Source organism: Rhizorhapis suberifaciens, from assembly GCF_014200045.1.
Classification (GTDB): Bacteria; Pseudomonadota; Alphaproteobacteria; order Sphingomonadales; family Sphingomonadaceae; genus Rhizorhapis; species Rhizorhapis suberifaciens.
Window position 1 is genome coordinate 1 of record NZ_JACHOV010000010.1, and the last position, 55787, is coordinate 55787.

Sequence of the window (55787 nt, forward strand, 5' to 3'; positions counted from 1 at the left end):
GCAGAAAACATTGCAGACCATCGACAACCCGTTCGGCGCGAGGTTGTCACCCATGTCTTAGGTACATTCTGTTACCTATGTGTCCGGGCCGGACACACCAAAGAAATGGTCGGGGAGACAGGATTCGAACCTGCGACCCTCTGGTCCCAAACCAGATGCGCTACCAGGCTGCGCTACTCCCCGAGGTCGATGAGCGCCTTAGCCGCCCTGTGGTGCCAATGGCAACTGGAAAAGGCACAGCCCCAAAAGAACTGATGAACTTGCCGCAATGCTGCGTGAATCGGGCTGGAGTGAAATTGGTGGGCCCGGAGGGATTCGAACCCCCAACCTAGCCGTTATGAGCGGCCGGCTCTACCGTTGAGCTACAGGCCCCCACCAGTTGAATGCCGTCCGATAGCGGACGGGTGCACGCCAATGCAAGTGCTTATAAGGCTTTGCGCCGAGGAACGGCCGCCAGCAATTCGCCAAGCGAAGCCGCCCGCACTCCGTGGCGCGCCAAATGGTTGAGCACCACGTCCCACCAGCGATAGAATTCCCGCAGATCCGCTTCGTCCCGGACATAGGGCGTATATCCGGGCTCCAGCGAGGGCGAGTGGAATGACAGGTTCAGCACCCGCACGCCATCCTCGATCATCCCGTCGATTGCCTGGACGGCGTCCTCAGGCGAAATGCCCTCTGGCGTCAGCGCCACGCGGCTGAGCATTCCCAACTTTGAAAGCGCGCCGGGGAGGGGCCCGAACTGCTGCGCCAGCTTGTAAAGCGGCCGCCCGAAGGAACGAAGTTGGCCAGTAAAAGTGGTCGAAAGCGGCAGTTCCACCAGCTTGCGTTCCGGCCCGGCCCAATAGGGTACTGGCGGAAGGTGGTAGAAATCCGGCCCCATTTGCGAACGATAATTGAAAAGTGACCGGACCGAACTGTCGAGCAGGAAGCCCTCCTCCTCAAGCAACCGGGCGCTGTTCGGCCCCACGCCATAGCGCCCGGCGCGAAAGCTGACAGGCGTTTCGCCCAACTCTTGCGCTATGCGGTCCCGCAGGGCTCGTATCTTGGCGCGTTCCAGCGCTTCAGGCAGCGTGCCGACATAGCTGTTGGCGACGGTCACCTCCTCCTCATGCGGCGGATTGACCCAGGGATGGAGTTGAGCGCCAGCGTCGCAACGACCTTCATTTACCCACGCCTTCAACAATTCGACCGCCGCGGGGCTTTCCAGAATGGGATAGTCAACCATGTGAACCGGCCTGATCCCGGCGCCATTCAAAAACGCCTGTCCTTCGGCAAGACCTTTCAAGCTGTCGACGCTATGGCCGGTTCTGGAAAAGGGCTGGTGCCAGTCAAACTCTTCCTCGGTATCGATGAACAGGGTGAAGCGGATGCCGAACTCCGGCTTCAACACGATCATATCTTCAGGAGCGGGATATTGGCTGAAAGCTCCGTCGCTGACGTCAACCCTCATCTTTCCCTGATATGCATTCATATTCCACTGTCACCCGCTCGAATCATCAACGGGACCATGACGGAGCGGATAAAAATTTTGGTTAAGGCAGCGGAATTGGCGCCTGGGTGCAGCACCGCTTGCCGTTCGGAAAGCCTGCATGGTTCCATTGTTGTTAAACGAAGCCCACGCTTTTAACGCATTACATTTAAGTCATCGAAAATGGTGCCCGGGGACGGGATCGAACCGCCGACACTGCGATTTTCAGTCGCATGCTCTACCAACTGAGCTACCCGGGCTTTGGAGCGCTGCCGCGTGAATCCGCGAGCGCGTCAGGAGCCGTGCCTATAGGCGGGGCTAAGGGGCGTTGTCTACCCCATTTTCGTCCTGAACTTCTCCATCTTCGCGCGTAGATGGGCCGGGGACCTTATAGCCTTCGCCAAGCCAGTTGAGGAGGTCGCGATCGCGGCAGCCGCGGCTGCAGAAAGGGCGAAAATCCGCCGTGGCAGTCTGCCCGCAGACCGGACAATCGTTGGATTTGGATTTCCTATTCTGCATGGAAGCCGGATATGGAGAGGCTCTCGTCCGGGCGCAAGGCAACGGGGCCACCCCGGCGGCGCTCAAGCAGGTCGAGCCAGTCCTTCGCCTTGCGCAGCCGCGCAATGACGGCGGGCGCGCCTACAAGGGTCACGGCGCCGCCATTGCCATGGCGTTCCCCGCGACGGAGCAGCGCCAGCGCGGCGGTAAGAACGGGATCCTCACGCAGGATTTCGGGCAGCGAGGGGCGCTCGCGTTTGCGGATCGCCTGCAGGAACCCAAAGCCGTTGACTGCCGTGCGTTCAAAGGGCTGCGGTAAGTGCTTATCGAAAAGATTGGCGGCAATCTGCCGCTCGTCCCGGTTGTTCATGGTCGGAAGATCGATGCCGATGGAACCAGTGATTCCCATGCGGCTGATCGCCTTTGCGGCCAATGCCGCGCCCTTGGGCCCAAGCTGCGCAGGAGGCAGGCTGCCGTCGACGTCGATCAGCGTCATGGCTGGGGTAAGGAATATCCGGAGCGACGCTGCTTCAGTCCCAACTTCGCCCGTCATCGCTTCTTCCATCAACTCGCCCCAGCCATGTTCCTCCAGCCGGTCAGGCTCGTAGGCGGGGCAGGGGGTTACAGGCTGATCGGTCGAAGAAATGCGCTGATAGAGAGCGGGACCGGGGCGCGGTTTAGACCCGGCCGGGGCCACACGAATCTTGGCGAGTTTGTCGCGCCCCTCCTCGCCAATGCGTTCACGAAGCACTTCTGCCAAAAGGGTAGCTCCCTCAGCCAGCTTTGGCGGAATGGGTTCCAAGAGGGCTTCCTCACCGCTGTCGAAGCGAACGATGCCTCTTCGCCGCGGTATTATTGTGCGGATCAGGCGCCCCGAAACGATTGCGGCCGCGAGGGCGCGCTTGCCTTCCCGCTCGACATGGGCCTCAAGGATCTCGCCCTTGTGAACGAGCGCTGCCCGGTTTTCGCCTATGCCTTCTTCATAGAGCCATTCAGACATGCAGATAGCCTTCAGCGACAAGTAATGAACGCACTTCCATCAGCGGCAAGCCGACCACGCCGCTGTGACTGCCTGATAAATTGCGGATAAGGCCCGCCGCACGACCCTGAATGGCATAGCCGCCCGCTTTCCCGTGCCATTCGCCACTTACGAGATAGCTGTCAATTTCAGCCGGATGGAGTCGCTTGAACGTGACCATGCTGGTTGAAAGCCGATGGTGAATGCGGCCTTCCGCACCGATCAGCGTAATCGCGCTGTGAACACGGTGGCGTCGGCCTGAAAGGAGGTTGAGACATTCACGTGCCTGGTCTTCCGTCTCTGCCTTTGGCAGAATTCGGTGGCCTGCCGCGACGACGGTGTCCCCCGATAGAATGAGCGCGCCTGGGTGGCGGTTGGCTACGGCGGTGGCCTTTTCCATCGATAATCTCCGGGCGTGACTTTCGGGGCGCTCACCCTTCAGCACGGTTTCGTCGATATCGGCGGGATCAACCACATCCGGGGTGACGCCAATCTGCGCCAGCAGATCAAGGCGGCGAGGGGATGATGAGGCAAGGATCAGGCGCATGGGCATGATTTACCAACTACCTATCCGGCGAATGCGGATACCAAAGGTGCGACAGATCCAGTTTTGCTAAACTCCGGGCCCTTGCTTTCGCAGGAGACAGGGTTTCTGCCAGGTAGAACCCTCACTTGAACCGGTAGGTGATCCGGCCCTTGGTGAGATCATAGGGGGTGAGTTCAACGAGAACTTCGTCGCCTACCAGCACGCGGATGCGGTTCTTGCGCATCTTGCCGGCGGTGTGACCAAGAATTTCATGATCATTTTCCAGTTTCACGCGAAACATGGCGTTGGGGAGAAGCTCCACAACCTGTCCGCGCATTTCAAGCAGTTCTTCTTTCGCCATAAAATCCCGATAAATTCAAAAATCGCGCCGCCATAGCGCCAAATTGCCCAAATGAAAAGCTGTGCCGCAAGCTTTCGTCAGCGGACGAAGACTTGACCAGCCTCGGTGATAGCGTCGAACAATATTTCGAGGGAGTCCTCGCCGATGGCATAGGGCGGCATAGCATAAATGCTATTGCCGAGCGGCCGCAGCAAGATACCGCGTTTCAGGAAGAAATCGCGGAGCTGCGGGGCCACATCAGACAGATAGCCTGAACGTTCCGTCTTTATGTCGAGCGCTGCGATCGCGCCGATCTGGCGGCTGTTTTCGAAATGCAGACCATCGTCAAACCGGGTCATCAAACTCCGCATTTGGCTGGAAAGCTTTGCGATGCGTCCGAGCACGTCCTCTTCCCGCCAGATGGCGAGATTGGCGGCGGCCGCTGCACATGCGATCGGATTAGCTGTGTAGCTGCTGGAATGGTAGAAAAGGTCTCGCCGGTCGGTCGAATAATGCGCTTCGAAAATGGGATCATTCGCAAGGGTGACGGCAAGGGGGATTGAGCCGCCAGTCAGCCCCTTCGACAAACACATGATATCGGGGGAAATACCCGCCTGCTCGCAAGCGAACAGCGTGCCTGTGCGACCCCACCCTGTCATCACTTCATCGGCGATGAAGAGGACATTATGCCGCGCGCAGATTTCGCGCATCGCCTTTAGCGTTTCGGGCCCGTAGATCAGCATGCCGCCCGCGCCCAGGATCAGCGGTTCAACGATGAAGGCGGCGGGAGGTTCATCGCCCTTGCAAGCCTGTTCCAGTGCGTCGAGCGCAAGCTGTTCTCGACCCAGCGTCGGGAAGGGTATGGTTCCGACATCAAAGAGCAGCGGGGCGTAGGGGCGGTTGAAAACGCCCCGTTCACCCACCGACATCGTACCAATGGTGTCCCCATGATAGCTGTGTTCGAGCACCAATATGCGTCGGCGCGGCTCGCGGCGGTTGTGCCAATAGCCGAGCGCCATTTTCAAGGCGACCTCCACACTGGTCGAGCCGCTATCGGAGAAGAAGACGCGGGTGAGGCCAGCAGGAGCGATGTCGATGACGCGGCGGGCGACCTCTTCGGCCGGTTCATGGGTGTAACCGGCAAAGATCACCTGGTCGAGCTTCTGCGCTTGCTGGGTGATGGCCGCCATGATGCGCGGATGGCAATGTCCGTGCGTCGTCACCCACCAGCTTGAAATGCCGTCTATCAGGGTAGAGCCGTCAGCGCAGTGAAGGAGGGCCCCTTCGGCCCGAACAACGGTAGGTATCGGCTCCTGCAAGCCGTGCTGGGTAAAGGGGTGCCAGATGGGCGAAGTCATACGCAGAACCTGCATTTGAGAGACCGCAATACTTGCCGTCTAGCGTTATCGGCGGAGCGGATCATAACGCCGCCCTTATCGCGGCCAGATCGATATTTTCCCGAATCGCCCTTGCCAACGTCTCGCTATCCAGCGGATCGACCATTGGCAACCGGCCTAGCGAAGGCACCCTGGCAAGCCTTGGCACGATCCGTTGATTTTCCTCGTGCCCATCGCCGATGAAAATGATCCCCACCAAAGGTACGCCGCGGGAACGAAGCGCCTCAACCGTTAGCAGGCTGTGGTTGATTGTGCCCAATCCTGTTCGGGCGCAAATGATGACCGGCGACTGCCAGCGCGCGAGCTGGTCGGCGTAAAGCAGATCGTCGGTTAGCGGTACGAGTACGCCACCTGCGGCCTCAATGATGAGCGGACCGTCAGCCGACGGGAGGACCAAACGGGCCGGATCGATCTCCAAATTGTCAAGCCGCGCGGCGAGGTGCGGGGAGGCGGGGGTGGCAAGGCGGTAGGCTTCGGGCAAAATATGCTGAAGTGGCAGGCCGGATAGATGGGCGACGGTTTCGCTATCAGTGCCCTCTTCCATGCCCGCTTGAACCGGCTTCCAATAATAGCCGCCCAAGGCCCTCGTGAGTCCCGCCGCAAAGACCGTCTTGCCGATGCCCGTATCGGTCCCGGCGATAACAATTGCGCCGCTCACGGGTTGGCCTCCATGGCTCTCGCCATTGCCTCGGCCAGAGCGCTGATGTCGCTTTCATCCACATTCAGATTGAGCGAAAGACGCAAACGAGAAGTGCCGCGTGGAACAGTGGGTGGGCGGATGCCCCTTATATCGAAGCCTGCGGCCTGTAACGTCTCCGCCACGCGCATGGTGCGCTTATCCTCACCCAGGATTACCGGAATGATCTGACTCTTCGAAGACGGGAGGCCAAAGCGTTCGCAGACTGCTTTGTCGGCGTGAGCACGCAAGTCCATTAGGCGCGCTCGCAGATCGTCGGCTTCGGCGACGCGGTCGAGGGCAGCGGATACAGCGACTGCCATCAATGGAGAGGGTGCGGTCGAAAAGATGAAGGGTCGCGCGCGGTTGACAAGATAATCGATGACGGTCTTCGATGCACAGACAAGTGCACCCTCCGCGCCCAGTCCCTTGCCACAGGTGTGCAGCGAAACGACATTGTCCTGCCCCTCAAGGGCTGCGGCGAGGCCCTTGCCCTGGGGTCCATATATGCCGGTGGCATGCGCCTCATCAAGCAGCAGCCAGGCGTCCTCGGCGGCCGCAAGGCTAGCGAAGCCGCTGATCGGAGCCACGTCTCCGTCCATGCTGTAGAGAGTCTCAAAGGCGATCCAGACGCGCCCTTGGCCGCCCTCCGTCCGCCATTGCCGAATGGCGGCCTCAAAGGCGTTTACGTCGTTATGGCGTGCGAATCTGTATTCGGCCCGCGCCATGCGCAGGCCGTCATGGGCACTGGCGTGAATGAGCTCGTCGGCCAGGATCAGGTCGCCCTTTTGCGGCAAAGTGGAAAACAGGGCTGTATTGGCGGCAAATCCGCTGGAAAAATAAAGCGCGCCCTCGCTGCCGAAAAAGCGGGCGGCCTTTTCCTCCAGCGCCCCATGTTCCGGAGCGTTGCCGCGAAGGAGCCGCGAGCCTCCTGAGCCCAAGGGAACGCCCCGTTCTACTGCGTCGACGATGGCCTGAGCGATGAAGGGATCATGGGAGAGGCCGAGATAATCGTTAGAGGCAAAGTCCCGGCCCTCGCGGGGGATCAGGCGACGCAATCGCCCGCGCCCAGCAAGTGCTTCCAGTTGCTTTTTATATTCTGCGCCGAATGCCATGGTTTTTCTTTAAGCGCAGTGAAGGCCGCTTCCAAGGGGGGCGCCGGAGACCGGGTTTAGTTGCCGTCCGTCAAATACGCTGTGCAGATCCAAAGGAGCCGTCCACCCAAATCAGCGGGTCGATGCTGGGATGGTTCACAATGCGATGCACTTGACCAATGAACAAGGTATGCGTTGCGACGCCGACGGTCATTTGGGTCGTGCAGAAAAGACTGGCGACGGCGTCAGGCAAAACCGGGAGACCTTCTTCCGATGCAATCCAACCGCCATCCTCGAAACGCGCTGCACCTTTTTTGGCGCCACTGAACACGCCCACAAGGTCGCGGTGCCGTTCGGCCAGCAGATTAACGCAAAAGCAATGCTCCGCCTGGAGAACGGGAGACAGGCTCGCAGTGCGATTTACCGCGACGAGGAGCGTGGGCGGATCGGCCGTTATCGACATGACAGCCGTCGCCGCCATTCCCGTCCACTTCTCACCCGTCCCGGCGGTTATGATCGCTATTGTCGTAGCCAAGCGGCGCATGGCCTGTTTGAAGTCGTCAGACAGCATGGAATCAACGGTCATTCAGGTCTCCTCGATTCGATTTCGCCTTATATGCGAAATTCGAAAACCCAAGCGCGTCGATTGCGCGCGCATTGCTCTTACGGGCATTTGCGATTGCATGATTGCTGCGTCTCACGAAGCGCGCAACTCGGCACGCGTTATATGAAAGAAACATATGAATGAAAAAGGGCAAACCGTTGCGGCTCGCCCTTTATTACCAACGTCCGGTTAGCGGCAGCGGCGCTTGCTGTCGATTTCCTTGCCGATGAGTGCGCCAGCGGCAGCGCCTAAAATGGTGCCGGTAGCGCGTTCACCGCGCGTATCGATGGAACGGCCAACCAGTGCGCCGCCCACGCCGCCAACGATCAGACCCACGGTGCCGTCCGATTTGCGGCAGTAGGTCCGTCCATCCCGACCGCGCCATTCCTTGTAGCGGTAATCCCTTGCCTGAGCACCGCTGGATGAGAATGCCACCGCCGCCGGTAGGACCAACGACGCCGCTGCGAGCGAAAGCATGAAATTGCGCATGATATTTCCCTTCTTTATCTTCATTGCTTCATGACAATGATCATTGTGGACGGCGCAGCCTTAACCTGTCACAACGGCACAAGTATTTGATAAATAAACAATAATTAAAAATCGTCGGGGGAAAATCCCCCGAATCGGGTCGTAAAGAGGGGATAATCACATGCTTAGCCATCGGCTGGATTCTAAGAAGGGCATTGTAGAGATAGAAATAGATGGTGCGGCCGATACGAAAAGTTATCGGACGCTTATCACCGACATGGACCAGTTGATTGCGGCGAATGGCAAGATATCGGTATTGGAGATCGTACGGGATATCGGTTGGCTCAGCCCCGGCATCTGGTGGGAGGATCTTGGTTGGTCCTTTCGCCACCTGAAAGACATAGCGCGGGTTGCTATTGTCACTGACAAGAGCTGGATCAAGCCAATAGTAAAGATGATGGCGGGCGTCATGTCCGCCGAGGTAGCAACATTTGCGCTCGACGAACTGGACAAGGCCCGCAGCTGGATCGCCCGGTAAGCGGCAGGGTGCAAGCGGATGGGTGTCGCGCCGACCGCAGATATGTTAATATGCCGACAGGAGGATCGGGCCATGGTTATCCCGCTTCTTGTTCCAGCAATCGCATTATTGGCGTTAGCAGGCCAAGCTACAGCGCAGCCGGCTGCTTTGTCTCGAATAGAGGTGGTTCTCGCAGACTTCAGCTATTCGCCCAAGACCATCCGGCTTGAGGCAGGGCAAAAAGCGGTGCTGCGCCTCACAAACCAAGGGTCGGGCGGGCATAATTTTGCGGCTCCCGATTTCTTCAGCCGGGCGCAACTGGATCCCGCGAGCGCCCATCTTGTCCACAAAGGCAAGGTGGAGGTGAAAAAAGGCGCAAGCGTCGACCTGACGCTGACCCCCGTGGCCGGGCGCTACAAACTTAAATGTACGCATTTCCTGCATAGCGGCTTTGGCATGAAGGGCATGATTGTTGTTGAATAGTTGCCGAGCACGGGCGACTGGGTCATGCTGACGCGCTTATAAACTGTAAGGATGCGCCATGGACCATTTCTTCAGCCGCTTTGCCCAAAATATTGCGATGATGGTGGGAAGGCCCGAAGCCTTCCTTGTGGCGTTGGGCGTTGTTCTGCTGTGGGGGATTACGGGACCGCTTTTTCATTGGTCAGACACCTGGCAACTCATCATCAATACCGGAACTACTATCGTTACTTTTTTAATGGTGTTTCTGATCCAGAGCGCACAAAATCGCGACGCAAGCGCCATTCAGGCAAAGCTCGACGAACTGATCCGGGCGGCTGAACCGGCTCGGAATGAATTTATAGGCATCGAGCACCTGACGGAACATGAGCTTGAAGGAATTCGGAAGTTCCTGGAAGATACCTATGGCGAAGGAACGCCATATCAGGCGCCAGTGAGGCGGCTGATCAGGCGGAGGTGAATAGGCCACCAACAAGTAAGCCCCGTCGCTCTCGCGGCGGGGCTCCCATGAAGATTTCTCTCTTTCGACAGACATCTTCCCACCTTGTCTCTCGATAAGGTGGAAAATAAAAACGTGCGCCTGAGGGAAAGGTTCCCGATCGAAGACAAAAATTGTGCTTGTTATCGGTGCGAAGACGCCATCGCTGAAATCCGCTGATTCATATAGATGACATAAAGGTTTTTCTGGCATTAAGTACGGGCATATAAAAAGAAACGGAATCTGAAATTGGGGCAAGCTGCCATTTCCGACTGGCAAAAAGAGGGCGGCGATACCGATGCGCCCACACCGACGACGTCGCATTTGCCGCTGTTCATTCTTTCAGCGCACGACAGGGACCTGCTTTCGGCGTTGGCGCAGGAGGCGGGTTGGCGTCCAGTTGCGGCGCGCCGTTCCGCAGGCGTCGAACAACGCTTTCTAGGAAGTCAAGCGCATGTAGCCGTAATCGATGCCAGACGGGGCATAGGGAAAGCGTTGCCCGTTGTTTCTGCTCTGTCGGAAGCTGTGGAGGCCATGGGCGGGGCCTTGCTGGTGCTGGTAGATCCGTCCGAAAGCGCACAGTTACCCGAGATGCTTACTGCGGGGGCGACCCATTATCTGGCCGATGAGGTCAGTGGCGAACGGCTGGCCCTAGGGCTGGCCTTTGCACAACGGCACGTAGAGCGGTTGGGTGGCGGGCAGGTGGAAACGCGCAGCCGCAATGCCATCCAGCGCAGCGACGGCCTGTTCTGGCGCCATGAGGCCGGATCGGGTCGCGTGGTTATCAGTTCCGCCCTGGCAGAGCATTTTGGCATCGCACAAAGCTTGATCAGGCCCGCAGACCTCCTGCGGTTTCTTCCTTCCGCCGAGCGCCGCGCCGCTCTACGCCTGGCGCGGCAGGTCGTGCGCAGCGGCGCAGGTGCAGCATTTGCGCATATCCTACCCGGCGATCCCGACAGGCGGGTCGCGCATCATTTATATGCGGAGGGGGGTAGCATTTCGGGGGAAATTGAAATTCTCCCCCATGGCGAAAGCCGATTGCCAGAGGAAAAGGATTACCTGACTGGGCTGTCCAACCGGAGGGCGGCGCACAAGTGGATCGACCGCGAACTTGCTCGTGGGGAAACCATGGCTCTTATTCTGCTCTCGATCAGCCAGTTCGATCGCATGAATGCCGCCTATGGTCATATGGCGGGCAATGCTTTGCTGGGACGCGTAGGCCGCCGAATCGAAAGACTGGTCGAAGAAGAGGTAGGAAGCGGCGCAATGCTGGCGCGGGTGGCCGGCACCGAATTCCTCATCGGACTGCCGCGTGAGAAGGGGACGGAGCGCGCCGCATTTCTGGCGCACCGATTGATCGCAGCCGTCGCCCGGCCATTTAGTGCAGGCGATCATCTCATCCGCCTTACAGCGCGATGCGGGATAGCCGAGCCGCTTGCCAGCGACGATGCCGGCCGTTTGCTCCGCCGCGCCGGGGCCGCACTTGCGGACGCGAAGGCATCGGAAAATCAGAGCGTCCGAGTGCGTGTTCGGGACGACCGCAGTTTGGCGGTCGATGACGATCAGTTGGAAACCGACCTTCGCCTCGCCGTTAGCCGCGGGGAGATCGAAATCGTCTTCCAGCCGCAATATGCGATGGCCGATGACGCATTGACGGGAGTAGAGGCGCTGGCGCGCTGGAACCATCCTCGCTTTGGCTCTCTGGGCGCGAGTGCGCTTTTCGCGGCTGCCGAACGATCCGATTATTTGCTTCCGCTATCGACGCACATCCAGATGCGGGCGCTGGAGGTCGCGGCGCATTGGCCAGCGAGACTGGCGTCGCTTCGCCTTGCCATCAACGTCACCGCCGCCGATATCGCCCAGCCAGATTATTTCGATCGCTTCATGGAAAGGCTGCGCGCCAGTGGTTTCCCGCACGATCGGCTGACCGTGGAAATCACCGAAAGCGGCCTTATCGAGGATCTGGCTGCCGCTTCGGCGCTATTGGCAAAATGGCAGGCGGCGGGAGTGCGCGTGGCGATTGACGATTTCGGTACGGGATATTCCAGCCTTGCCTATCTGAAGTCGCTGCCCCTCGATTATCTGAAGATCGACAGCGCCTTGGCAAAGGACATTGCAGGGTCGGAACGCGACAGCATCATCGTCGGCGGCGTCATCGACATGGCGAAATCGCTGGGCCTTTCCGTGGTGGCTGAAGGTGTCGAGACCGAGCAGCAACTGACACTGCTGGCACGAAAGGGATGCGATTTTTATCAAGGATTTCTGAGATCTGGGGCAGTAGGTAATGAGGAACTTCTCCGCCTGACCTAACAGTGCAAATCCGGACGAACAAGGCGCCCGATCAATCTGCCCGATCAATCTGATAGTCAAAACCCATTTGTAAGCCACTGCATCAGCCGCCATATCCGCTGGCGGCACCAGGAGTTTCTATATGAGCGAATATGATTATGACCTGTTTGTGATCGGCGCTGGATCGGGCGGCGTACGCGCCGCACGCGTTTCCGCCGCCCATGGCGCAAAAGTGGCCGTGGCCGAAGAGCATCGGGTCGGCGGCACCTGTGTCATTCGCGGCTGTGTGCCCAAGAAGCTGCTCGTCTATGGAGCGCATTTCGCCGAGGATCTTCAGGACGCCAAGCGGTTCGGTTGGGACGTGCCCGACTGCAAGTTCGACTGGGCGACATTAAGGAACAATGTTCTCGATGAGGTCGATCGGTTGAACGGCCTCTACACCCAGACGCTCGATAATCATAAGGTCGAAATCATTCGCGAGCGGGCGACCGTGGCCGGACCTCATCAGGTCAAACTTGCCAGCGGGCGCACCGTGACCGCAAAATATATTCTGATCGCGGTCGGCGCATGGCCGATGGCACCTGATTGCGAGGGCGCGGAATATGGCATCACTTCGAACGAGGTGTTCCACCTGGAAACCCAGCCCAGGCGGGTGGTGATCGCCGGAGGAGGATATATCGCCAACGAGTTCGCTGGCATCTTCCATGAATTCGGCAGTCATGTGACGCTGATCAATCGATCCGACCAGCTGCTGCGCGGCTACGACGCGCAGATCCGCGACCGGCTGCTGCAGATCAGCATGATGAAGGGCATTGAGTTCCGCTTCAACGCACCCTTCGAAAAGGTGGTAAAGCAGGAAGACGGCTCTCTTCTGGTCTATAATAAAGGGCATGAGCCTCTCGAATGCGATATGCTGCTGTTCGCCACGGGACGGAAGCCGAAGACGGATGGGCTGGGCCTGGACAATGCGGGCATTGAACTCGACGCACAGGGCGCCATCCCGGTAGATGAATATAGCCGGTCGAGCTGTGAAAGCATCTATGCCGTTGGGGACGTGACCAACCGCGTGCAACTCACCCCTGTTGCCATCCGGGAAGGACAGGCCTTCGCGGACACCGTCTTTGGCGACAATCCCCATATAGTGGATTATAGCTGCATTCCGGCGGCGGTCTTCAGCAACCCTCCGCTGGCGGGCGTAGGCATGACCGAGGCCGAGGCACGGAACAAGGTGGGATCCATCAAGGTCTACACATCGGACTTCCGGTCGATGAAGAATGTGCTGGCCGGCCGTAATGAACGGGGGCTCTACAAGATGATCTGCAATGCCGTCACGGGGCAGGTCATTGGCTTGCACATGATCAGTTCGGATGCTCCAGAAATTCTTCAGGCAGCGGCCATCGCCGTGAAAGCGGGCCTTACCAAACAGGATTTCGACAACACTATGGCGTTGCACCCCAGCATGGCCGAAGAGTTGGTTTTGATGAAGTGACGGCACGGCGCAGTGTAAAATATCGTTTTTGCAAAATTACATTTGCATGACGACATAAAGGCTGAAAAGGAGCATTTCTTGTGGCGGATTAACGCAGGGAAATGCGGAATATGCAGGCGATCGTCGAACAACTTGAAGCGAAACGGGAAGGCGCTCGCCTTGGCGGCGGTGAGAAGCGCATTGCTGCTCAGCACAGTAAGGGCAAGCTGACCGCGCGAGAACGGCTTGACGTCCTTCTCGATGAGGGGTCGTTCGAAGAACTCGACATGTATGTCGAACATAATTGCGTCGATTTCGGCATGCACGAGCAGGTGATTCCTGGGGACGGCGTAGTGACGGGATCGGGGACGATCAATGGTCGGCTGGTTTATGTCTTCAGCCAGGACTTCACTGTCTTTGGCGGGTCGCTGTCGGAGCGTCATGCTCAGAAGATCTGCAAGATCATGGACATGGCGATGAAGGTCGGTGCGCCCGTGATCGGGTTGAACGACTCCGGTGGCGCGCGCATTCAGGAAGGCGTTGCCTCGCTCGCGGGCTATGCCGAGGTGTTCCAGCGCAACGTGCTTGCGTCGGGCGTTGTGCCCCAGCTTTCGCTCATCATGGGGCCCTGTGCGGGTGGCGCGGTCTATTCGCCGGCCATGACCGACTTCATCTTCATGGTGAAAGATTCAAGCTATATGTTCGTGACGGGTCCTGACGTGGTCAAGACCGTGACAAATGAGATCGTGACTCAGGAAGAGCTTGGCGGCGCCGTCACTCACACAACCAAATCCGGTGTGGCTGACGTGGCTTTCGAAAACGACATTGAGGTATTGCTCGCCGCGCGCGACTTTATCGACTTCCTGCCGCTTTCAAACCGTGAGGAAGTGCCGGAGCGTCCGACCGCGGACGCATGGGACCGTATGGAGGAGAGCCTGGATGCGCTCATCCCGGCCAATGCCAACCAGCCCTATGATATGCACGAGCTGATCCGCAAAACGGTTGATGAAGGCGATTTCTTCGAAGTTCAGCCGGCGCATGCAGGCAATATCATTTGCGGCTTTGGACGGGTCGAAGGCCGCACCATCGGCATTGTGGCCAATCAGCCCATGGTATTGGCCGGCTGCCTTGATATTAAAGCCTCGAAGAAGGCGGGACGTTTCGTGCGTTTCTGCGACGCCTTCAATATTCCGATCGTCACTTTCGTGGACGTGCCCGGCTTTCTTCCTGGCGTAGGCCAGGAGCATGACGGCATCATCAAGCATGGGGCAAAGCTCCTCTTCGCCTTTGCGGAGGCGACTGTCCCCAAGATCACGGTCATTACTCGCAAGGCCTATGGCGGCGCCTATGACGTTATGTCATCCAAGCATCTGCGCGGTGACCTGAATTATGCATGGCCTACCGCTGAAATTGCGGTTATGGGCGCGAAAGGTGCGGTGGAGATCATTTTCCGTCAGGATATGGACTGCCCCGACAAGATCGCCGATCGCACCAAGGAGTATGAGGCGCGCTTCGCCAACCCCTTTGTGGCGGCGAGCAAGGGTTTCATCGACGAGGTTATCCAGCCGCACTCGACCCGTCGCCGGATTGCGCTGGGCCTGCGGAAGTTGCGCAACAAGGCGCTCGAAAATCCGTGGAAGAAGCACGATAATATTCCGCTGTAACAGCGATTGCATGATTGAATTGAAAGACGTCAAGATATGACTACTGAACCTGTCTACATCCTTTCCGGAGTCCGGACCGCTATCGGCAGCTTTGGCGGCTCCCTGAAGGACTTGGCCCCTGCAAAACTTGGCGCTTTGGTGATTTCGGAGGCGGTGAGCCGCGCTGGCCTGACTCCGTCGGATGTCGGGCATGTCGTAATGGGGCAGGTGATCCCGACCGAACCCAAGGATGCCTATTCTGCGCGCGTCGCCGCCGTGAATGCGGGCATTCCGGTCCAAGCACCCGCTCTGACCGTTAATCGTCTTTGCGGCTCAGGCCTCCAGGCGATTATCTCGTCGGCGCAGATGGTTGCCCTGGGTGAGTGCGACATTGCTGTTGCCGGCGGAGCGGAGAATATGAGCCTTTCGCCCCATGTGCTGACGACGGCCCGCTGGGGAACCAAGATGGGGAACGTCGCCGCTATCGACGCCATGCTGGCCGTGCTGAGCGATCCCTTTGAAGGCTTTCATATGGGCATCACCGCGGAAAACGTGGCGAAGAAGTACAACATCACGCGTGAGGCGCAGGACGCGCTTGCCGTAACCAGCCATGAGCGCGCTGCTAGGGCACAGGCCGAAGGCCGGTTCAACTCGCAAATCCTGCCGATAGAGATCAAAACCCGCAAGGGCTTCACTGTCTTTGATACTGATGAGCATGTTCGGACCGACGTGAGTGCCGAGGATTTAAAGAAGTTGCGCCCGGCTTTTGAGAAGGAAGGCTCCGTAACGGCGGGCAACGCTTCTGGCATTAATGACGGTGCCGCAGCGGTCGTGCTGGCTTCTCAAAAAGCAGTGGACACAAGAGGCCTCAAGCCCATGGGCCGCATCCTCGCCTGGGGACATGCGGGCGTGGAACCGGGCATCATGGGTATAGGTCCGGTCAAGGCGATCCCTATTGCGCTCGAACGGGCGGGGCTTTCGCTTGCGGATATCGACATCATCGAAAGCAATGAAGCATTCGCTGCTCAGGCCTGTGCAGTTGCGCAGGAACTTGGCTTTGACCCCGAAAAGGTCAACCCCAATGGCAGCGGCATTTCGCTGGGTCACCCCATTGGCGCGACGGGCGCAATATTGGCCGTGAAAGCGCTTTACGAACTGGAGCGTACGGGCGGGAAATATGGCCTTTGCTCCATGTGCATCGGCGGTGGGCAGGGTATCGCCATAGTGGTGGAAAAGCTCTGATGGGCATCGGTCGTCTCAATCATGTCGGCATTGCGACACCTTCTATCGGGAAATCGGTGGAGATGTATGTCAATCTCCTGGGTGCGACGAAGGTCCATGAACCCTTCGATCTGCCGCCTCAGGGTGTACGCGTTTGTTTCGTCGATACACCAAATTGCCAAGTGGAGTTGATCGAGCCGCTGGGCGAAAACAGCCCCATTATCAAGTTCCTGGAAAAGAACCCTCAGGGCGGGCAACATCATGTCTGTTTTGAGGTTGCCGACATCCATGCGGCCAAGGCCGAGATGGAGGCAAAAGGCGCAAAGGTCCTGGGCGAGCCGCGCATTGGCGCCCACGGTACGCCGGTGATCTTTGTGCATCCCAAGGACATGGGCGGCGTGCTGGTCGAACTGATGGAGACGCCGCAGGGGAGCGGGCATTGATCCTTTTCCTTTCTTCCACCGCACTGCGCTCGGTATGAACGGAGCAGCGTCATGACCTATGAATTCATCCAGACGGGTGTAGACAATGGCGTCTTGACGATTGCGCTTAACCGACCCGATCGTTTGAATGCCCTTATCCCCCAAATGATGGATGAGATTGTCGCGGCGCTCTACGCAGCACCGCAGCAGGGTGCGCGCGCCGCCATATTGACTGGATCGGGCAAGGGTTTTTGCAGCGGCACCGACCTGCAAATGGAGGGCGGGCTTCCCGACGACATCAGCGAGCTTCTGGAACATCATTACAATCCGGCGATGGAAAAGATCATGGCTTTGCCGCTGCCTATGGTGGCGGCAGTGCATGGTCCTTGTGCGGGCATCGGAACGTCGCTTGCGCTGGCATGCGATTTCGTGGTTGCCGCGCGCTCATCCTATTTCCTCCATGCCTTCGTGAATATCGGCCTGGTGCCCGACGGCGGCGTAACGTGGATGCTTCCTCGCCTGATCGGTAGGGCCAGGGCCACCCAGATGATGATGCTGGGCGAGCGTATCCCCGCGGAACGAGCTGAAAACTGGGGTTTGATCTACAAGGTCGTGGACGACGACGTGCTTCGGAGCGAGGCTCAGACGTTGGCCACACGGCTTGCCAATTCAGCGACTGGAGCGCTTGGCATGATCCGGAAGGGTCTTACAGAAGCGATGGAATCGACATTCTCGCAGGCGCTGGACATGGAATGCCGGCATCAGCGGGACGCGGGACGTAGCGCGGATTTCGCGGAAGGCGTGCAGGCCTTCCTGGCAAAGCGTCCCGCCAAATTTGAGGGCAGGCGATGACCGGTAAACGCACGATCGACGAATGGAAGACGCTTTCCGAAAAGGAAGTGAAAGGGCGCGACCTTACGTGGCACACGCCAGAGGGCATTGACGTAAAGCCGCTATATACGGCGGACGATGTGCAGGACCTGGATCCTGGCTTGCCCGGCTTTGCGCCGTTTACGCGTGGCGTGCGCGCCAGCATGTATGCGGGCCAGCCCTGGACCATCCGACAATATGCCGGCTTTTCGACGGCGGAGGAATCCAACGCCTTTTATCGCCGCAATCTGGCGGCGGGTCAGAAGGGGCTTTCGGTCGCATTCGACCTTGCCACTCATCGCGGCTATGACAGCGACCATCCGCGCGTCACCGGCGACGTGGGTAAGGCAGGGGTTGCCATCGATACCATCGATGACATGAAAATCCTCTTCGACGGCATTCCGCTCGACCAGATGTCGGTCAGCATGACCATGAACGGCGCAGTGATCCCGGTCCTCGCCTTCTATATCATCGCGGCGGAAGAGCAGGGCGTTTCGCAGGACAAGCTCTCCGGAACCATTCAGAACGATATTCTGAAAGAGTTTATGGTCCGCAACACCTATATCTATCCGCCTGAACCGTCGATGCGAATCATTTCCGACATATTCGGTTACACGTCGGAGCACATGCCGAAGTTCAACTCCATCTCCATCTCAGGCTATCATATGCAGGAGGCGGGAGCCACGCAGGTGCAGGAGTTGGCCTTCACCATCGCGGACGGCATGGAATATGTGAAATATGGCGTGGCGTCCGGTCTTGATATCGATCAGTTCGCTGGACGTTTGAGCTTCTTCTTCGCCATCGGCATGAATTTCTTCATGGAAGTTGCGAAGCTGCGCGCCGCACGGACTCTTTGGTATCGCGCCATGACCGAGCTGGGCGCAAGGCAGGAACGCAGCAAGATGCTGCGCACACACTGCCAGACCTCTGGCGTGTCCTTGACGGAGCAGGACCCCTATAACAACGTCATTCGGACGACGATCGAGGCCATGGCCGCGATGTTGGGCGGCACGCAGTCGCTTCACACCAATGCGCTGGATGAGGCGATTGCCTTGCCAACGGATTTTTCCGCCCGCATCGCGCGCAACACGCAGATCGTGATTCAGCAGGAAAGCGGCATGTGCAATGTCGTCGATCCGCTGGGCGGCAGCTATTATATCGAGGCCCTTACCAAGGAACTGGTCGACAAGGCTTGGGACATTATCGAGCGCGTCGAAGCCGAAGGCGGCATGGCGAAAGCGGTGGCGGCAGGCTGGCCCAAGGCAATGATCGAAGAAGCGGCCGCAGCACGGCAGGCCCGCGTCGACCGGGGCGAGGACGTCATTGTCGGCGTAAACAAATACCGCCTGGAAAATGAAGACGCCCTGGAAATACTTGAGGTGGACAACCACAAGGTCCGTGACGCCCAAATAGCACGCATAAAGAAAGTCAAGGCTGGCCGTGACGAGGCGGCCTGCCAGGCTGCGCTCTCCGCGCTGACGGAGGGAGCGAGGGGCAAGGGCAATCTTCTCGACCTGGCAGTCAAGGCGGCTCGCGTCCGTGCGACGCTGGGCGAGATCAGCAAGGCGATGGAAGACGTCTTTGGCCGCTATGATACTGTGCCCAAGCCTGTATCGGGCGTTTATGGCGGCGCTTATGCCGATGACAGTCGTTGGACCCGGGTCGTGGACGGTGTCGAAGCATTCGAACGCCGCAAGGGACGAAAGCCCCGTATGCTCGTCGCGAAAATGGGCCAGGATGGACATGATCGCGGTGCCAACGTGATCGCCTCCGCCTTTTCGGACATGGGCTTTGAGGTGGTGAGCGGGCCATTGTTCCAGACGCCCGAGGAAGCGCTATACCTGGCGCTCGAAAAGGATGTAGACGTGGTTGGCGCTTCCAGTCTTGCCGCGGGACACAAGACGTTGATACCGCAGCTCATTCAGTTGCTGCAACAGAACGGCCGGCCCGATATCAAGGTTGTGGCGGGCGGAGTGATCCCTTCGCAGGACTATCAGTATCTGCGTGACGCGGGCGTCGCGGGCATTTATGGCCCGGGCAGCAATGTGATCGAATGTGCGGCGGATGTGCTTCGCCTGCTCGGCCACAATATGCCGCCCGAAGGCCTGGAGGAAGCTGCGGAATGAGAGAAGCCCAACCCCAAGTTCCGTTTGTGACGAGCGAAGTCGAGACATGCTGGGCTGCCAATCCAGCGTCCGGCGACTGCGCTCGGGACGAACGGGGTCAGAGAGTGCGTACCGATTGGACCCGTGAGGAAATCGCCGCGCTATTCGCATTGCCTTTTTCGGACCTGCTCTACGAAGCGCAGACGGTCCATCGCGCCAACCACCCGCGCAATGAAGTGCAGCTTTCCACGCTATTGTCGATCAAGACCGGTGGCTGTCCGGAAGATTGTGGCTATTGCAGCCAATCGGCAGAGGCGGAAAGCGGCCTGAAAGCTACCAAATTGATGGATGTGCAAGCCGTACTGCAATCGGCTGCTCAGGCGAAGGACAATGGATCGGGCCGCTTTTGCATGGGTGCTGCATGGCGTAATCCCAAGGATCGCGACATGCCAGCGCTCATCGAAATGGTGAAGGGCGTCCGCCAGATGGGCATGGAAACCTGCATGACACTGGGGATGCTGTCGTCCAATCAGGCGAAGCAACTCGCGGACGCGGGGCTCGATTACTATAATCATAATATCGACACCTCGCCCGAAAACTACGCCAACGTCATTACGACCCGGACCTTTGAGGACCGGATCGAGACTCTGGAGAATGTGCGGTCCGCCGGGATTAACGTCTGCTGCGGTGGCATCGTAGGCATGGGCGAGACGCGGGATGACCGCATCGGCTTCATCCACGCTCTTGCCACCATGCCGCACCCGGAAAGCGTGCCCATCAATGCGCTGGTGCCGGTCAAAGGCACGGTGCTGGGCGACATGCTGGCCGACACGCCGCTCGCCAAGATCGACGAGATCGAGTTCGTCCGCACTGTCGCCGTGGCGCGCATTACCATGCCCAATAGCATGGTACGCCTCTCGGCTGGCCGCGAAAGCATGAGCGAGGCGTGCCAGGCGCTTTGCTTCATGGCGGGTGCGAACAGCATTTTTACCGGCGATAAGCTGCTGACTACGCCCAATGCGGGCGACAATGCGGATGCATCCTTATTCGCGAAACTGGGTGTGGTGGCGATGCAGGCCGCGCCACATGGGCATTTGGAAGCTGCGGAATAGACACTCCCGTTGAACCCTGAGTGCTTCAAAAGGCTTTCCTTTCGTCTACGGAAAGAAAGGTTTTCGATAGGCTCAGCCCTGGCGGGTAATTGGAACAAATTGGGGCAGGAATGATAAAGAAGATACTGATCGCCAATCGTGGTGAAATCGCTTGCCGGGTGATCCGGACCGCACGGAAGATGGGCATAAAAACTGTTGCGGTTTATTCCGACGCAGACGCCCGCGCGCCGCATGTACAGATGGCCGATGAGGCCGTTCATATCGGCCCGCCCCCTGCGGGCCAGTCTTATCTGCTCGCCGACAAGATCATTGAGGCTTGCAAGGCGACGGGCGCTGACGCGGTCCACCCTGGCTATGGCTTTCTTTCCGAACGCGAAAGCTTCCGCAAGGCGCTCGATGCGGAAGGCATCATCTTCGTTGGTCCACCCGCCAACGCCATCGCCGCGATGGGCGACAAGATCGAGTCCCAAAAGCTCGCCATGGAAGCCGGCGTTAACGTGGTTCCCGGCTTTGTCGGTGTGATCGACGACACCGAGCACGCGGTCCGCATCTCCAACGAGATTGGCTATCCCGTGATGATGAAAGCGTCGGCTGGCGGCGGCGGCAAGGGTATGCGCCTTGCCTATAGCGAAAAGGACGTTCGCGAAGGCTTTGAAGCAACCAAGCGCGAAGGCCTGGCGAGCTTTGGCGACGATCGCGTTTTCATCGAGAAGTTCATCGAAAGCCCGCGCCATATCGAAATTCAGATATTGGGCGATCAGCATGGCAATATCGTTTACCTCAACGAACGCGAATGCTCGATCCAGCGCCGCCATCAGAAGGTGGTGGAAGAAGCGCCGTCGCCCTTCGTTACGTCCGAAATGCGCAAGGCCATGGGAGAGCAATGCGTCGCTTTGGCGCGGGCCGTGGGCTATTTCAGCGCGGGCACGGTCGAATTGATCGTTTCAGGCGCGGACAAGACGGGGCAGGGTTTTTACTTCCTGGAAATGAACACGCGCTTGCAGGTTGAGCATCCCGTGACCGAGCAGATTACCGGACTTGATCTGGTCGAACAGATGATCCGCGTTGCCAATGGCGAGGAACTGTCCTTCCGCCAGGAAGACGTGCAGATCAACGGCTGGTCGATTGAAAATCGCGTCTATGCCGAGGATCCCTATCGCGGCTTCCTCCCATCCACGGGCCGTCTCGTCCGCTACAATCCGCCGCTGGAAATCGAAGGCGTGCGTGTCGATGATGGCGTGGAGGAAGGCGGTGAGGTCAGCATGTTCTATGACCCGATGATCGCCAAGCTCATCACCTATGCGCCAACGCGGGAGGAAGCGATCGACAAGCAGATCGAAGCGCTCGATCGCTTTGAACTCCAGGGACCGGGTCATAATATCGACTTCCTGTCAGCCCTGATGCAGCACCCACGTTTCCGCGAAGGAAACATCACCACCGGGTTCATTGCAGAGGAATATCCTGACGGTTTCGCGGGAGCCCCGGCAAGTGCGAACCTGCTTCGTCAGCTTGCCGCCATTGGAGCGTTCGCTGGCGCTGCTCAGGCCGATCGCGCTCGCCGCATCGACGGGCAGCTTGGGAAAAAGCTTCGTCCTCCCGCACACTGGCAGGTGCGCGTCGCCGGGATCGATCATGAGGTCGAACTGTCGCCGGACAATGTCCTTGTTGACGGCGAAGCCTTGAATATCAGCCTTGAATATACGCCGGGCGACCGCATGATCGAGGCGGAGATCGATGACGAAAACCTAACCGTCCAGATCGCTCCCATCCGCGCTGGGTTCCGTCTGACGACCCGGGGCGCCAGCCATGACGTCCGGGTGCTTCCAGCGCATGTTGCTCCACATGCCGCGCACATGATCGAAAAGGTGCCGCCGGATCTGTCGAAATATCTGCTGTGCCCGATGCCGGGATTGCTCGTCGCGCTGCATGTCGGCCAAGGCGACAAGGTGGAGGCTGGTCAGCCGCTCGCCGTGGTCGAGGCAATGAAGATGGAAAACATTCTTCGCGCGGAAAAGGCCGGGGTGATCAAGTCGATCGAGGCGCAGCCGGGCGCAAGTCTGGCGGTTGATGCAGTTATTCTCGAATTGGAATGATGGAAATCGGCCGCCGAGGTAATTTACGTCGGCGGCCGTAATTTGCGTTCCTGCTTGTCAATCGCGACGCGGACCGCGCCGATCAGTTGCGCGGCGTCGGCCGGCTTGCGAATCCTCTCGCAATCTTCAAACTGTTGTGCGGCATCCAAATTTTCATAACCGGTGCAGAAAAGGATTGGGACGCCCAGTCTCTGGAGGGTATCGGCGAGTGGGTAGACCGTGTTTCCATCCAGATTGACGTCCAATATCGCCGCGTCCGGAATGGGTGACGTGGACAGCAACTGATTGGCCTCTTCGATAGTTGCTGCGGGCCCCATGATCGACCATCCGGCCTCCTCCAGCGATTCCGTCAGTTGCATCGCGATCAGCATTTCGTCTTCCACGATGAGGAGTTTGCCTGGTTTCCGCCGATCCAATGGCGGCGGGCGCGGCGTTCCTGCGGTGACCGGAATAAGGTTGGGAATGTCCTGCGGCCGCATGACGCCGGCCGGAAGGGCTGCGTTCACGACAATCCCCTTGGGATCCCAATCTATCTCGACATCGCCTCCAAGTTGCAGCCCCGTGACAGTGGTAATCAGGTTCGAGCCAAAGCCTTTTTGCTTGGGCGTGGAGACAGGCGGACCATTGGTTTCGCGCCAGCAGAGGTAGAGTTTTTCACCATTTTTCAGTTCCCATTCAACATCTACTCGCCCCTTGACCGTAGAAAGGGCGCCATATTTGACCGCGTTGGTGGCAAGCTCATGGATGAGTAACCCTATGGGCTGGACAGCCTTGGGCGAAAGCATGATGTCGGGACCGCGGTAGTGAACCTGCCCAGGGCGTTCATAGGCGGAAACTTCATCTTGAACGACTTTTCGCAGGGCAGCGCCGCTCCAGCGATTTTGCGCCAGCAAGGAATGTGCGCGGGCGAGGGCGGAAACACGTCCTGTGACCGCTTCGACAAAGGCGTCGCGCGATGGCGCCCTCGTCAGAGACACCAATGCCTGCACAATGGCGAGTGCATTCTTGGCTCTATGGTCGACCTCTCGCGCCAATAGCGCGCGGGCGTCCTCATTGGCCTTTCGCTCGGTAATGTCGCGCAGAATAACGGTGGAAAGCCGTTCATTATCGACAACCGCCTGGCTGATGGATGCTTCCAGCGGAAATTCCTGTCCGTTTGCCCTGAGGCCACTGATCGCGCCGAGTGTACCCATGCGCCGTCCGGTCTCTCCTGTCTTGCCGAAACGCCGAATATGGCCTTCGTGCGCCGACCGGAACCGTTCGGGAATGAAGCGCGAAATCGGTTGCCCTATCGCTTCGCTGCTTGCCATGCCAAACATGGCTTCCGCCGCTGGGTTGAAGAAAATGATCCTGTGGCGATTGTCGATCGTGATGATCGCATCCATTGCGGTGGCGATAATCGCTTCCAAACGGTTCTTGGTTTCGATCGCCGCCGTCAACGCAGCAGGGTCGTCGATAAAGTCCTTGTGCATCACCGCCCCCGAAAAACGAAGAAAAGGTGCAGACGTCCCCACGTGCGGAGAGGAGCCTGTATTAGGGCTTGATTTCTGTCAACCGTGTTCTTCTTCGGGGTAATTGATCAGGTGAAAATGGATGAAAAATATCCGCCGGCATTCCACTGATGCCGACGGAGGGTAAAGCAAAGTCATTAACCTTGCGGACGGGCGCTAGCTGCTGAACTGGCCATTATCTTTCAATGCACATGGCGATGCCCATGCCGCCACCGATGCAGAGCGTAGCAAGGCCTTTGGCGGCGTTCCGCTTCTGCATTTCATAAATCAATGTGGTTAGCACCCGCGCGCCCGATGCGCCGATGGGATGGCCGATGGCGATCGCGCCCCCATTGACGTTAACCTTGTCCGGATCGAAACCAAGCTCCTTGCCGACGGAAAGCGCCTGGGCAGCAAAAGCTTCATTGGCCTCAATGAGGTCGAGGTCCGCAAGCGACCACCCTGCCTTTACGAGCGCTTTCTTCGTCGCCGGGACCGGTCCGATTCCCATGATCGATGGATCGACGCCGGCATGTGCCCAGCTTGCTACCCGTGCCAACACCGTCGCGCCCCGCCGGGCCGCTTCCTCTGCTGTCATGAGCACCAGCGCCGCCGCGCCGTCATTGATGCCGCTTGCATTGGCCGCGGTTACGGTCCCGTCCTTCTTGAAGGCTGGACGAACGCCGTTGATGCTGTCCAAAGTCACACCGGTGCGAATATATTCATCATCCGCAACGATGGTTTCGCCTTTGCGGGTCTTGACGGTAACCGGAGCGATCTCATCCTTGAATCGGCCCGCTGCTCGTGCGGCCTCGGCCAGGTTCTGGGAGCGGACGGCGAACGCGTCCTGCGCCTCACGGCTGATCTGATATTGCTCAGCCAAATTTTCGGCCGTGATGCCCATATGATAGCCGTTGAACACATCTGTGAGGCCATCTTTGATCATTGTATCGACGATCTCGATGCTGCCCATTTTCTGTCCCTGGCGCAGCGCCTGGCAATGAGTGGACAGCGACATGCTTTCCTGGCCCCCCGCCACCACGATATCGGCGTCGCCCTGGGCAATGGCCTGCACCGCCGACGCCACCGAACGAAGACCGGAACCGCAAACCTGGCTGACTCCCCATCCGGGAACCTCTTTTGGGATGCCCGCCGCCATTGCCGCTTGGCGAGTTGGGTTCTGGCCCTGGCCGCCCGTCAGCACCTGACCCATGATCACTTCCGACACCTCTTCAGGCGCAACGTCCGCTTGCATCAAAGCCGCCTCGATCGCGATACGTCCCAATTCATGAGCAGGCATGGCAGCGAATGCGCCAAGAAAGCTGCCAACGGGCGTGCGTTTGGCTGCGGTGATCACGATGTCGGTCATGGTTATGCTCCTGAATGGAAATGGGTCTAAGGCGGCGGAAGAGGCTATTATTAGAGGGAAGTTTCCAAAAGCCAATCCGCCAAGGGTTGCCAAAGCTGCTCGCGGGCTCGTCCGCCTACGATCATACCAACATGACCGCTCGCCAGCCGAAGCTTTGTTCCCGCCTTACAGGCGGTGCTGGCTGGCACGATCTTGTCAGTTTCCGATATGATGTTGAGGAAGGGAATTTCCAGTGTGGCCGGATCTGCATTTTTGCCGCCGACCAGCCAGCGGCCAGAACCCGTTTCATTGTCCCCATATAGCTGCTCAAACAACTCACGTCCCGTCCCCAGTGTCAGCGGGGCGCCTTCATTGGCCCAATCTTCCAGTCTGATGAAACTGTCTGCTTCTTCGCTGTCATCTTCCAGTTCAGCAAAGGTGGCGTATTTCCGGATGGTCCTCGCAGGATCGAGACCCCAGAAGCCCGACTGCAGGACCTCCATCGGAACATAGCCCAGCCGCTCGCACATGGGCTTTGCCTGTTTCCACAGTTCGGCGATAAGCGCGCTTGTCTCGTGGGGAAAAGCGCCAAAATTCCATGGGGCAGCGATCATCGAAAGACCAGCAACATGCATCAGACCTGCCGCCGCAGCCGCCATGGTCCCGCCAAGACAGTAGCCGACAAGTATGGGCGGCTCAGGCAAGTTACTCAGCAATGGCAATAGTCGTTGCTCGACATGATCAGCCAAGCTGAGTTCGCTGTCCTCAGCGGATGGTTCGCCCCAATCGACCAAATACACGTTAATGTTCCGGCCCCGCAGATATTCCATCAGAGAATTCTTGTCCGACAGGTCAAGAACAATATGCGGGTTGATCAGCGACGGAATGAATATAGTGGGCCGTCCAGTGCCGCGATAGTGCAGCAATTGTGCAGCACCCGCGCGTGCAGCAATATCCGCTTTCGGCTCGCGGGGATGCCGTGCCGCGTTTTGATATTTCCTGAGACCGGCAAACGCCTTCAGTCGTAACTCTGTATCATTCTGGGTCTCCCGCCACAGCATGTCGAGAAACAGAGGCAAGGGTCGGGGACCATGTTGCGGCGCATCATGGTTTGGTGCTAATGCAGCATTCTCTTTATTGGGAGTGGACGCGATGGCAAAAGCCGCAAAATCCTCTGGTGATTCGGAACCGGTCATAATAAAAAAATACGCTAATCGGCGGCTCTATAATACGGAAACTTCCAGCTACATAACATTGGAGCTGCTCTCGCAGATGACGCGGGAAGGGCGGGAATTCGTCGTTGTTGACGCCAAGTCGAACGAAGACATAACGCATGGCGTGTTGACGCAGATCATCATGGAAGAAGAAGCGAGAGGCAAGAACATGCTGCCGGTCAACTTCCTGCGGCAACTGATTTCGATGTATGGCGACTCGATGCAGTCGATGGTGCCGCAATATCTTGAAGCGTCAATGGATGCATTCCGCAAGAACCAGCAACAGTTCCAAAGTGCCATGCAGGGCGCCTTTGGTGGAGGTCCCTTTGCGGAGATCGCCAAGCGCAACATGGAAATGCTGCAGGCCGCAACCAGCGCCTTTAAAGGTGCGGTTCCGGAAAAGCCGGTAACGACGGAGGCGAAGGACGACGAGATCGCCCAGCTCAAGGCTCAGCTTGAAGCACTTAACACCAAGATTGAAAAACTTGGAAAGTGACAGGCAGGTCCAGATAAGTCGAGCTTGTGGCTGGGCGCAGTCGAGTGGCGGTTGAACCAAGCTGGTGGCCCAGCGCCCTATGCTGACCGATGATCGAGGGTTCCAAGCATACGTGCCAGTTCCACGAATTCCGCGACGCTGATCGTTTCGGCACGGCGCTGAGGATCGATGCCCGCTGAGGCCAGGGCGTCCAAGGCGCCGGTCACTCCCTTCAAACTTTGCCGCAGCATTTTGCGCCGCTGGCCAAATGCTGCGGCCGTGATTCGCTCGAGCAGTTTGGGATCGACACCTTCGGGAGCATCGGCGGGACGGATGTGAACGACCGCCGACATGACCTTGGGGGGAGGGGTGAAGGCCGAGCGATGGACTCTCATCGCGAGCTTAGCAGTGCAGCGCCACTGCGCCAGAACGGAAAGCCTGCCATAATGTTCGCTGCCCGGCGATGCCACGATCCGCTCGGCTACTTCCTGCTGGAACATGAGCGTCAGCGATGCCCACCAAGGGCGCCATTTTGCCTCCGTCAGCCATGATATCAGCAGGGCCGTTCCGACATTATAGGGCAGATTGGACACAATGTGGGCGTGTCCTCCGGTAAGGGCGCGCGCGTTCACGGCCATGGCGTCCTCCTCGATGACCTGCAGCATATCGGGAAAGGCGTCATGCAGTTCCGCAAGGGCCGGCAGGCAGCGACGGTCTCGCTCCACGGCCACCACCCGCGCGCCCGCGCGAAGCAAGGCGCGGGTCAAGCCGCCAGGGCCGGGGCCTACCTCATAGGCAGTTTCGCCCTTCAACGATCCGGGAATGGCCGCGATGCGATCCAGCAATTGTTCGTCGAGCAGGAAATTTTGGCCCAGCGCCTTGCTTGCGCGAAGGCTATGGCGGGCAATCACGTCCCTTAGCGGTGGCAATTGCATCAACAATGACTCAGGTTGACGCGTGGCAATAGGTTGCGCGGTTCTCCGCTGAAATCGCAGCAATCTCGATGGCGGCGATCATCGCGCCGGGATGAGCCTCACCCTTGCCGGCGATGCCGAATGCAGTCCCATGATCAGGCGAGGTTCTGACGATGGGAAGGCCGAGCGTCATGTTGACCCCGTCGTCGAAGTGCAGCGTCTTTACGGGAATGAGCGCTTGATCATGATAGGCGCACAAAGCGACATCATAGGTCGCTCGTGCGCGCTCATGGAACATGGAATCGGCAGACCAGGGACCGCTGATATCAATACCTTCGGAACGAAGCTGTTCGACAGCGGGCGTGAATATCTCTATCTCTTCCATGCCCAACGCGCCTTCCTCACCCGCATGAGGATTGATGCCCGCCAATGCGAGCCGGGGCTTGTCGATTGCGAAATTCTTTTGAAGCCCCTTGACCACGGCATAGGCGCGGGATTTGATCAGATCGATACTGATCACCTCGAACACTTCCTTCAGTGGAATATGAGTCGTGATCGGCACCACACGCAGCGTGGGTCCCATCAGCATCATGACGGCATTGGATCGCGCAACACCGCAGCGTTCCGCGATGAATTCCGTTTGGCCAGGGTGCGTGAAACCGACCGAGTAGAGCTGCTTTTTCGATACTGGTGCAGTGACGATTCCGCCCGCCGAACCCGATCTGGCAAGTCCCGCGGACAGTTCAAGGGACTGAAGCGCGCAGCGGGCGCTTTCATAACTGGGCTGGCCCGGGACAACCGGCCCTCCATCTTCAATATGAAGACAGGGCAGGGCATCGTTGAACGCAGCGGCCGCCTTGGCGGGATCCTCTAAACGAACGACAGGGCCGTCCCATACCGCCGTAAGAGATGCGATATCACCAACTGCGAAGAAACAGGGCAGAGCCCGCTTATGCCGATGCTCCCATGCCTTCGCCACGATTTCGGGACCGACACCTGCCGGATCGCCAAGGGAGACCGCGAAGGGGGCTATGCTCATGCTATCGGCAGCTCCGTTCAATTATAGTCGATCACCGCATCCCGCCGCAGATCGCGCAGGTAAATACGTGCGCGTTTGTTGACCCGTTCGTCTTCCAACTGGGCCATGATCTGTTCAAAGGATGGAGCCCCGGCGTCTTGCGGGTCGTCGCGACCGCACAATACCAGCACGCGGACTCCATCCTTCACCGAGCCGAAGGGCGGCGATGCCTGGCCCACCTGCAGGTTAAGCAGCGTATCTTGCAAAGGCAAGGGAAGGTCGCGGATACGGATCTGATCATTGTCGACAACGTCCGCGCCAATTTGCGCAGCAATTTCATTGGCTGTTCCGCAGCCCTGGATCTTTCTCGTCGCACTTGCAAATTCGCTGGCCTTGGTCGAAGCCTGCGCCTGTGTCGTGCCTGCGGGGAACACTACGCTTAATTGCTTGAGGCTGAGCAGTGCGTCACGTGGGTCGCTGGTCAGAACCTTGCGCTTGTCCATGACGTAAAGAATTGAAAAACCACCTGGCAGAGCAACTGGTCCTGCAATCTGCCCTACCTGCATATCTCGCGCGGCGAGCGCCAGTTCGTTTGGAAGCTGCGCCAGCTTCACCCAGCCCAGATCACCGCCGACTGCCGCCGTGGACGCTTCGGAGAACTGGCGGGCATAGGCCTGGAAAGACCCGCCCTGCTGAATCTGCTGGATGATGTTGCGAGCATTACCCTGAATCTGGGAGGCGTTATCGGGCGTTGCCGAGAGGTAAATTTCACCGATGCGGTATTCGTCCTCACCCTTGGCTGCTTTCAATCGGTCAATGATGGATTGTACTTCTTCTTCGCCAACATTCACGAAAGGCTGTACATTTCGGCGAAGCAGACGGCCCCAGGCAAGCTCTCCTTCGATCTGGCGCTTGATACTTGCCGAGGAGCTGCCTTGGGTACGCAGAAATTCATCGAACTGCTCAGGATTTCGGCCAAAATTCTGCGCTACACGGGCATAGCTTTGTTCAATTTCCGCTTGGTCCACCGTGATATCATTGGCTTTCGCTTCCTGGATCTGCAGGGTCTCGTCGATCAGATTGCGCAGCACTTGCAGCCGCAGCCTGTCCTTTTCTTCGTCGCCGACCTTGCCACCATTGGCGGTGATAATAAGTGCAAGCCGCTGATCCACGTCCGTGCCGGTAATGATTTCACCGTTGATGACGGCGGTCGCCTTGCGGATATTCGGATCACTCTTGCCGAATAATGTCACATCCTGTGGTATATTGAGGCTGTTCTGTGTCGGCGGTGGAGGCGGAGCATCCTGCGGCTGCCCAGAAGCGCCGCCCGCGCCGAACGCCATGATCCCACCGCAGCAGGCCAAAGCCAGCATGGATTTCCCGAAAAAACGCCCCGGCCCGGTTTTAACCAGCAATCCTCGCTCCATTATCGCAACATTCTCCATTATGCCCGGTTCTGCAACCATCTGGCTGAACCGCAGCTTAGCGATCCGATGCCGCTGCTTGTGCGGCATGCAGTTCGTCGGGGCAACTTTTATATGCCAAGATTTCGAAAAGCCAGTCGCAGCAGGAAAGTGTTGCCGTGCCTGGCATCGCCGGCTTCCTGATAATCCCGTCGCCAGGTCACGCCCATTTCCAGGCAGTCATCTTCATAAGCAATGCCCAGCCTATGCCGAACCGGCTCATACCCATCGGCGACCGAAAGCGGGTCTTCCCTGCTGTCGGTAAGGTCAACAACCGTTGATCCGAAAACCGACCAAAAGCGGGAGAGTTGCACCCGGGCTCCAAGGCGAATCTCTTCGCGATCCTTTAAGTCCTCGACTTCGGGCCCGATATTTCGATTGAGTCGCAGATAGCCCACCCGGACATAGGTGCTGCGCGACCCCACGGTTGCGTCGATTTCGTTCCGCCGGATGGCCAAGCTATCCTTGTCCAGCCGATAACGATGGGCGAGGCTAATGAAATCCTTGTATCGAATGGTCGTCCTGCCGACGATGTCCGATACCCGTTCTGAAAGGCCGGTTCCGTCGGGGAATAAAGTCATGCGATTGTTGAGGCGATAGCTTTGGCCGACTACGGCATCGATTGCCAAGCTGGGACGGTTCAAGGAATATTCGAGGCCATAGGTGATGCGTGTGCTGTCCTCGAACCGGTCGTAGCCGGGAAAGCGGTTTAGAGCGAAAAGATTGCTGTCCTCCAACTCCACGCCGCGCGCATCCTCATTGGGGACGCTAAGGTTGGCGAGCTTGGGGGCTGCCACGATCTGCACGCGCGGAGTAATTTTTTGCGCGCCGCCAAAGGCTTCCCCGATGAAGGGCCAGCGTACGTCCACTGCCGCAGCCGCAATTCCACGCGCTTCCCATCCCTGGTCGCCGCGATAAAAAGCGGTTTCCGTGAGCAGATTCTGGTCACTATGGTAGATGTCGCCGCGCAAATAGGTCGTGAAACTGACTTCCTGCCCAAGCCCGGTAATCTTTCGCAGGTCCCACTGGGCGCCGGCAAATGCGCGTTGGGTGTCCTGACCCTGAGTGCGTGTGATGGCTAGGCTGTTCAACTGCAACTGCAGCTTGCCGCCTAGCAAGGGATCAGCGAACCGCCGACGATAATCGATCACGGGAAGAGCGATAGGTACTGTGCCCTGATCCACATCGGCGCGCAGGGTCTGCACAGCCCAGCCCGCAAGCGAGAAATAGCTGTCCTTCCCAATCCGCTCAGCTTCAATTGTCGACCGAAGCCGATCATCGCGGCTGATATCATAGCGACGCAGGAAGGTACGGTCCGTAGTCACCCGAACTGATCCGCTGACGCTCCAATAAGGATCGAGCTGGAACTTGCCGCTACCGTCGATATAGCCACGCAGATCGCGCTCCGGGTCAGGCGTCAGATTGGAGGACGCCGACACCCGTCGGCCGTAGGTCACATAGCCGGTGAGTTGATAGGCGCCCTTGCTTAGCAGAGCCTGATAATTGGCTTCCACCATCGGCAGCACGTCGGAATAGATGTGCGGCGTGACGGTCAGATTGCGATTGGGGCCGAGTTGCACGAAATAGGGCAAAGACAGTTCAAGACCGTTCGTCCGGTCATAACGAAGATCGGGCACGAGCAGACCTGGCCCGCCGCTGCCGCCGGCAGGATGCGAGAGGCCCGGCAGGGGGATAAGGGGTAAGCCGAACAGTTCAACCCTGGCCCCCTTGTACGTGACGCGTCGACGATGAGGATCGTAGACAACCTGAACAGCACGAATTTGCCAGGTGGGCTCCTTTGGGCATCCTTTTGAATCTTCTACTGCACAGGGCGAATAGGCGGCGTGATCCAGAGTGATGACTTCATTTTCAGTAACGCCGCGCCGCGCCGCCAGCCTTCCGCCGCGTTCAAGAACGAGCAGAAGATTCTCGACGACACCATCCTTTAGCGTATCGGTCAGTTCAATCGAATCGCCATAAGCAACGTCACCTGCCGGGTTGGTTACGGAGATGTTGCCGAAGGCTTCCACTTTTCCGGTGCTACGATTCCACACTACTCTGTCCGCACGTAGCCGGTTGCCTTCGCGCGATAGCTGAACGTTGCCGCTTGCGGTTATGATCTGGGTGTTATCGTCATATTCCAACTGATCGGCCGCAAAAGCGATTTCCTCGCTGGTCTGTGTCGGGGGAAGATCCGCTGACACAACCGGCTCCTTAACCGGTTTCGAAAGGTCCTGCGCCTGCGCCTGCGGGCCAGCCATCGCCATGCCTGCAAGGGCAGTCAGCACGACGGCGCCAGACATGGCGGGGTGGATCGGCTTGGGCGGCATGCATTCCCTGGCGGTTGTAACTGATGCAGCGCCTATCGCATCGCTTGACGCTTGCCGCAATCGTGAAAGAGGGCGTCCCGGCGAATTGCACGGGGCCGATGGCATTTTGTATCGGAACAGGATCAGTTCTTGCCGTCCGCCGAAGGGTTTGCGTGGCCCTTATGTTCGTGCCCGGGAGCGGCTGGGCCTTCGCTTGCGCCGGGTTGACGAAGCACAGCGTCATATATGATCCGGTCGCCATTGGAGAATATGAAGGTCAGGGGCAGCTTGCCCTGCGATTTGACTGCCTGATTGATGCCCCAGATCATCAGGTGCTTGCCGCCCGGTGCGAAAACGACTTCGGCGCGCGCGGGAATGTCGATCCCGCCGACGGGATCCATTGTCATCACGCCGTTCTGCTCCTTGCTTTCGTGCATGTCGATGCGGAGCACGGTTGGTGAGATGACAGACAGGAGGCGAACGTCCTCTTCCCCTCCGTGCACGGTGAAATATCCAGCAGAAGGCATGTCCTTATTGGCAGAAAGCCGGACCCAGGCCTGGTCGACATAAAGAACTTTATCCTGACCGCAGGCGGATAGCATCAAGCCCAATCCGGCGAGGAAAACGGCGGACAGGCGTCGAGCATTTTGCGAGGTCATGTTGTCTCCGGATCATTTCATTATCGGTCGTCTCAATCCTAATCGTCGTAAATCCTTGTGCCAAGGAAAAGCGCTCCTATATCCGCTGGCGAAACGGGTCTTTTTCGGCGCGCACCGCGGGGAGGATTCCGTCGCCGCTGCAAAAATTCTGGGGTATAAAGAGGACAATATGGGTAAAGTCATTGGTATCGACCTGGGAACGACAAATAGCTGCGTTGCCGTGATGGACGGCAGCAAGCCGAAGGTGATCGAGAATGCCGAAGGCGCGCGTACGACGCCGTCGATCGTCGCCTTCACCAAGGATGGTGAGCGCCTGATCGGCCAGCCCGCCAAGCGCCAGGCGGTGACCAATCCTGACAATACCATTTTTGCCGTCAAGCGCCTGATCGGTCGCCGATATGACGATCCCATGACGAAAAAGGATATGGAACTCGTTCCCTACACGATTTCCAAAGGTTCAAATGGCGACGCCTGGGTGAAGGCAGGCGGGGAGGATTACAGCCCGTCCCAGATTTCCGCCTTCATCCTTCAGAAGATGAAGGAAACGGCCGAAAGCTATCTCGGCGAAACCGTTACACAGGCGGTGATTACGGTTCCGGCCTATTTCAACGACGCCCAGCGTCAGGCCACCAAAGACGCCGGCAAGATTGCCGGATTGGAAGTGCTACGCATCATCAACGAGCCGACTGCGGCTGCGCTTGCCTATGGCCTTGAAAAGCAGGACGGGAAGACCATCGCCGTCTATGACCTTGGTGGTGGCACCTTCGATATCTCGATTCTTGAAATCGGTGATGGCGTGTTCGAGGTGAAGTCGACAAACGGCGATACGTTCCTCGGCGGCGAAGACTTCGACTCCAAGGTCGTTGAATATCTTGCCGATGAATTCAAAAAGGCGGAGGGCATTGACCTTCGCGGCGACAAGCTGGCCCTTCAGCGGCTGAAGGAGGCGTCGGAAAAGGCGAAGATCGAGCTTAGCTCGGCGCAGACGACTGAGGTCAACCTGCCCTTCATTACCGCTGACCAGAATGGACCAAAGCACTTGGTCAAAACGATCAGCCGTTCGGATCTGGAGCGGCTGGTCGCCGAACTGATCCAGCGCACGCTGGAGCCATGCCGCAAGGCGTTGGCCGATGCCGGTCACAAGGCTTCGGAAATCCATGAAGTCGTGCTGGTCGGCGGCATGACCCGCATGCCGCGCGTGCGTGAAGTGGTGAAGGAGTTCTTTGGCAAGGAGCCGCATGTCGGCGTCAATCCGGATGAAGTCGTCGCCATGGGTGCAGCCATTCAGGCAGGCGTGCTCCAGGGCGACGTCAAGGACGTGCTGTTGCTCGACGTGACGCCTTTGTCGCTGGGGATCGAGACGCTGGGCGGCGTGTTCACGCGCATGATCGACCGCAATACGACGATTCCTACAAAGAAGAGCCAGGTCTATTCAACCGCCGACGACAATCAGCAGGCGGTGACCATCCGCGTGTTCCAGGGTGAACGGGAAATGGCGGCGGACAACAAGATGCTCGGTCAGTTCGATCTGGTCGGCATTCCACCAGCTCCGCGCGGTGTGCCCCAGATCGAGGTCACCTTTGACATCGACGCCAATGGCATCGTCAACGTCCATGCCAAGGATAAGGGCACCGGCAAGGAACAACAGATCAAGATCCAGGCGTCGGGCGGCCTGAGCGAAGGCGACATCGACCAGATGGTGAAGGACGCAGAGCGCTTTGCCGACGAAGACAAGAAACGCCGTGAAGCAGCCGAGGCCAAGAACAGCGCCGAAAGCCTGATCCACACGACCGAACGCCAGCTTGAGGAGCATGGCGGCAAGGTCGACGCGTCCCTGAAATCGGAGATCGAAACCGCTATCGCCTCGGCGAAGACGGCCGTTGAGAGCGGCGACGTCGATGAGATGAAGAGCAAGGCGGAAGCCTTGGCGCAATCTGCCATGAAGCTTGGGCAGGCGATATACGAGAAGGAACAGGCCGCAGCCGCGCCGGGAGCCGACGCGGGCGAGCAGGCGAAGTCCGACGACAATGTCGTTGACGCCGAGTTTTCCGAGGTGGATGAAGACAACAAGGCGTAAGAAATGATCAAGGTTCGTCATTCTCGCGAAAGCGGGAACCCATCTCCTGATCCTTCCGCCAAATATTATGATCCGGAGATGCGCGACCGCTTTGGCGGAAGTGACGTTCTTCTTTTTTGGCCGGGGGCGGCATGAATACCGAAGTCGATTATTATGAGCTTCTCGGGGTGGATCGGACCGCCGACGACAAGACCATCAAGTCCGCCTATCGCCGCCTCGCCATGCAATATCATCCGGACAAGAATGCCGGATGCAAAGACATGGAAGGCAAGTTCAAGGCGGTTAGTGAAGCCTATGATTGCCTGAAGGATCCGCAGAAGCGTGCCGCCTATGACCGCTTTGGCCATGAAGCTTATAAAAATGGCGGCAATGGTGGCGGGTTTAACGGTGGCGGCGGTTTTTCCGATCTGGGCGATATTTTCGAGACCATTTTTGGCGCCAACGGTTTTGGCGGCGGCGGTCGGCAGCAGACCCGTCGGGGTGCCGATCTGCGCTACGATATGGAAATTTCGCTGGATGAGGCCTATTTGGGCAAGTCCACCGAAATCACGGTCGAAGTGTCCGCGTCCTGTGAGACCTGCGATGGTTCAGGTGCGGAACCCGGCACCGGCGTCAAAGGGTGTCACCAATGCCACGGACATGGCAAGGTCCGCGCTCAACAGGGCTTTTTCATTGTCGAACGAACCTGTCCCTCCTGCCATGGCGCGGGTCAGATCATCGAAAAGCCTTGCCGTTCGTGCCGGGGCGAAGGCCGTGTAGACAAAGAAAAGAAGCTGACCGTCAATATTCCCGCCGGCGTGGACGAGGGCACTCGTATCCGTTTGTCGGGAGAAGGGGAGGCGGGTGCACGTGGCGCGCCTCCGGGTGACCTCTACATTTTCCTGCATGTGAAGCGGCACAGGATTTTTGAGCGGGAAGGAACAACACTGTTCTGCCGCGCTCCGATCAGCTTCACGACGGCCGCGCTCGGCGGTTGCATCACGGTGCCTGGGCTTGACCGAACCGAACATGAGATCCGCATTTCTGCCGGCATCCAGTCGGGCAAGCAACTACGCCAACGTGGCGCGGGCATGCCGGTTCTGAACGGCCGCGGCTTTGGCGACATGGTGATTCAGATCGATGTGGAAACGCCAACCAGCCTTACCCAGCGGCAGCGTGAATTGCTGGAAGAATTCCGTGAAACCGAAACGGGGGCTGAATGTCCTCAGTCCACGGGCTTTTTCAGCAAGATCAAGGAAATGTGGGACGATCTGACGGATTGAGGAGGACACCCTATCCCATTAAGAGAGAGGATATGCAGACTTGGTCTGGCGCAGCCGCCCTTCAAGGGAGAAGGTCGGCCTCCACTAAATCGCGTCCCCCAACAAAAAGTCCCTCTCCAAAAAGGAGAGGGACTCTTCGACGACCCGCCGGGGTGTTATTTCTGAGCAGCTTGCTCTTGGTTCTTGGCTTCTTTCTTGATTTCGCCTTTGCCCATGGCGGAGACGAGGGCCTCGCCTGAACCAGTGAAGTTTGCGGCGGGTAGTTCGGCCACGCGGTTGCCGCTTTCAACGATCACGCTTTGGACGACGCCCTGGCCGGTGGTGCGGACCGACTGGACGGTCCCGACCGCGTGACCCTTTGCGTCTTCAATGGTCATGCCGGGGCTGACCGCGAACATGCCGCTTGCATCGGCTGCGCCCGACCCGGTGGCAGCAAGCTGGCCGAGATTACCAAATGCCATACTTTGACCGCTGCCGCTTGCATTGCCGCCTGCGCTACCGGCAGCGCTTCCGGCGCCGTCGGCTGTGCCTCTTGCCTTGGATGCTGCGCCGCTAGCTGTGCCACGCGCCGTACCGGCTACGCCTCCCACAGCGCTACCGACCGCGTCAGTGCCGATCAGTTGAGCTGAGCCGCCGGCGCTTCCGGAACCCTGAGCGCTGCCATTGGCAGAGCCACCGAGTGTTTGACCGACAACATCGGCCGAGCTTGAGCTGGAACCCTGGGCCTTGCCCGATCCGCTGGCCTTGCCCGAGGCACGGCCGGAGCGGGTGTCGACATTCTTCTCCACGCCCAGTGTGCCGTCGCCAGTGACGCTGCCGACTGTGCTGCCGCCGATCCGGCCAGCACCGCCGCCAAGCGTTCCACCCCCAAGCGTACCACCCAATGTGCCGCCCAGGCCGCCGCCCAACATCCCGCCGCCACCGCCACCCAGCAACTGCGCCGATGCCGGAGCGCCACTCATCGCCAATGCGAGGGCCATGGTGCTGATAAAAATCTTTTTCATCTCTCGTCTCCTTTCAATCGAAGAGCGGTTCAAGCTGTGCTCTTGTGATGGGAACGAGACGGGTGCGGGGTTTAATCCCGACAAAAATAATTTTTTGCAAATGAGATGCGATGGAGGCCTCTGCTCCTTATTAACGCTCGTTCCGGCAGGTGCCGCAAACCAGCCCCCGGCCATAAACCTTGTCCGGACCACGCTTGCCCAGATCCTTGGCTTCAGCATTCAGCTTTTGAATGGCAAAGCGGATGTCAGCGGCCTGAAGATTGCGGTAGAGACGCCCTGCAACGAAAGGGGCCGCGAAAGACGTACCCCGAACGCGCGCGGCTTTTCCGTTGATGCTGGCTGCAACCATGTCCGCCCCCGGGGCAGCATAATCCAGGTGCGACGCTCGTCCCGCTTCGATCAGAGCTCGATTCTTCCCATCCACGCCTGTGACCGCGATGACGCCGTCATAGGAAGCAGGGTAAGCCGGAGGAGCCGCGGGGCCGTCATTGCCGACCGCCGCCACCACGATCATGCCTTTGCGTCGCGCCGCTGCCATAGCTCCGGAAAGCAGGGAATTGTCCGGCCCAACCAGGCTGATCGTCACGATGCGCACGCCGCTCGCCGCCATCCATCCCAGCGCACGCGCAATGGCGATTGCATTTCCTCCAGCGGGATCGCGGCCATAAATGTCGGCTATCAGGAGCGGCGCCCCTGGAGCTGCACCCTGTACCAGACCATTGCCCGCGATTAACGAGGCGACGGCGGTGGCGTGGCCGCTCGGAGCAGGTGCGCCCTTGGCAAAGCCGCGCTGCTCGATTGGTCCGTCCAGCGATGGATGTTGGCCCACGCCGCCATCTATCAGGCCAACGGCTCGCCCCCCGCTGCTACGGTTGGACGCAAGGGCGCTGGCGGCAGCGATCGGCATTATCCCACCGCTTTGAAAGTAGATCGGGTTGCTGCCGATCTGCGCTCCTGGCGCAATCTTGCGAGCTTGGCGGAGGCTCCGCGCAAGGCTTTGGCCTTCGGGCGTCCTTAAGTGGAGGAAACCGATGTCCAATCCTTCCACTTCCTCACGCTGAGGGACAAAGCCTGCTTGGCGCAACTCGGCAATCTGCTGTTCCGAAAGTCCCATCGCAACAATCGAGCCTTTCACCGCGGGATATTGCTGATCGTCAAATTCCAGATCTTGAGGATTGCTCCGGACGAGCCTGCTCAACCGGTCGATGCGGGCTTCCAGAAGCGCTTGCGCAGCCCGCATGGGCGGGAGGGCCGCAATTCTGGGTAGCGACAACGCGTCCCCTGCGCGGCCGAGGGTGTCGCCCACGTCCGGCAGCGCCACATCGCCCGGTAAGTTCAATTGGGCGGACCCGGAAGCCGCCATCATGGAAAGTGGCAGCAAGGCAGCGAGATAAAGCGCGCGGCGCATGCAATGATCCTTTTCATTTCGCGTTCAGTGCATAGGATGCCAGAAAAATCCTGTCGCCTGGATTAAACGACCGGGCTCGTCCGTTTCATCCTTAAGGAATGGAGCTGAATGGCTTTCGAAAAGGAATTGCTGGCACTGTTGCCCCGCCTCCGGCGGTTCGCGGCCAGCCTGTCGCGAAATGCGGCCGATGGCGATGACCTGTGTCAGGTGACGCTGGAACGGGCGCTGAAGTCGCGGCACCTTTGGGAAGAAGGCACGAGGCTCGATAGCTGGATGTACAGGATCATGCGCAATATCTGGATTGATGAGGCAAGAGCACGACAGCGGCGCGCGAAGACCTTCGTGCCCGAAGAGGAGGGTGGCCATGTGGGGGACCGTAGCCATGAGCAGATGGAAGCGGTCGTGGAGCTTTCTTCGGTCGGGCGCGCCCTGTCCCGGTTGCCCGATGAGCAACGCGAAGTGATCGCGCTGGTCCTTGTTGAAGGGCTGGCATATAAGGAAGCTGCTGAGATTCTGGACATTCCTATTGGTACGTTGACGTCGCGCCTGGTGCGCGGGCGTAGTGCCCTGCTGGCGGAACTGGGAGAAGCGGCGTGAAGATTACCGAGGAAATGCTGGTCGCTTTTGCTGACGGCGAGCTTGACGCCAAGGATCGGGAGGCGGTGATGCGCGCCGTGGCCGCTGACCCTGAATTACGGCAGAAACTGGCGGCGCATCAGCGGCTGCGCGAAACGCTGACTGGGCATTTCGCGCCTATCGCTGAACAAGCCGTTCCAGACAGGTTGAGAGCTTTGCTGATACAAGGTGGGGAAGGCCAGAACGACAATGTGGTTAGCCTGGCGGCTGTTCGAGCGGGCCGTAAGGAAAAAGCAGGAGGCCTTGCCCCGCGCCGCTGGCTGTCGGGCTGGGGCAACGTTGCCGCAATAGCCGCAACGCTGGTTCTGGGAGTTGCGGTAGGGCAATCGATGAACGAGGGAAGTCCTGTGAGTGTCAGGGGTGGCGGCTTGATGGCTCGCGGAGAGTTGGCAAAAACCCTCGACACGCAGCTTGCGTCGGTTCAGGAAAACAATGTTGAGACTCGGATCGGGCTGACCTTTCGTGATAAGGATGGCGCAATTTGCCGCACATTCGAAGGCGAAGCCATGTCCGGCCTCGCCTGCCGGGGTGAAGCTCAACGTTGGCGGTTGGAGCAGCTTCTGCCCGGCAGGGGAAGGGCGGCTGACTATCGGCAGGCTTCGGCGGGCGATCCACGTCTCGCTGCAAGTGTTCAGAGCATGATCGATGGAGCGCCCTTTGACGCGGAAGCGGAAATGGCGGCACGAAACGAGGGGTGGAAATAACGCTTTCCATCTGGACTCGCTTTTGAATCGGATATCTCCTTGGAAATGCCGCCCACGAGGAAATCAGCGTGGGCGGCGAGGGGGTTAATCGGCTTCCACCAAAACGATTTCGCTGTCTTCTATAGCGGTCAGCGTCAGTGTTTCGCCGCCGGATATGGCCGCGCCGTCGCGGGCATTGAATGTAACGCCGTTGATCTCCACGCGGCCAGTCGCCGGAACCAGATAGGCATGGCGGCCCGCGCCAGTTTCATAGGATGCGCTCTCGCCCGCTTTAAGGGTCGCGCCGAGCAGTCGGGCGTCGGCGCGAATACGCAAAGCGCCCTTATCCTCTTCATAACCGCTGGCGAGAACCACGAAACGGCCGGACCGATCGTCCTTGGGGAAAGGCTTGGCGCCCCAACTTGGGGACCCGCCGCCCTCCCGTGGAATGACCCAGATCTGGAAAAGCGTGGTAGTCTCATTTTCAAGATTATACTCGCTATGACGAACCCCGGTTCCGGCGCTCATGACCTGAACGTCGCCGGCTTCGGTGCGGCCGGTATTGCCCATGCTGTCCTGGTGCGTGATCGCGCCCGTGCGGACATAGGTGATGATCTCCATGTCGCGATGTGGATGGGGCGGAAAGCCGGTATTTGGCGCGATTTCATCATCGTTCCAAACTCTTATGCTTCCCCAGCCCATGCGGGAGGGATCGTGATAATCGGCGAAGGAAAAGTGATGATGGGCGTTCAGCCATCCGTGATTGGCATTGCCGAGGGAAGCAAATTCTCGTTTCTCGATCATGACGTTATCCTTTCGTGTCTTGATGAAAGCGAAATAAGCGGTCATCATCGTTTCCAAAATAGGCAATAGAGAAACAGGTTGTTTCCCATTATGCGCTTACCAGATTTTGAAGCCTGGGCGATTTTCGCCGCTGTCGTCGAGAACCGTTCCTTTACCGGCGCCGCCAAGGCTCTTGGCCTTTCCAAAGCGACGATCTCAAAAGCCATTTCCCGCCTTGAGAACCAAGTTGGCCTTGGCCTGTTTCACCGCACCTCCCGCCATCTTTCGTTGACCGACAGCGGTCGGGAGTTGGCAGAACGGGCAAGCCGTATTCTGGCGGAAGGACTCGCGGCCGAGGAGGCTGCCCGCGACGAAGCGACTGCGCCCCAAGGCGTGGTTCGGCTAGCCGCCCCAATGAGCTTTGGCTTGATGCACGTCGCACCTGTAGTGGCGGAATTTCTTGCGAATCATCCGGGCGTCACCATCGACTTGCATCTAAGCGATGAGAAGATCGACATCATTGAAATGGGGTTTGATATCGTCTTACGAATTGCAGCGCTCCCGGATAGCTCGCTGCGGGTGCTGCGGTTGGGATCAGTAGAACGCAGGATCGTTGCTGCCCCTTCCTATCTGGCCACCCGTGGTCGTCCTGGCCATCCTGTCGAATTGGCCGATCACTGCTGCTTCAGCTATGCCAATGTAGACAGGCCGGATGTCTTGCGTTTCCTTGGTCCTGGAAATGAGGAAGTTGCGGTCCGGCCGAACGGGCCACTTCGCGCCAATAGCGGCGATGCCATGCTGCCGGCGCTGCGGGCGGGGCTGGGAGTCGCGATCCTGCCTGACTTCATTGTCGGAACGGATATAGCAGAAGGACGTTTGGAGGCGATAATGCCTGAATGGTCGCCCCCGCCGCTGTCCCTCCATTTGCTGACGCCTCCAGGTGTAGTCCGGCCGGCGCGTGTAAGCCTTTTGATGGATTTTCTGGTGGAGCGATTCCGGCTGCTGAGTCGCGGTTGAAGCCGACTCTTGTTAGCCCGAAACAACTGCGACTCGTGGATTCAGGCCAGTTAAATCAAAATTAACCTTTCGCATTCATAAGTTCTATGGTTAATATGTGTGTATGGATGTCTCACGGCAGTGGCGGCATTCACCAACGGAACAAGGGGCTGCCAGATGCGCGTGCTGCTTATCGAAGACGAACCGACGACGGCGAAGGCCATTGAGCTGATGCTGACGACCGAAGGTTTCAACGTCTATACCACCGATCTTGGTGAAGAAGGCTTGGACCTGGGCAAGCTCTACGATTATGACATCATCTGTCTCGACCTCAATCTGCCTGATATGCATGGCTATGATGTGCTGAAGAAGCTCCGCACCGCCAAGGTTCAGACGCCTGTGCTCATCCTATCGGGTATTAGCGAAATGGACAGCAAGGTTCGGTCATTCGGCTTTGGCGCTGATGACTATGTCACCAAGCCTTTCCACCGCGACGAGCTGGTGGCCCGCATCCACGCGGTGGTTCGCCGTTCCAAAGGGCATAGCCAATCCGTTATCCGCACTGGCAAGCTGGCGGTCAATCTGGACGCCAAGACTGTGGAAGTCGATGGCAACCGCGTGCACTTGACCGGCAAGGAATATGCGATGCTGGAGCTCCTTTCGCTCCGCAAGGGCACGACCTTGACCAAGGAAATGTTCCTCAACCATCTTTATGGCGGAATGGACGAACCGGAACTCAAGATCATTGACGTTTTCATCTGCAAGCTGCGCAAAAAACTGGCGCTGGCTTGCGGCGGCGAAAATTATATCGAGACCGTCTGGGGCCGCGGCTATGTGCTGCGTGATCCGGACGAAGACATGGATGCCCCCTCCGCGCGGGTCGCCTGAACAGAATAATATGTGGAGTGTCAAAGGCCTGGCGGATCGTATTCGCCGGGCCTTTTATGTTTTAGGCAGCTTCCAAATCGCTGCGACGAACCTGTTTCGCGAACGAGGATAAAAGGGGTTACAGCATGGATTCGCGGAACTCCCCTTGTCAGACATCTCTCGATGCCTTCTTTGCCCTGCCTATGATGATCGCCGAGGCGGCCTTGTGCTATTCCCATGAACTGTCCCAATCCTGGTGGCGACAATTTTTCCATGGCCCCAAACACGGCCACGAAGGTCATGCCCAGCTAGAGGTGCCGGATCCTTTGCAAGCGGATGACGAACGGGACCTGTTCGCCTGACCACTAGCTAGGACAAGGACTTCATGTTCCGAGCGTAGCTATGTCGTTTCGAACGGCGCGTGCAGCTACCGCCGGAGCGGACGAAGACAAGATCGATGCGCGCTTCGAAAATGGCGTTCTTGTCATCAATATTGGAATAATGAGAGCGAAAAAAGAAAACGGATCACCAATCAACAAGGAATGATGAGATAGATAGGGACCGTGCCGACAAGCGCGGCCTTTTTAATTCGACCCCCGGTCCAGCAGGAGCAACGAGAGCAAGCTGATCAGCGCGGCGATCGACAGGTAAAGGCCGACAGACGCTATCCCGAATTCCCCCACCAGTCCCTGCGCAACCATCGGGGCAAGCGCTCCCCCCAATATTCCACCGGCATTGAAGGCTACCGAGCTGCCGGTGTAACGGAGCTGGGTGGGGAAAAGCCCTGTGAGCCAGGCCCCAAGTGGGCCATAGACGAAGCCCATGAGCAGCAGGGCAAGCGCCAGAGCGGCGAAGATTGCAACCAGAGAGCCACTTCCCATGGCCGGGCCAAAGATCAGGCCCGCCGGGATAGTGCCGATGCAGCCCCAGATCAGCACCTTGCGCGGACTCGACATATCTGACCACCAGCCAGCAAGTCCGATGCCGAGCGCCAGGAACAAAATCGCCCCCAGCTGAATGCCCAGGAATGTCGCTCGCCCAATTCCGCCTTCGGTGGTGCCATAGCCCAGCGCAAAGGCGGTGCTGATGTAGAAAATTGCAAAACAGGCGACCACGGCAAAGGTGCCCGCCAAAGTCTGGCGGAAATGGTGGCGGAACAGGGACGCGATAGGAACACGCGGAGGAGGGGCTTTTTTCATTGCCTCGGCAAAGGCGGGCGTCTCCGTCACCTTGAGGCGGACCCATAACCCCAGGATGACCAGCAATGCGCTTGCTAGGAAGGGCAAACGCCAGCCCCAGGCGAGGAAATCCTCATCGCTTAGAAACGTGCCCAACAGCAGGAACAAACCATTTGCGGCAATGAAGCCGACAGGCGCGCCCAATTGCGGGAACATTCCGAAGCGCGCTCTCCATCCGGGCGGCGCGTTCTCCACCGCCAGAAGTGCGGCGCCGCCCCATTCTCCGCCCAGGCCAAATCCCTGGCCAAAACGCAATATGCAAAGCAGCAATGGGGCGATCCATCCAATGCTTTGGTAAGTTGGGAGGAAGGCAATGGCGAGTGTTGAACCACCCATCAGCATCAGCGATGCGACCAGGGTCGATTTTCGTCCGATCCGATCGCCAAAATGTCCGAACACACTGGCCCCAAGCGGCCGAGCGATGAAGGCAAGCGCGAAGCTGGCATAAGCAGCCATTAGTTGAGCAGATGGGGACTCAGCCGGAAAGAAGAGCGGCCCGAATACCAATGAGGCCGCGGTCGCGTAGATATAGAAATCGTAGAATTCAACTGACGTGCCGACCAGGCTTGCCATCAAAACCCGGCTTGTGGATGCAGGAGGGGGCGCGGGCGGTGTAGGTTCAGGCCGCGGGACAGGAGCATGGTTCACGAACGGCCATTCCTTTTTTGATTAAGCAGCTCATAAGCCATGACGGCGGTCGCGACGGCGGCATTGAGGCTGTCCGCCTTGCCCAGCATCGGAATTTTTACGAGCAGGTCGCATTGGTCCTCATAAGCTGATGGAAGCCCTTGCGACTCATTCCCGACCAGCAGAAAGGCGGGGCTTTGATAGCGCGGCTCCTGATAGTCATGAGTGGCCTTAAGACTGGTGCCAATAAGCTGCCCCGGCCCTTGACGGAGCCAGGTGATGAATTCCCCCCATCGAGCCGTAGCGATCTTCTGCGTGAACAAAGCGCCCATGCTGGCCCGGACAGCTTCGACAGAAAAGGGATCGACACAATCATCGATCAGTATCACTCCACCCGCGCCTACAGCATCACCAGTTCGCAAGATGGTGCCCAAATTCCCGGGGTCCCGCAGCGATTGCGCCACGATCCAGATGTCGGCACTGTCCCGGTCCAATTGTTTGATTGGCGTCAGGCGGTCACGATAGACACCCACTAGCGCCTGCGGATTATCCTTACCTGAAATCTTGCTCAATATGTCGGCGCTGGTAACAATCACGTCCCCGCCATTCGCCTCCATTTCCCTGATAAGCTCAATCGCCAACGGATGATCGGTGGCGTGCCCCGCATGGAACAGCATCTCTGGAAGTACGCCTCCCTCCCTCGCTTCGGTCAGGATGCGGAGGCCCTCTGCAAGGAACAAACCTTCCCGTTTGCGATGCTTCTTGTCGCGAAGGGAGCGGATGCGCTTTACGAGCGGGTTGGAAAAGCCGGTAATTTCGCGGGACAATTTCTGGCCCGCTTATTCTTCGCCGAAGCGGTTTTCGACCAGCAGCGCGAGTTGTTCAACGGCATGCGCGGCGTGGTCCCCGGCGGCGCTGATAACGATACTGTCCCCCATTGCGGCACCAAGCATCATCAAACCCATGATCGAAGTACCCGTGACAGCTTGTCCGTCCTTTTCCACCGTGATCTCGCAGGGCAATCCACTTGCCAGAGTGACGAATTTTGCGCTCGCTCTGGCATGCAGGCCGCGCTTGTTCGTGATCCGGACTTCCTTCTTGTGGCCGGTCATGTCGAGCTTCCCAGCAATTCCGATGCAACGCTGATATATTTCTGGCCCGCCTCACGTGCGGCGGCCACTGCCTTTTGAACGGTCATGGATTTGCGCGCGCTTTCAAGGCGGATGAGCATGGGGAGATTGATGCCGGCAATGACCTCCACCTCGCCTGCCTTCAAAAGGGAAATAGCCAAATTCGAAGGGGTGCCGCCAAACAGATCGGTCAGAAGAATGACACCGGACCCATCATTCACGCTCTCGACGGCGGCCGCGATATCCGCGCGGCGCACTTCCATGTCGTCTTCCGGCCCGATACAGACGGTTTCAATTGCCTTTTGCGGGCCAACCACATGTTCCATGGCGATGACGAACTCTTTCGCCAGAAAACCATGTGTGACCAAAACCAAACCGATCATCTGATTATCTTATCCTGTCGCGTCGTCTTCATCTTCGGGCCGGTTCTCAAGCGCATCGAGGGGCGCCGATTCAAGATTGCGGTGGCTGACCGTGGGCGAAAAACCTGCCTGACGCAAGCTTTGGGCAATTCGTTCGGCCACATGAACCGATCTATGACGACCGCCTGTACAACCAAAGGCTATGGTCACATAGGCTTTGCCCTCTTCATAGTAGCGAGGGAGCAGCGTCAGAAGCAGTTTTTCGATCTGCTGTACGACGTCCTCATAGGCAGGGTCCTGGGCGATGTGGCCCCCGACTGCCGCATCCAGGCCGGTAAGCGGTCGAAGTTCCGCGTCCCAATGCGGATTGCGCAAGAACCGCATGTCGAACACCAGATCGGCATTGCGCGGCAGGCCCCTGGCAAAGCCGAAGGACAAGATGGTGAGGGCAGGCTCGGTCACCTTGCCGAGGCCAAAGCGGCTGCGGACTTCCTGCTGAAGCGCGTTTGAGGCAAGGTTGGTCGTGTCGATCACATGATCGGCCCAACGACGCAAAGGTTCAGTCAGTTCACGCTCACGCGCTATACCATCTGCCGCCGGCCGGTCCTGCGCCAAGGGATGACGTCGCCGGGTTTCCGAATAGCGCCGTTCCAACTCCGCGCCGCCGCAGTCCAGAAACAGGGTGCCGACATCATAGCCCTCCGCGCTTCTGAGCTTCTTGATTCGGCGAACCATGCCGGCCGCGTCAAATCCGCGAGTGCGGCTGTCTATCCCAAGAGCAAGCGGCCGTCCGATATCCTCCGCTCCGGCCGGGAGCGGTGCGTCAAGCAAGCGATCGAGCAGCAGGAGCGGCAAATTGTCTACGACCTCCCAACCCATATCCTCCAACGTCCGGAGCGCTGTCGACTTTCCGGCGCCGGACAGGCCCGAAACAAGAAGAATTGTCTTTGGTTTTTGGGTTTTAGCCATGCGCCCCCACGTTCAGCCCATATTTCTCCATGGCCATTTCCACCTTTATAGGGGCTGAACCTTCCAGGGGAGCAATTTTCATCACCGGCACCGAAATACCGGCGATCACGCGAACGTCAGGGTCAAGCGGCATCCTGTCGACGCTATCGAACAGCTGCACCACTAACGCCACCGCCTGGTCCGCAAGATAATCCATGTCGATTACGCCAAGGCCCCGAACTTCGATCTTGCCCGCAATGGTATCCGGCGGAGATGCTAGGAGCAGTTCACCTTTTCGACGAGCAACCGTGTAATCGTCACTGACCAAAATCGCTCCGCGGTCGATAAGACGCAGGGCCAGATCAGACTTACCGCTGCCGCTGCGGCCTTCAATCATCACCGCGCGGCCGGCAATGGAGACCGTGCTGCAATGCAATGTTTCGGAAGACAATGCCGCCATGTACTCGCAACCTCTTAATGTGAAGCCCCACTTCGAGATCCATGTCGATGAGTTCATTCAGTACAGAGATCCAGGGGCTATAAAGGTTATTGGCACAATATCGTCAATCATTCCGCTGGTGAATATGTGATCGAGAGCGGCATCCCGCCCACCGCATTGATTGCGCCCCAGCGTCAGTCAATGGGTAGGCACTTCACCATTTCGCCCGCTTGGACGGCTGGGGCTTTTTGCGGACGGACGATCAGAGCATTCGCACTGGAAAGGGCGGCCATGCCGGCACTGTCTTGATCGGCGAGCGGCCGGACGGTTCCTTCGGACATTATAGCACGGACATAGACTGCGCGAGCGGCTACTGGCGGCATGTCTTCTGTCAAACGGGCTTTAATCAACTGGGGCAGGGGGTGTTGGGATCCGCCCATGTGCCGCACGAGGGGGAGCAGGAATAATGTGGCGGTCACGAACGCAGATACGGGATTTCCTGGCAGGCCCAGAAACAGCGCGTTCCCATTACGACCCGCCATGAGGGGCTTGCCGGGCCGTAACGCAATGCGCCAGAAATCCAGCGAACCTCCGGCCGCTTCAAAAGCAGGCTTGATAAGGTCATGATCTCCCACCGATGCTCCGCCGGTGGTGACGATAATGTCTGCATTGGCAGCGGTTGCGAACGACTGAACCTGCGCTTCCAGATTGTCCCGGACAATGCCCAAATCCTGGATCGTCACTGGAAGGTGGGACAGCATCGCGCGCAGCATCAGGCTGTTGGACGCCGGGAGTTCGCCTGCGTGGATCTGCTGTCCGGGTTCGGTCAATTCATTGCCGGTCGTGAAGATGGCTACCCTCAGCTTCCGACGAACAGGCAGCGTTCCATGCCCGCCAAGAGCCGCAATCGCCACCTGTGGGGCACCTATGAGCGATCCCTTCTCAAGGAGTTTGGCGCCTGTGGAAAAATCAGACCCCTGCTTCCGAACATTCTTACTCGGTGCGGCGGGACCTTCTCCGGCTAGAAGCAGTTTTGTTCCCTCCAGCGCCGCCTCTTCCTGTACCAGGACGCAGTCGGCTCCGTCTGGCATGGGCGCGCCGGTGAATATGCGGACCGCTTCGCTCTGTTCAATCAATTGCGGCGTCAGGTTCCCTGCCGCGCTTTCCCCTATGATCGTCCACGGTCCGGGCAAATCCTGGTGACGGATTGCATAACCGTCCATTGCCGAAAGCGCCGTCCATGGCTGGTCCCGTAACGCCAATACGTCGTCGGCAAGCCATCGGCCGATGGTTTCAGCAAGAGGGGGATTTTCCAGACCTAGCGTCGGGGCCGACGCGATCAACCGCTGCTGCGCCTCTTCAACGGACAAAAGGGTCATTCGTCGCGTTTCCAGTTCCCGGATTTACCCCCACTTTTCTCAATTAAGCAAATATCACGGATTATCATGGATTTGTCGATGGCCTTTGCCATATCGTAAACGGTTAGGAGTGCGGTGCTGACCGCGGTCAGGGCTTCCATTTCCACACCGGTTTGTCCGCTGGTCTTTGCTGTGGCCGTCGCAATAATGCCCTGTTCGTCGAGTTGCAGGTCAATGCTAACCGACGAAAGGGGCAGGGGATGGCAGAGCGGGATGAGGTCGGATGTCTTTTTCGCGGCCATAATCCCGGCAATACGGGCGACGGCGAGCACGTCTCCCTTCTTCACCAGGCCCTCGGCAATCGCCTTGCGAGCGTCCGGCGACATGATGATACGGCCGGTGGCGATCGCCTGACGCGTGGTGGAAGGCTTGGTCGAAACATCGACCATATTGGCCGCACCATCCTTGTCCAGGTGCGTGAGGCGACTCATGAGCCGGTGAGCAGCCTTCGCGTAGCTGCCTCCAGGTCGTGTTCACGCATCAACGCCTCGCCCACAAGAAAGCAATGCACCCCGCGTTCGGCCATCGCATCAAGATCCGATTTGGAGGTGAGGCCGCTTTCCGCCACGAAAGTGCAATCGGTCGGCGCTTGGTCGACGAGTTCATATGTTATGGAAAAGTCGATCGTGAAGTCCCTCAAATCACGGTTGTTCACGCCGATAAGTCGGGATTTCAGTTTCAGCGCACGCTCAAGCTCCCGCGCGTCGTGGACCTCGACCAAAGCGTCCATGCCGCATTCCATCGCCGCGGCTTCAATTTCTTGCATCTGTCCGTCATCCAGCGCGGCGGCGATAATGAGGACCGCATCAGCCCCAATTGCACGCGCCTCATGGACCTGCCACGGGTCTATTATGAAATCCTTGCGAAGGACCGGGATGCTGCAGGCCGACCGGGCTGCCATCAAATAATCCTCATGTCCTTGAAAATAAGGTGCGTCGGTAAGAACGGAAAGACAGGCGGCGCCCGCTGCTTCATAAGCCTGTGCATGGGCCGGGGGATCAAAGTCGGCGCGGATCAAGCCCTTGGAGGGGCTCGCTTTCTTAATTTCCGCAATAAGCGCGTGGCCGTAACGAGACGCGGCGTTCAATGCCGCGCGGAACCCTCGTGGGGCGCTTTGTTCCGCCTTCAGCGCGTTCAGTCTGGCGAAGGTCGTCGCGGCCTTCCGGGCGGCCACTTCCTGACGTTTTGTGTTGCAAATTTCATCGAGCTTGTTGGTCATCAAAAAGCAATCCAGCAGTTGAGCAGCGCATTTGCGAGCCCCTTGTCGATGGCTTCGGCGGCTTCTTCGGCTCCTTCAGCAAGGCTTTTTACCTCACCCGCCACCATCAGCGCGGCGGCACTGTTGAAGAGAACCGCGTCCCGATAGGGACCTTCCTCGCCCAATAGCAATTTCCGTAACTCCTGCGCATTATGCTCGGCATCGCCGCCCTTTATGGCTTCGACATTATGCGTCGGGAGCCCAGCGTGCGCCGCAGTGATGATGTAGGAACGCAGCTCTCCGCTTTCTATCTCGGTGACGCTATTACCGTCGGCGAGCGAAAGTTCATCCAATCCTTCTTCGCCGGAAACCACCATTGAATGTTCCGTGCCGATCTTCAGCAATGCCTCGGCATAGACAGGGACATAGTCAGGGCGAGCAATGCCGATAAGCTGCCGCCGAACATTCGCAGGGTTGGCGAGCGGCCCCATCAGATTGAATATCGTACGCCGCCCAAGCGAACGCCGGATAGGGGCGACGTGAGCCAGCGACGGGTGGTGTGCCTGAGCAAAAAGGAAGCAGATGCCAAGGTCCGCCAGGCTTTGTTCCGCAGTTTCGCCGGCCCGGTTGAGGTCGAGCCCCAAGGCTTCCAGCGTGTCGGCCGCTCCCGCCTTTGATGAGGCTGCGCGATTGCCATGCTTTGCGACCGGAACGCCGCAGGCCGCGACAATGATGGCGACAGCGGTCGATATGTTGAGCGTGTGATGGCCATCGCCGCCTGTGCCACAGACGTCGATTGCATCGGCCGGGGCGGTGATGGGGATCATGCGCGCGCGCATGGCCTGGGCCGCGGCGGCGATCTCCGTAGCGGTTTCGCCCCGCTCGCTGAGGCGGACTAGGAAGTCGGCGATCGCGCTATCCGATACCGTACGGTCGAGGATTGCAGCGAAAGCTTGATCTGATTGCTCTTCGTTCAGAAACGTTGACGGGTCAGGTAATGACGTCATGTCGTCGCGCGTTCCCTTACGGAAATGCCCGAAATCCTCATGAAATTGGCCAACATGGCGTGGCCGTGCTCTGTAGCAATGCTTTCAGGATGGAACTGAACTCCGTGAATGGGCAGCGTTACATGACGGAACCCCATCACCATGGTGTCGTCGCTGGTGGCGTTAACGACAAGCGCGTCCGGAATGTCCTGAACCACCAGACTGTGATAGCGCGTGGCGATAAAGGGGGAAGGAAGGCCCTCGAAAAGGCCAGTGCCGTCATGGCTGACCGCAGAGGTCTTACCATGCATCAGGCCGCCGCGAACAACCTTCCCACCGAAATGCTGGCCAATGGATTGATGGCCAAGGCATACGCCGAGAAGCGGCTTTCCGGCGTCAGCACAGGCAGCGACAAGATCCAGGCTGATCCCCGCCTCATTGGGTGTGCAGGGTCCCGGAGAAATCAGGAACGCCTCAGCACCCGACGAAAGCGCCTGTCCTGCCGACATGGCGTCATTTCGGACGACTTCCACCTCTGCGCCCAGTTCCATCAGATAATGGACAAGGTTCCAGGTAAAGCTGTCGTAATTATCGATGACTAGAATCATGGGATGGCTTTAGCGCGAACCTCTTAATTCGGCCAGTGCGGGCTTATTGGCCGTACGCGGCATCTCTGGCAATCGCAACCGCCTCACGCGCGGCTGCGATCAAAGCGCCGCTTTTTGCCTCACATTCCCGCTGTTCATAGGCCGGATCGCTGTCCGCAACGATGCCGGCCCCGGCCTGGACATGCATGACGCCATCCTTCAGAACCGCCGTTCGCAGGACGATACAGCTGTCGAGATTACCGTCAGGGCCGAAATAGCCTACGCCGCCAGCATAGGCTCCACGGGTTTCGGGTTCCAGCTCGGCAATGATCTCACAGGCGCGAACCTTGGGCGCGCCGGAAACGGTGCCGGCGGGAAAGCCAGCGAACAATGCATCGAGCGCATCCTTCGTTGGATCGAGTCGGCCTACCACATTGGACACGATGTGCATGACATGGCTATAAAATTCGACCGTATAGCTATCGGTAACAGTCACCGTTCCGGCCTCCGCCACCCGGCCAACATCGTTGCGGCCAAGGTCAAGGAGCATAAGATGCTCGGCGCGTTCCTTCGGATCGGCTAGAAGGCTGTCGCGATTAGCCGCGTCTTCCGATGCCGTCTTTCCGCGTGGTCGCGTCCCGGCGATAGGGCGGATCGTAACTTCGCCATCACGCGCCCGCACAAGGATTTCCGGGCTGGACCCGATCAACGCAAAGCCCGGCAGGTCCAGATAATAGAGAAATGGCGAGGGATTGATCCGCCGCAATGCGCGGTAGAGCGCAATTGGCGGCAGGGAAAAGGGTGCCGTGAAACGCTGGGCCAACACCACCTGAAAAATGTCCCCTGCGGTGATGTAATCCTTCGCCTGGTTGACCATTTCGCCATAATGGCCAGGGGCGAGCACCGGGGTAACCGTGACGTCCACGGGACCCTCCAGCGGAGCCGGAGGCAGAGAGAGCGGGGCCGCGAGACGGGCGGAGATCGCCTCAATGCGATCAGACGCTTCAACAATCGCCTTGTCCGCATCCACGAAACTGCCGGCCCATATCGGGGCGACCAGATAAAGCGCGTCAGCCAACCGATCAAAAACAAGAATAACGGTGGGGCGTACGAAAAGCATGTCGGGCAATTGAAGTGGGTTTTCCGGCGGACGAGAAAGCTTTTCCACCAGACCCACGGTCTCATAGCCGAAATATCCGACAAGGCAGGCAAGCGCCGATGGCAAAGCTTCATCCACTTCGCAGCGGCATTCGGCCACCAGCTTGCGCAAGGCCTCCAGCGCGTTGCCCTCCTCCAAAGAGAAGGCGTCGGGCGACGTCGCCCATTGCCGGTTGATTTCAGCCCTTTGGCCCTGAGCGCGAAATACAAGGTCGGGTGCGAGGCCCAAGAGGCTGTAACGCCCCCGCACGGCTCCGCCTTCGACCGACTCAAGCAGGAAGTCGCCGCGATCCGGTTCGATCAGCTTCAATGCCGCCGAAATCGGCGTATCGATATCGGCGATCTGGCGCCTCCATAGAAGCGCGGACTTACCAGCCTTCAAGGCTTGCCGCACGGTTTCGGACGACGCCTGAATCATTGCCCGGTCGAACCGCTGCGCAATTGCCGCTTCACTTCGGCGATTGCGGCTTCATTTTTCTTGATGCCGACATGCTGCTGAACGGCGCGTGTGAATTGTTCGGCATATTCATTGCCGGCGACACGCGACATTTCCTGACGAACGGCATTCACGAGCGAGGGCTGCCGGCCTGCATCCCCACGTTCAATTTTGTCCAGCTTCAGGACGAAATAGCCCTGGCTGTTAGGGGCTTCCAGTCGCTTGACGCTGCCTTCGACCATGCTGAAAAGCAAGGCGAGGGGAGGGGGAACCTGCTGGCCGCCCCGAGCAATGTCAGCACGCTTGCCTCCCAGGGGCTGAGGGGGTGGTACTTTAAGGCCGGTCTCGACGAGCGCCTTGGCAAAATCTGCGCCCTTGCTCATCTTTGCAACCAGCTGATCCGCTGCGGTTTGCGCTCGGCTAGCGGCGCGCTCAAGCTTGAATTGCTGGACGACGACGTTCCGTACCTTGTCGAGCGGCGGCGGAGCGGCAGCCTTAATGTCGGTGACGTCAACCAACGCATAGAGTTGATCAGGCGCTACGGTCACCATCTGCGGCTCATCGTCCAGTTCCATGCTAAAGGCTGGATCGAGCATTGGCTGGAGTTCCGGCGGCGCTTTATAATTTTCCTGCTGCACCGCTGCGCCGTTGCGAAGGATGAGCGGCGTTGCCTTGATGGGCAGGGCAGCGTCCCTGGCAAATTCCTCGAATGTCGTGCCTTCGGCTATCTGGTCCTCCGCTTTGCTGAGGAAGTCGGTCATGGCTTCGGCCGATTTTTGTTGCCGGAGAGCCGTTACGATCTCTGCCCGAACGGCAGGCAGGGACCTGGCGGGCGATGTCGTAATGCCGGTGACTTCCACCACATGCCAGCCCAGAGGCGATTTGGCGATGGGGGCCAATTGCCCCCTGGACGTAGCGAAAACGCCCTTCGCTACCGCCGGAGAGCTTTTTCCCCCATATTGCTGAAGGCTGACATTGTTCAGCGTGGCGACGGCCAAACCGGCCCCCTTTGCTGCCTCGGCAAGGCTGGAGCCGCTTTTCACCTTTGCCGCAATTGTCTCGGCCGCAGCCTGGGTCGGCACGATAAGTTGCGCCAGGGTGCGCTCTTCCCGAGCAGCATAATTGGCTTTGTTCTCGTTATAATAGGCCGCGATTTCTCCCTCCGTCGGGGTCGCCGCCTTTTCAAAACGCGTCTTATCGATCAGCAGATAACGCAGCTGCCGCTGTTCGGGAACAGTGAAACGATCGGCATTGCGACTATAATAGGCCGCCAGTTCCTGAGGGTTGGGCTGCTCTTCGCTAATGAAAAGTTTCGATGGAATGACAGCAATGCGGCCCTCACGGCTTTCGAGCAGCAGGGACGCATAGGGCATGGTCATGTCGCGCGAAATACGGCTTCCCATGGCAACTGGAGCCAGGACCTGACGCGAAAAGACGTCTCGGGTGATATCCTGGCGGAGCGCCGCGTCGGTAATATTCTGGCGGCGAAGAAGCTCATGATAGAGCTGTTCGCTGAAATTCCCCGACGCGTCACGGAACGCTCCGATACTGGAAATCTCCCCGTCGATCAGCCGTTTGCTGGCGGACATGCCTTCATCATGTGCAAATTCGGTAACGGCAAGACCCTGAATCAGTTGATCGAGCACATTTTCCATGCCGCCCTGCGCAAGGAAGCTCGTCATTTCAAGCTGCGGCTGCTGCTGGCGATTTCGATCAAACACCATTTGGGTGCGACCCTGCAGATCCGCCGCTGTAACCGCATCGCCGCCCACCTTGGCCACTGTGCCGCTGTTGCCCGTGAAGGTGCCCAGTCCATTGCCGCTTCCGGTGATGTCTCCAGCAGCAAACGCTACGGCAGCAAGAGCCA

The 55787-nt window shown here is 58.6% G+C and carries 55 protein-coding genes and 3 tRNA genes (1 of these 58 running past the window's edge); 21 read left to right on the forward strand and 37 right to left on the reverse strand.

Features of this window, described 5'->3' with window-relative positions:
• Nucleotides 1-106 precede the first annotated feature (106 nt).
• The 13 genes from HNQ99_RS12465 to HNQ99_RS12525 all read right to left on the reverse strand — a co-directional run bounded on the left by HNQ99_RS12465 (nt 107) and on the right by HNQ99_RS12525 (nt 8110).
• Nucleotides 107-183 (reverse strand) — tRNA-Pro (locus tag HNQ99_RS12465).
• A 114-nt stretch (nt 184-297) separates the two neighbouring features.
• Nucleotides 298-372 (reverse strand) — tRNA-Ile (locus HNQ99_RS12470).
• Between the two features lie 52 nt (nt 373-424).
• Nucleotides 425-1450 (reverse strand): polysaccharide deacetylase family protein, encoded by a 1026-nt coding sequence (locus HNQ99_RS12475; RefSeq protein ID WP_184476035.1) that lies wholly within the window; start codon nt 1448-1450, stop codon nt 425-427.
• Between the two features lie 202 nt (nt 1451-1652).
• Nucleotides 1653-1728 (reverse strand) — tRNA-Phe (locus HNQ99_RS12480).
• A 58-nt stretch (nt 1729-1786) separates the two neighbouring features.
• A complete protein-coding gene (locus HNQ99_RS12485; protein WP_184476038.1) occupies nt 1787-1987 on the reverse strand; it encodes a DNA gyrase inhibitor YacG in 201 nt (66 codons plus the stop codon).
• Nucleotides 1977-2966 (reverse strand): ribonuclease E/G family protein, encoded by a 990-nt coding sequence (locus HNQ99_RS12490; protein ID WP_184476041.1) that lies wholly within the window; start codon nt 2964-2966, stop codon nt 1977-1979. Before HNQ99_RS12490 ends, HNQ99_RS12485 begins: the two co-directional genes overlap by 11 nt.
• Nucleotides 2959-3531, reverse strand: coding sequence for a Maf family protein (locus tag HNQ99_RS12495; RefSeq protein WP_184476470.1), 573 nt, complete (start codon nt 3529-3531; stop codon nt 2959-2961). Before HNQ99_RS12495 ends, HNQ99_RS12490 begins: the two co-directional genes overlap by 8 nt.
• A gap of 121 nt (nt 3532-3652) precedes the next feature.
• On the reverse strand, nt 3653-3871 hold the full coding sequence (gene infA / locus HNQ99_RS12500) for a translation initiation factor IF-1 (RefSeq protein WP_010162480.1): 219 nt from the start codon (nt 3869-3871) through the stop codon (nt 3653-3655).
• Nucleotides 3872-3948: 77 nt separating this feature from the next.
• Nucleotides 3949-5208, reverse strand: coding sequence for an adenosylmethionine--8-amino-7-oxononanoate transaminase (locus tag HNQ99_RS12505; RefSeq protein WP_184476044.1), 1260 nt, complete (start codon nt 5206-5208; stop codon nt 3949-3951).
• A gap of 61 nt (nt 5209-5269) precedes the next feature.
• A complete protein-coding gene (gene bioD / locus HNQ99_RS12510) occupies nt 5270-5905 on the reverse strand; it encodes a dethiobiotin synthase (RefSeq protein WP_184476047.1) in 636 nt (211 codons plus the stop codon).
• Nucleotides 5902-7038, reverse strand: coding sequence for an 8-amino-7-oxononanoate synthase (locus HNQ99_RS12515; RefSeq protein WP_184476050.1), 1137 nt, complete (start codon nt 7036-7038; stop codon nt 5902-5904). The genes bioD and HNQ99_RS12515 overlap by 4 nt, the downstream gene beginning before the upstream one ends.
• Before the next feature lie 70 nt (nt 7039-7108).
• Nucleotides 7109-7603 carry a flavin reductase family protein gene (locus tag HNQ99_RS12520; protein WP_184476053.1) on the reverse strand — a complete coding sequence of 165 codons (495 nt, stop codon included), beginning with the start codon at nt 7601-7603 and terminating at the stop codon, nt 7109-7111.
• Between the two features lie 207 nt (nt 7604-7810).
• Nucleotides 7811-8110, reverse strand: coding sequence for a glycine zipper 2TM domain-containing protein (locus HNQ99_RS12525; protein ID WP_184476056.1), 300 nt, complete (start codon nt 8108-8110; stop codon nt 7811-7813).
• Between the two features lie 160 nt (nt 8111-8270).
• On the opposite strand from HNQ99_RS12525, the gene HNQ99_RS12530 reads away from it, so the two are divergent.
• From HNQ99_RS12530 to HNQ99_RS12585, 12 genes are all read left to right on the forward strand, one after another.
• On the forward strand, nt 8271-8627 hold the full coding sequence (locus HNQ99_RS12530) for a SpoIIAA family protein (protein ID WP_184476060.1): 357 nt from the start codon (nt 8271-8273) through the stop codon (nt 8625-8627).
• Nucleotides 8628-8699: 72 nt separating this feature from the next.
• Entirely contained in the window at nt 8700-9089 is a 390-nt protein-coding gene (locus HNQ99_RS12535; RefSeq protein WP_184476063.1) for a cupredoxin domain-containing protein, read from the forward strand.
• 58 nt (nt 9090-9147) lie between these two features.
• Nucleotides 9148-9546, forward strand: a complete 399-nt coding sequence (locus HNQ99_RS12540) for a low affinity iron permease family protein (protein ID WP_184476065.1) — start codon at nt 9148-9150, stop codon at nt 9544-9546.
• A gap of 267 nt (nt 9547-9813) precedes the next feature.
• Nucleotides 9814-11874: a putative bifunctional diguanylate cyclase/phosphodiesterase gene (locus HNQ99_RS12545; RefSeq protein ID WP_246414944.1), complete on the forward strand. Its 2061-nt coding sequence runs from the start codon at nt 9814-9816 to the stop codon at nt 11872-11874.
• A gap of 121 nt (nt 11875-11995) precedes the next feature.
• Nucleotides 11996-13342, forward strand: a complete 1347-nt coding sequence (gene gorA / locus HNQ99_RS12550; protein ID WP_184476068.1) for a glutathione-disulfide reductase — start codon at nt 11996-11998, stop codon at nt 13340-13342.
• 110 nt (nt 13343-13452) lie between these two features.
• The gene (locus tag HNQ99_RS12555; RefSeq protein WP_184476071.1) at nt 13453-14985 is read left to right on the forward strand and encodes an acyl-CoA carboxylase subunit beta; all 1533 of its coding nucleotides are present in this window, start codon (nt 13453-13455) and stop codon (nt 14983-14985) included.
• A gap of 36 nt (nt 14986-15021) precedes the next feature.
• Nucleotides 15022-16206 (forward strand): beta-ketothiolase BktB, encoded by a 1185-nt coding sequence (gene bktB, locus HNQ99_RS12560; RefSeq protein WP_184476074.1) that lies wholly within the window; start codon nt 15022-15024, stop codon nt 16204-16206.
• A complete protein-coding gene (mce, locus tag HNQ99_RS12565; RefSeq protein ID WP_184476077.1) occupies nt 16206-16628 on the forward strand; it encodes a methylmalonyl-CoA epimerase in 423 nt (140 codons plus the stop codon). The genes bktB and mce overlap by 1 nt, the downstream gene beginning before the upstream one ends.
• Before the next feature lie 51 nt (nt 16629-16679).
• Nucleotides 16680-17459, forward strand: a complete 780-nt coding sequence (locus HNQ99_RS12570; RefSeq protein ID WP_184476080.1) for an enoyl-CoA hydratase-related protein — start codon at nt 16680-16682, stop codon at nt 17457-17459.
• On the forward strand, nt 17456-19603 hold the full coding sequence (gene scpA, locus HNQ99_RS12575; protein WP_184476083.1) for a methylmalonyl-CoA mutase: 2148 nt from the start codon (nt 17456-17458) through the stop codon (nt 19601-19603). The genes HNQ99_RS12570 and scpA overlap by 4 nt, the downstream gene beginning before the upstream one ends.
• A 104-nt stretch (nt 19604-19707) precedes the next feature.
• Nucleotides 19708-20694, forward strand: a complete 987-nt coding sequence (bioB, locus tag HNQ99_RS12580; protein WP_322790370.1) for a biotin synthase BioB — start codon at nt 19708-19710, stop codon at nt 20692-20694.
• Nucleotides 20695-20804: 110 nt separating this feature from the next.
• Entirely contained in the window at nt 20805-22787 is a 1983-nt protein-coding gene (locus HNQ99_RS12585; protein WP_184476089.1) for an acetyl-CoA carboxylase biotin carboxylase subunit, read from the forward strand.
• Between the two features lie 23 nt (nt 22788-22810).
• On the opposite strand, the gene HNQ99_RS12590 is transcribed toward HNQ99_RS12585, so the two are convergent.
• The 3 genes from HNQ99_RS12590 to HNQ99_RS12600 all read right to left on the reverse strand — a co-directional run bounded on the left by HNQ99_RS12590 (nt 22811) and on the right by HNQ99_RS12600 (nt 26704).
• Entirely contained in the window at nt 22811-24259 is a 1449-nt protein-coding gene (locus HNQ99_RS12590; RefSeq protein WP_184476091.1) for an HWE histidine kinase domain-containing protein, read from the reverse strand.
• Nucleotides 24260-24473: 214 nt separating this feature from the next.
• Nucleotides 24474-25646: an acetyl-CoA C-acetyltransferase gene (locus tag HNQ99_RS12595; RefSeq protein ID WP_184476094.1), complete on the reverse strand. Its 1173-nt coding sequence runs from the start codon at nt 25644-25646 to the stop codon at nt 24474-24476.
• Between the two features lie 50 nt (nt 25647-25696).
• Nucleotides 25697-26704 carry an alpha/beta fold hydrolase gene (locus HNQ99_RS12600; protein WP_246414946.1) on the reverse strand — a complete coding sequence of 336 codons (1008 nt, stop codon included), beginning with the start codon at nt 26702-26704 and terminating at the stop codon, nt 25697-25699.
• A 73-nt stretch (nt 26705-26777) separates the two neighbouring features.
• Between HNQ99_RS12600 and phaR the strand changes: the two genes are divergently transcribed.
• Nucleotides 26778-27335: a polyhydroxyalkanoate synthesis repressor PhaR gene (gene phaR, locus HNQ99_RS12605; protein ID WP_184476097.1), complete on the forward strand. Its 558-nt coding sequence runs from the start codon at nt 26778-26780 to the stop codon at nt 27333-27335.
• 77 nt (nt 27336-27412) lie between these two features.
• Here the strand turns inward: phaR and rsmA are convergent, their stop codons facing one another.
• The 5 genes from rsmA to HNQ99_RS12630 form a co-directional block, all read right to left on the reverse strand.
• On the reverse strand, nt 27413-28249 hold the full coding sequence (rsmA, locus tag HNQ99_RS12610) for a 16S rRNA (adenine(1518)-N(6)/adenine(1519)-N(6))-dimethyltransferase RsmA (RefSeq protein WP_184476101.1): 837 nt from the start codon (nt 28247-28249) through the stop codon (nt 27413-27415).
• A gap of 10 nt (nt 28250-28259) precedes the next feature.
• The gene (gene pdxA / locus HNQ99_RS12615) at nt 28260-29267 is read right to left on the reverse strand and encodes a 4-hydroxythreonine-4-phosphate dehydrogenase PdxA (RefSeq protein WP_184476104.1); all 1008 of its coding nucleotides are present in this window, start codon (nt 29265-29267) and stop codon (nt 28260-28262) included.
• Between the two features lie 17 nt (nt 29268-29284).
• A complete protein-coding gene (locus HNQ99_RS12620; RefSeq protein ID WP_407692319.1) occupies nt 29285-30673 on the reverse strand; it encodes a peptidylprolyl isomerase in 1389 nt (462 codons plus the stop codon).
• A gap of 107 nt (nt 30674-30780) precedes the next feature.
• On the reverse strand, nt 30781-33039 hold the full coding sequence (locus HNQ99_RS12625; protein ID WP_184476107.1) for an LPS-assembly protein LptD: 2259 nt from the start codon (nt 33037-33039) through the stop codon (nt 30781-30783).
• A gap of 122 nt (nt 33040-33161) precedes the next feature.
• Nucleotides 33162-33677: a copper chaperone PCu(A)C gene (locus HNQ99_RS12630; RefSeq protein ID WP_184476110.1), complete on the reverse strand. Its 516-nt coding sequence runs from the start codon at nt 33675-33677 to the stop codon at nt 33162-33164.
• A gap of 169 nt (nt 33678-33846) precedes the next feature.
• Between HNQ99_RS12630 and dnaK the strand changes: the two genes are divergently transcribed.
• The 3 genes from dnaK to dnaJ are packed head-to-tail and all read left to right on the forward strand — an operon-like array spanning nt 33847 to nt 37016.
• The gene (gene dnaK, locus HNQ99_RS12635) at nt 33847-35754 is read left to right on the forward strand and encodes a molecular chaperone DnaK (RefSeq protein WP_184476113.1); all 1908 of its coding nucleotides are present in this window, start codon (nt 33847-33849) and stop codon (nt 35752-35754) included.
• Nucleotides 35755-35757: 3 nt separating this feature from the next.
• Complete coding sequence (locus HNQ99_RS16785; RefSeq protein ID WP_281376832.1) at nt 35758-35889, forward strand: hypothetical protein; 132 nt, start codon at nt 35758-35760, stop codon at nt 35887-35889.
• On the forward strand, nt 35886-37016 hold the full coding sequence (gene dnaJ, locus HNQ99_RS12640; RefSeq protein ID WP_184476116.1) for a molecular chaperone DnaJ: 1131 nt from the start codon (nt 35886-35888) through the stop codon (nt 37014-37016). The genes HNQ99_RS16785 and dnaJ overlap by 4 nt, the downstream gene beginning before the upstream one ends.
• Nucleotides 37017-37171: 155 nt before the next feature.
• On the opposite strand, the gene HNQ99_RS12645 is transcribed toward dnaJ, so the two are convergent.
• Nucleotides 37172-38020, reverse strand: a complete 849-nt coding sequence (locus tag HNQ99_RS12645) for a hypothetical protein (protein WP_184476119.1) — start codon at nt 38018-38020, stop codon at nt 37172-37174.
• 130 nt (nt 38021-38150) lie between these two features.
• A complete protein-coding gene (locus HNQ99_RS12650; protein ID WP_246414949.1) occupies nt 38151-39428 on the reverse strand; it encodes a S8 family serine peptidase in 1278 nt (425 codons plus the stop codon).
• A gap of 108 nt (nt 39429-39536) precedes the next feature.
• Here HNQ99_RS12650 and HNQ99_RS12655 point away from each other — a divergent pair, with 108 nt between their 5' ends.
• Complete coding sequence (locus HNQ99_RS12655; protein WP_184476122.1) at nt 39537-40025, forward strand: RNA polymerase sigma factor; 489 nt, start codon at nt 39537-39539, stop codon at nt 40023-40025.
• Nucleotides 40022-40768, forward strand: coding sequence for an anti-sigma factor family protein (locus tag HNQ99_RS12660; RefSeq protein WP_322790367.1), 747 nt, complete (start codon nt 40022-40024; stop codon nt 40766-40768). Before HNQ99_RS12655 ends, HNQ99_RS12660 begins: the two co-directional genes overlap by 4 nt.
• Before the next feature lie 84 nt (nt 40769-40852).
• Here HNQ99_RS12660 and HNQ99_RS12665 read toward each other — a convergent pair whose 3' ends face one another.
• Entirely contained in the window at nt 40853-41551 is a 699-nt protein-coding gene (locus HNQ99_RS12665; RefSeq protein ID WP_184476482.1) for a pirin family protein, read from the reverse strand.
• A gap of 90 nt (nt 41552-41641) precedes the next feature.
• Here HNQ99_RS12665 and HNQ99_RS12670 point away from each other — a divergent pair, with 90 nt between their 5' ends.
• The 3 genes from HNQ99_RS12670 to HNQ99_RS12680 all read left to right on the forward strand — a co-directional run bounded on the left by HNQ99_RS12670 (nt 41642) and on the right by HNQ99_RS12680 (nt 43755).
• Nucleotides 41642-42547, forward strand: a complete 906-nt coding sequence (locus tag HNQ99_RS12670; RefSeq protein ID WP_184476484.1) for a LysR family transcriptional regulator — start codon at nt 41642-41644, stop codon at nt 42545-42547.
• 156 nt (nt 42548-42703) lie between these two features.
• Nucleotides 42704-43414, forward strand: coding sequence for a response regulator transcription factor CtrA (gene ctrA, locus HNQ99_RS12675; protein ID WP_184476126.1), 711 nt, complete (start codon nt 42704-42706; stop codon nt 43412-43414).
• Nucleotides 43415-43539: 125 nt separating this feature from the next.
• Nucleotides 43540-43755: a hypothetical protein gene (locus tag HNQ99_RS12680; RefSeq protein ID WP_184476129.1), complete on the forward strand. Its 216-nt coding sequence runs from the start codon at nt 43540-43542 to the stop codon at nt 43753-43755.
• A 222-nt stretch (nt 43756-43977) separates the two neighbouring features.
• Here the strand turns inward: HNQ99_RS12680 and HNQ99_RS12685 are convergent, their stop codons facing one another.
• The 13 genes from HNQ99_RS12685 to HNQ99_RS12745 form a co-directional block, all read right to left on the reverse strand.
• On the reverse strand, nt 43978-45204 hold the full coding sequence (locus tag HNQ99_RS12685) for an MFS transporter (protein WP_184476132.1): 1227 nt from the start codon (nt 45202-45204) through the stop codon (nt 43978-43980).
• Nucleotides 45205-45275: 71 nt separating this feature from the next.
• Nucleotides 45276-46085, reverse strand: coding sequence for a TrmH family RNA methyltransferase (locus HNQ99_RS12690; protein WP_184476135.1), 810 nt, complete (start codon nt 46083-46085; stop codon nt 45276-45278).
• A 12-nt stretch (nt 46086-46097) separates the two neighbouring features.
• The gene (locus HNQ99_RS12695; RefSeq protein ID WP_184476138.1) at nt 46098-46370 is read right to left on the reverse strand and encodes an HPr family phosphocarrier protein; all 273 of its coding nucleotides are present in this window, start codon (nt 46368-46370) and stop codon (nt 46098-46100) included.
• Nucleotides 46367-46771 (reverse strand): PTS sugar transporter subunit IIA, encoded by a 405-nt coding sequence (locus tag HNQ99_RS12700; protein WP_184476141.1) that lies wholly within the window; start codon nt 46769-46771, stop codon nt 46367-46369. Before HNQ99_RS12700 ends, HNQ99_RS12695 begins: the two co-directional genes overlap by 4 nt.
• Before the next feature lie 9 nt (nt 46772-46780).
• Entirely contained in the window at nt 46781-47719 is a 939-nt protein-coding gene (gene rapZ, locus HNQ99_RS12705; protein ID WP_184476143.1) for an RNase adapter RapZ, read from the reverse strand.
• Complete coding sequence (locus HNQ99_RS12710; RefSeq protein ID WP_184476145.1) at nt 47712-48158, reverse strand: HPr kinase/phosphorylase; 447 nt, start codon at nt 48156-48158, stop codon at nt 47712-47714. The genes rapZ and HNQ99_RS12710 overlap by 8 nt, the downstream gene beginning before the upstream one ends.
• 173 nt (nt 48159-48331) lie before the next feature.
• Nucleotides 48332-49516 carry a molybdopterin molybdotransferase MoeA gene (locus HNQ99_RS12715; RefSeq protein WP_184476148.1) on the reverse strand — a complete coding sequence of 395 codons (1185 nt, stop codon included), beginning with the start codon at nt 49514-49516 and terminating at the stop codon, nt 48332-48334.
• Nucleotides 49513-49986: a cyclic pyranopterin monophosphate synthase MoaC gene (gene moaC, locus HNQ99_RS12720; RefSeq protein WP_184476151.1), complete on the reverse strand. Its 474-nt coding sequence runs from the start codon at nt 49984-49986 to the stop codon at nt 49513-49515. Before moaC ends, HNQ99_RS12715 begins: the two co-directional genes overlap by 4 nt.
• Nucleotides 49983-50774 carry an indole-3-glycerol phosphate synthase TrpC gene (gene trpC / locus HNQ99_RS12725; RefSeq protein WP_184476154.1) on the reverse strand — a complete coding sequence of 264 codons (792 nt, stop codon included), beginning with the start codon at nt 50772-50774 and terminating at the stop codon, nt 49983-49985. The genes moaC and trpC overlap by 4 nt, the downstream gene beginning before the upstream one ends.
• Nucleotides 50774-51760: an anthranilate phosphoribosyltransferase gene (gene trpD, locus HNQ99_RS12730; protein ID WP_184476157.1), complete on the reverse strand. Its 987-nt coding sequence runs from the start codon at nt 51758-51760 to the stop codon at nt 50774-50776. Before trpD ends, trpC begins: the two co-directional genes overlap by 1 nt.
• Nucleotides 51757-52347 (reverse strand): anthranilate synthase component II, encoded by a 591-nt coding sequence (locus tag HNQ99_RS12735; RefSeq protein WP_184476160.1) that lies wholly within the window; start codon nt 52345-52347, stop codon nt 51757-51759. The genes trpD and HNQ99_RS12735 overlap by 4 nt, the downstream gene beginning before the upstream one ends.
• A 43-nt stretch (nt 52348-52390) precedes the next feature.
• Nucleotides 52391-53902 (reverse strand): anthranilate synthase component I, encoded by a 1512-nt coding sequence (gene trpE, locus HNQ99_RS12740; RefSeq protein WP_184476163.1) that lies wholly within the window; start codon nt 53900-53902, stop codon nt 52391-52393.
• Nucleotides 53899-55787, reverse strand: the 3' portion of a protein-coding gene (locus tag HNQ99_RS12745; protein WP_184476166.1) for a peptidyl-prolyl cis-trans isomerase. 64 nt of this gene lie beyond the right edge of the window; only the last 1889 of its 1953 coding nucleotides appear in the window; its start codon lies off the right edge, out of view; its stop codon occupies nt 53899-53901. The genes trpE and HNQ99_RS12745 overlap by 4 nt, the downstream gene beginning before the upstream one ends.

Excerpts from the sequence above, each read along its gene's own strand:
- HNQ99_RS12650 (WP_246414949.1), bottom strand. The coding sequence starts at position 39,428 with ATGCGCCGCGCGCTTTATCTCGCTGCCTTGCTGCCACTTTCCATGATG.
- HNQ99_RS12595 (WP_184476094.1), bottom strand. The coding sequence starts at position 25,646 with ATGACCGACATCGTGATCACCGCAGCCAAACGCACGCCCGTTGGCAGC.
- HNQ99_RS12630 (WP_184476110.1), bottom strand. The coding sequence starts at position 33,677 with ATGACCTCGCAAAATGCTCGACGCCTGTCCGCCGTTTTCCTCGCCGGA.
- pdxA (WP_184476104.1), bottom strand. The coding sequence starts at position 29,267 with ATGAGCATAGCCCCCTTCGCGGTCTCCCTTGGCGATCCGGCAGGTGTC.
- phaR (WP_184476097.1), top strand. The coding sequence starts at position 26,778 with ATGGCAAAAGCCGCAAAATCCTCTGGTGATTCGGAACCGGTCATAATA.
- ctrA (WP_184476126.1), top strand. The coding sequence starts at position 42,704 with ATGCGCGTGCTGCTTATCGAAGACGAACCGACGACGGCGAAGGCCATT.
- rapZ (WP_184476143.1), bottom strand. The coding sequence starts at position 47,719 with ATGGCTAAAACCCAAAAACCAAAGACAATTCTTCTTGTTTCGGGCCTG.
- HNQ99_RS12680 (WP_184476129.1), top strand. The coding sequence starts at position 43,540 with ATGGATTCGCGGAACTCCCCTTGTCAGACATCTCTCGATGCCTTCTTT.
- bktB (WP_184476074.1), top strand. The coding sequence starts at position 15,022 with ATGACTACTGAACCTGTCTACATCCTTTCCGGAGTCCGGACCGCTATC.
- HNQ99_RS12520 (WP_184476053.1), bottom strand. The coding sequence starts at position 7,603 with ATGACCGTTGATTCCATGCTGTCTGACGACTTCAAACAGGCCATGCGC.
- HNQ99_RS16785 (WP_281376832.1), top strand. The coding sequence starts at position 35,758 with ATGATCAAGGTTCGTCATTCTCGCGAAAGCGGGAACCCATCTCCTGAT.
- dnaJ (WP_184476116.1), top strand. The coding sequence starts at position 35,886 with ATGAATACCGAAGTCGATTATTATGAGCTTCTCGGGGTGGATCGGACC.
- HNQ99_RS12625 (WP_184476107.1), bottom strand. The coding sequence starts at position 33,039 with ATGCCGCCCAAGCCGATCCACCCCGCCATGTCTGGCGCCGTCGTGCTG.
- HNQ99_RS12685 (WP_184476132.1), bottom strand. The coding sequence starts at position 45,204 with ATGGCAAGCCTGGTCGGCACGTCAGTTGAATTCTACGATTTCTATATC.
- moaC (WP_184476151.1), bottom strand. The coding sequence starts at position 49,986 with ATGAGTCGCCTCACGCACCTGGACAAGGATGGTGCGGCCAATATGGTC.
- HNQ99_RS12535 (WP_184476063.1), top strand. The coding sequence starts at position 8,700 with ATGGTTATCCCGCTTCTTGTTCCAGCAATCGCATTATTGGCGTTAGCA.
- HNQ99_RS12715 (WP_184476148.1), bottom strand. The coding sequence starts at position 49,516 with ATGACCCTTTTGTCCGTTGAAGAGGCGCAGCAGCGGTTGATCGCGTCG.
- HNQ99_RS12700 (WP_184476141.1), bottom strand. The coding sequence starts at position 46,771 with ATGATCGGTTTGGTTTTGGTCACACATGGTTTTCTGGCGAAAGAGTTC.
- HNQ99_RS12710 (WP_184476145.1), bottom strand. The coding sequence starts at position 48,158 with ATGGCGGCATTGTCTTCCGAAACATTGCATTGCAGCACGGTCTCCATT.
- HNQ99_RS12645 (WP_184476119.1), bottom strand. The coding sequence starts at position 38,020 with ATGAAAAAGATTTTTATCAGCACCATGGCCCTCGCATTGGCGATGAGT.
- HNQ99_RS12540 (WP_184476065.1), top strand. The coding sequence starts at position 9,148 with ATGGACCATTTCTTCAGCCGCTTTGCCCAAAATATTGCGATGATGGTG.
- gorA (WP_184476068.1), top strand. The coding sequence starts at position 11,996 with ATGAGCGAATATGATTATGACCTGTTTGTGATCGGCGCTGGATCGGGC.
- HNQ99_RS12555 (WP_184476071.1), top strand. The coding sequence starts at position 13,453 with ATGCAGGCGATCGTCGAACAACTTGAAGCGAAACGGGAAGGCGCTCGC.
- mce (WP_184476077.1), top strand. The coding sequence starts at position 16,206 with ATGGGCATCGGTCGTCTCAATCATGTCGGCATTGCGACACCTTCTATC.
- rsmA (WP_184476101.1), bottom strand. The coding sequence starts at position 28,249 with ATGCAATTGCCACCGCTAAGGGACGTGATTGCCCGCCATAGCCTTCGC.
- HNQ99_RS12735 (WP_184476160.1), bottom strand. The coding sequence starts at position 52,347 with ATGATTCTAGTCATCGATAATTACGACAGCTTTACCTGGAACCTTGTC.
- trpE (WP_184476163.1), bottom strand. The coding sequence starts at position 53,902 with ATGATTCAGGCGTCGTCCGAAACCGTGCGGCAAGCCTTGAAGGCTGGT.
- HNQ99_RS12655 (WP_184476122.1), top strand. The coding sequence starts at position 39,537 with ATGGCTTTCGAAAAGGAATTGCTGGCACTGTTGCCCCGCCTCCGGCGG.
- HNQ99_RS12495 (WP_184476470.1), bottom strand. The coding sequence starts at position 3,531 with ATGCGCCTGATCCTTGCCTCATCATCCCCTCGCCGCCTTGATCTGCTG.
- HNQ99_RS12590 (WP_184476091.1), bottom strand. The coding sequence starts at position 24,259 with ATGCACAAGGACTTTATCGACGACCCTGCTGCGTTGACGGCGGCGATC.
- HNQ99_RS12585 (WP_184476089.1), top strand. The coding sequence starts at position 20,805 with ATGATAAAGAAGATACTGATCGCCAATCGTGGTGAAATCGCTTGCCGG.
- HNQ99_RS12515 (WP_184476050.1), bottom strand. The coding sequence starts at position 7,038 with ATGGCATTCGGCGCAGAATATAAAAAGCAACTGGAAGCACTTGCTGGG.
- HNQ99_RS12670 (WP_184476484.1), top strand. The coding sequence starts at position 41,642 with ATGCGCTTACCAGATTTTGAAGCCTGGGCGATTTTCGCCGCTGTCGTC.
- HNQ99_RS12530 (WP_184476060.1), top strand. The coding sequence starts at position 8,271 with ATGCTTAGCCATCGGCTGGATTCTAAGAAGGGCATTGTAGAGATAGAA.
- HNQ99_RS12475 (WP_184476035.1), bottom strand. The coding sequence starts at position 1,450 with ATGAGGGTTGACGTCAGCGACGGAGCTTTCAGCCAATATCCCGCTCCT.
- scpA (WP_184476083.1), top strand. The coding sequence starts at position 17,456 with ATGACCGGTAAACGCACGATCGACGAATGGAAGACGCTTTCCGAAAAG.
- HNQ99_RS12490 (WP_184476041.1), bottom strand. The coding sequence starts at position 2,966 with ATGTCTGAATGGCTCTATGAAGAAGGCATAGGCGAAAACCGGGCAGCG.
- trpD (WP_184476157.1), bottom strand. The coding sequence starts at position 51,760 with ATGACGTCATTACCTGACCCGTCAACGTTTCTGAACGAAGAGCAATCA.
- HNQ99_RS12505 (WP_184476044.1), bottom strand. The coding sequence starts at position 5,208 with ATGACTTCGCCCATCTGGCACCCCTTTACCCAGCACGGCTTGCAGGAG.
- HNQ99_RS12665 (WP_184476482.1), bottom strand. The coding sequence starts at position 41,551 with ATGATCGAGAAACGAGAATTTGCTTCCCTCGGCAATGCCAATCACGGA.
- HNQ99_RS12695 (WP_184476138.1), bottom strand. The coding sequence starts at position 46,370 with ATGACCGGCCACAAGAAGGAAGTCCGGATCACGAACAAGCGCGGCCTG.
- trpC (WP_184476154.1), bottom strand. The coding sequence starts at position 50,774 with ATGACCAACAAGCTCGATGAAATTTGCAACACAAAACGTCAGGAAGTG.
- HNQ99_RS12525 (WP_184476056.1), bottom strand. The coding sequence starts at position 8,110 with ATGCGCAATTTCATGCTTTCGCTCGCAGCGGCGTCGTTGGTCCTACCG.
- HNQ99_RS12485 (WP_184476038.1), bottom strand. The coding sequence starts at position 1,987 with ATGCAGAATAGGAAATCCAAATCCAACGATTGTCCGGTCTGCGGGCAG.
- dnaK (WP_184476113.1), top strand. The coding sequence starts at position 33,847 with ATGGGTAAAGTCATTGGTATCGACCTGGGAACGACAAATAGCTGCGTT.
- HNQ99_RS12570 (WP_184476080.1), top strand. The coding sequence starts at position 16,680 with ATGACCTATGAATTCATCCAGACGGGTGTAGACAATGGCGTCTTGACG.
- HNQ99_RS12620 (WP_407692319.1), bottom strand. The coding sequence starts at position 30,673 with ATGGAGCGAGGATTGCTGGTTAAAACCGGGCCGGGGCGTTTTTTCGGG.
- infA (WP_010162480.1), bottom strand. The coding sequence starts at position 3,871 with ATGGCGAAAGAAGAACTGCTTGAAATGCGCGGACAGGTTGTGGAGCTT.